This is a genomic window from SAR324 cluster bacterium (genome assembly GCA_015232315.1).
Classification (GTDB): domain Bacteria; phylum SAR324; class SAR324; order SAR324; family NAC60-12; genus JADFZZ01.
The window spans coordinates 1-49882 of sequence record JADFZZ010000036.1; the positions used below are offsets into that span (position 1 = coordinate 1).

Annotated in this window: 38 protein-coding genes and 1 tRNA gene; 12 read left to right on the plus strand and 27 right to left on the minus strand. The window is 46.0% G+C overall.

All coding sequences use genetic code 11. The annotated features are described in order from the left end of the window. Positions 1–847: IS4 family transposase (locus tag HQM11_17870; protein MBF0352906.1), on the minus strand; the 847-nt coding region annotated here is incomplete at its 3' end. Positions 848–1120: 273 nt separating this feature from the next. Between HQM11_17870 and HQM11_17875 the strand changes: the two genes are divergently transcribed. The 3 genes from HQM11_17875 to HQM11_17885 all read left to right on the plus strand — a co-directional run bounded on the left by HQM11_17875 (position 1121) and on the right by HQM11_17885 (position 4977). Next, complete coding sequence (locus HQM11_17875) at positions 1121–2089, plus strand: hypothetical protein (protein MBF0352907.1); 969 nt, start codon at positions 1121–1123, stop codon at positions 2087–2089. 201 nt (positions 2090–2290) lie between these two features. Further along, entirely contained in the window at positions 2291–2782 is a 492-nt protein-coding gene (locus HQM11_17880) for a hypothetical protein (GenBank protein MBF0352908.1), read from the plus strand. A 20-nt stretch (positions 2783–2802) separates the two neighbouring features. Further along, a complete protein-coding gene (locus HQM11_17885; protein MBF0352909.1) occupies positions 2803–4977 on the plus strand; it encodes an ATP-dependent RecD-like DNA helicase in 2175 nt (724 codons plus the stop codon). Between the two features lie 151 nt (positions 4978–5128). On the opposite strand, the gene scpB is transcribed toward HQM11_17885, so the two are convergent. Together scpB and HQM11_17895 are read right to left on the minus strand one after the other, a co-directional pair. Continuing rightward, positions 5129–5722: an SMC-Scp complex subunit ScpB gene (gene scpB, locus HQM11_17890; protein MBF0352910.1), complete on the minus strand. Its 594-nt coding sequence runs from the start codon at positions 5720–5722 to the stop codon at positions 5129–5131. Between the two features lie 140 nt (positions 5723–5862). Beyond that, the gene (locus HQM11_17895; GenBank protein ID MBF0352911.1) at positions 5863–6534 is read right to left on the minus strand and encodes an HAD-IA family hydrolase; all 672 of its coding nucleotides are present in this window, start codon (positions 6532–6534) and stop codon (positions 5863–5865) included. 461 nt (positions 6535–6995) lie between these two features. Between HQM11_17895 and HQM11_17900 the strand changes: the two genes are divergently transcribed. The 4 genes from HQM11_17900 to HQM11_17915 all read left to right on the plus strand — a co-directional run bounded on the left by HQM11_17900 (position 6996) and on the right by HQM11_17915 (position 11614). Then, the gene (locus HQM11_17900) at positions 6996–8156 is read left to right on the plus strand and encodes a hypothetical protein (GenBank protein ID MBF0352912.1); all 1161 of its coding nucleotides are present in this window, start codon (positions 6996–6998) and stop codon (positions 8154–8156) included. Between the two features lie 241 nt (positions 8157–8397). Then, positions 8398–10125: a hypothetical protein gene (locus tag HQM11_17905; protein MBF0352913.1), complete on the plus strand. Its 1728-nt coding sequence runs from the start codon at positions 8398–8400 to the stop codon at positions 10123–10125. Between the two features lie 205 nt (positions 10126–10330). After that, a complete protein-coding gene (locus HQM11_17910) occupies positions 10331–10891 on the plus strand; it encodes a cytochrome c (GenBank protein ID MBF0352914.1) in 561 nt (186 codons plus the stop codon). Between the two features lie 300 nt (positions 10892–11191). Then, positions 11192–11614, plus strand: coding sequence for a hypothetical protein (locus HQM11_17915; GenBank protein ID MBF0352915.1), 423 nt, complete (start codon positions 11192–11194; stop codon positions 11612–11614). A 26-nt stretch (positions 11615–11640) separates the two neighbouring features. On the opposite strand, the gene HQM11_17920 is transcribed toward HQM11_17915, so the two are convergent. The 4 genes from HQM11_17920 to HQM11_17935 form a co-directional block, all read right to left on the minus strand. Next, the gene (locus HQM11_17920; protein MBF0352916.1) at positions 11641–12735 is read right to left on the minus strand and encodes a hypothetical protein; all 1095 of its coding nucleotides are present in this window, start codon (positions 12733–12735) and stop codon (positions 11641–11643) included. Positions 12736–12811: 76 nt separating this feature from the next. Further along, complete coding sequence (locus HQM11_17925; GenBank protein ID MBF0352917.1) at positions 12812–13960, minus strand: acyl-CoA dehydrogenase family protein; 1149 nt, start codon at positions 13958–13960, stop codon at positions 12812–12814. A gap of 74 nt (positions 13961–14034) precedes the next feature. Continuing rightward, positions 14035–16173, minus strand: coding sequence for an anthranilate synthase component I (locus tag HQM11_17930; protein ID MBF0352918.1), 2139 nt, complete (start codon positions 16171–16173; stop codon positions 14035–14037). A 12-nt stretch (positions 16174–16185) separates the two neighbouring features. Then, entirely contained in the window at positions 16186–16833 is a 648-nt protein-coding gene (locus tag HQM11_17935; GenBank protein MBF0352919.1) for a phosphoribosylanthranilate isomerase, read from the minus strand. Positions 16834–16907: 74 nt separating this feature from the next. Between HQM11_17935 and HQM11_17940 the strand changes: the two genes are divergently transcribed. The 3 genes from HQM11_17940 to HQM11_17950 are packed head-to-tail and all read left to right on the plus strand — an operon-like array spanning position 16908 to position 21885. Then, entirely contained in the window at positions 16908–18638 is a 1731-nt protein-coding gene (locus tag HQM11_17940; protein MBF0352920.1) for a hypothetical protein, read from the plus strand. Next, entirely contained in the window at positions 18635–18940 is a 306-nt protein-coding gene (locus HQM11_17945; protein ID MBF0352921.1) for a YggU family protein, read from the plus strand. Before HQM11_17940 ends, HQM11_17945 begins: the two co-directional genes overlap by 4 nt. After that, the gene (locus HQM11_17950) at positions 18904–21885 is read left to right on the plus strand and encodes a tetratricopeptide repeat protein (GenBank protein ID MBF0352922.1); all 2982 of its coding nucleotides are present in this window, start codon (positions 18904–18906) and stop codon (positions 21883–21885) included. The genes HQM11_17945 and HQM11_17950 overlap by 37 nt, the downstream gene beginning before the upstream one ends. A gap of 89 nt (positions 21886–21974) precedes the next feature. Here HQM11_17950 and HQM11_17955 read toward each other — a convergent pair whose 3' ends face one another. The 13 genes from HQM11_17955 to HQM11_18015 form a co-directional block, all read right to left on the minus strand. Further along, the gene (locus HQM11_17955) at positions 21975–25373 is read right to left on the minus strand and encodes a methylmalonyl-CoA mutase family protein (GenBank protein ID MBF0352923.1); all 3399 of its coding nucleotides are present in this window, start codon (positions 25371–25373) and stop codon (positions 21975–21977) included. Positions 25374–25424: 51 nt separating this feature from the next. Next, the gene (locus HQM11_17960) at positions 25425–25724 is read right to left on the minus strand and encodes a DUF2442 domain-containing protein (protein MBF0352924.1); all 300 of its coding nucleotides are present in this window, start codon (positions 25722–25724) and stop codon (positions 25425–25427) included. Position 25725: 1 nt separating this feature from the next. After that, complete coding sequence (locus tag HQM11_17965) at positions 25726–26013, minus strand: DUF2442 domain-containing protein (protein ID MBF0352925.1); 288 nt, start codon at positions 26011–26013, stop codon at positions 25726–25728. Continuing rightward, positions 26010–26282, minus strand: coding sequence for a DUF4160 domain-containing protein (locus tag HQM11_17970; protein ID MBF0352926.1), 273 nt, complete (start codon positions 26280–26282; stop codon positions 26010–26012). The genes HQM11_17965 and HQM11_17970 overlap by 4 nt, the downstream gene beginning before the upstream one ends. A 277-nt stretch (positions 26283–26559) precedes the next feature. After that, on the minus strand, positions 26560–28512 hold the full coding sequence (locus HQM11_17975) for an acetoacetate--CoA ligase (GenBank protein ID MBF0352927.1): 1953 nt from the start codon (positions 28510–28512) through the stop codon (positions 26560–26562). A gap of 160 nt (positions 28513–28672) precedes the next feature. Continuing rightward, on the minus strand, positions 28673–28999 hold the full coding sequence (locus HQM11_17980) for a nucleotidyltransferase domain-containing protein (GenBank protein ID MBF0352928.1): 327 nt from the start codon (positions 28997–28999) through the stop codon (positions 28673–28675). A gap of 17 nt (positions 29000–29016) precedes the next feature. Continuing rightward, positions 29017–29424: a PaaI family thioesterase gene (locus HQM11_17985; GenBank protein MBF0352929.1), complete on the minus strand. Its 408-nt coding sequence runs from the start codon at positions 29422–29424 to the stop codon at positions 29017–29019. 35 nt (positions 29425–29459) lie between these two features. Further along, complete coding sequence (locus tag HQM11_17990) at positions 29460–30374, minus strand: hydroxymethylglutaryl-CoA lyase (protein ID MBF0352930.1); 915 nt, start codon at positions 30372–30374, stop codon at positions 29460–29462. Beyond that, positions 30371–32377, minus strand: a complete 2007-nt coding sequence (gene accC / locus HQM11_17995; protein ID MBF0352931.1) for an acetyl-CoA carboxylase biotin carboxylase subunit — start codon at positions 32375–32377, stop codon at positions 30371–30373. Before accC ends, HQM11_17990 begins: the two co-directional genes overlap by 4 nt. Before the next feature lie 107 nt (positions 32378–32484). Continuing rightward, on the minus strand, positions 32485–33285 hold the full coding sequence (locus HQM11_18000) for an enoyl-CoA hydratase/isomerase family protein (GenBank protein MBF0352932.1): 801 nt from the start codon (positions 33283–33285) through the stop codon (positions 32485–32487). Between the two features lie 95 nt (positions 33286–33380). Beyond that, the gene (locus HQM11_18005; protein MBF0352933.1) at positions 33381–34988 is read right to left on the minus strand and encodes a methylcrotonoyl-CoA carboxylase; all 1608 of its coding nucleotides are present in this window, start codon (positions 34986–34988) and stop codon (positions 33381–33383) included. A gap of 34 nt (positions 34989–35022) precedes the next feature. Further along, positions 35023–36189 (minus strand): isovaleryl-CoA dehydrogenase, encoded by a 1167-nt coding sequence (locus HQM11_18010; protein ID MBF0352934.1) that lies wholly within the window; start codon positions 36187–36189, stop codon positions 35023–35025. Then, on the minus strand, positions 36186–36626 hold the full coding sequence (locus HQM11_18015) for a MerR family DNA-binding transcriptional regulator (protein ID MBF0352935.1): 441 nt from the start codon (positions 36624–36626) through the stop codon (positions 36186–36188). Before HQM11_18015 ends, HQM11_18010 begins: the two co-directional genes overlap by 4 nt. 178 nt (positions 36627–36804) lie before the next feature. On the opposite strand from HQM11_18015, the gene HQM11_18020 reads away from it, so the two are divergent. After that, positions 36805–36877 (plus strand) — tRNA-Phe (locus HQM11_18020). Between the two features lie 168 nt (positions 36878–37045). Here HQM11_18020 and HQM11_18025 read toward each other — a convergent pair. The 6 genes from HQM11_18025 to HQM11_18050 form a co-directional block, all read right to left on the minus strand. After that, positions 37046–39790, minus strand: coding sequence for a SpoIIE family protein phosphatase (locus tag HQM11_18025; protein ID MBF0352936.1), 2745 nt, complete (start codon positions 39788–39790; stop codon positions 37046–37048). A 91-nt stretch (positions 39791–39881) separates the two neighbouring features. Next, on the minus strand, positions 39882–40991 hold the full coding sequence (locus HQM11_18030; GenBank protein MBF0352937.1) for an ABC transporter substrate-binding protein: 1110 nt from the start codon (positions 40989–40991) through the stop codon (positions 39882–39884). Between the two features lie 231 nt (positions 40992–41222). Beyond that, entirely contained in the window at positions 41223–42713 is a 1491-nt protein-coding gene (locus tag HQM11_18035; protein MBF0352938.1) for a HAMP domain-containing protein, read from the minus strand. Positions 42714–42716: 3 nt separating this feature from the next. Next, positions 42717–44306: a Ni/Fe-hydrogenase cytochrome b subunit gene (gene hybB, locus HQM11_18040; protein MBF0352939.1), complete on the minus strand. Its 1590-nt coding sequence runs from the start codon at positions 44304–44306 to the stop codon at positions 42717–42719. A gap of 52 nt (positions 44307–44358) precedes the next feature. After that, positions 44359–45135, minus strand: a complete 777-nt coding sequence (locus tag HQM11_18045; protein ID MBF0352940.1) for a 4Fe-4S dicluster domain-containing protein — start codon at positions 45133–45135, stop codon at positions 44359–44361. Positions 45136–45145: 10 nt separating this feature from the next. After that, positions 45146–46282, minus strand: a complete 1137-nt coding sequence (locus tag HQM11_18050; protein MBF0352941.1) for a response regulator — start codon at positions 46280–46282, stop codon at positions 45146–45148. 768 nt (positions 46283–47050) lie between these two features. On the opposite strand from HQM11_18050, the gene HQM11_18055 reads away from it, so the two are divergent. Next, on the plus strand, positions 47051–48865 hold the full coding sequence (locus HQM11_18055; protein ID MBF0352942.1) for a DUF1016 family protein: 1815 nt from the start codon (positions 47051–47053) through the stop codon (positions 48863–48865). Positions 48866–49168: 303 nt separating this feature from the next. On the opposite strand, the gene HQM11_18060 is transcribed toward HQM11_18055, so the two are convergent. Beyond that, positions 49169–49777, minus strand: a complete 609-nt coding sequence (locus tag HQM11_18060; GenBank protein MBF0352943.1) for a PD-(D/E)XK nuclease domain-containing protein — start codon at positions 49775–49777, stop codon at positions 49169–49171. Positions 49778–49882: the final 105 nt, after the last annotated feature.

Sequence of the window (49882 nt, forward strand, 5' to 3'; positions counted from 1 at the left end):
AGAGTTTTACGGGTACCCCGGTTTTATTAGCGGGTTTGGGCAGGGTGATCTGCGCGTAACTCACTTGAGCTTGAGCGTATCGGCCTGGATGATGGTCTTTACGGGGAATCTCCAACTCGATTTCAAATCCCGGGGCGGTTTGTTCCATATAAGGCCAAAGTTTTTGAACTTCCTGATCTAATTTCCGGTTATGCGCCGCCCGGACTAAGACGGTCGGTCCTTGAGCGGTCGTTTGAGCTTCCAAAAAAAGTTCATAAATATCGGATTCGGCGTCCGAAACAGAAACTAACTCCGTGTGGGGAAGTTCTTTCTGGAGGGTCGCCAGTTGTTGAACAGACTCAATCCAACGATAACTTTCTTTTTCTTCAATGGGACGTTGGGCACGTTGTTTACTTTTACCAAAGGTTTCATCATCACGGGACAAGAGTTTGACAAAGACCGTACCCAGAGGAATTTTTTCCGGAGTAAACAACACCACAGGGTGTAACAGGAATCCACGCTGTTTTAGTGTCTGAAGAGGACCCGTACCATGTTTTTGGGATTGTGTACTAAAATCCAGTTGGGTCGTGTCGTGGACTCCTAATACAACCGAATAGGCGCCGGCCCGTTTCACACTGGCCTCACGATGGCTTTTGAGAAGTTCATCTTCAGATACTTTCGGATTGCTTTGAAAACGGTACACGCCTTTGGCATTTGCTTCATCGGCACTGCTTCCATACAGCGTGGCCTGAGGACTCGAATATTGATCAGATAATATCGTCATTGCTCGTATGTTCAGTCGTTCATCATTAAATTTTAATGTTGCAAATTCCTGCTCAATCCAGGGAGCTACCGTAGTTATCAACATGAGAACCTCCACTGATTCATGGTTTGTTTTTGTCACTGGATGTTCAGCTTAGCATAAAAATTTCAATTGTGGAAATGTGTCCAAAGTTAAGCTTAAACCAAGGGGGAATTGCTGCAAGTGCCTTCACAGGGCTTAACAGCCTTGCACCAGAGGCAGGGAAGCAGAAAACCCTGAATGACACGCTGTTTCAACTCCTGATTCGCCTTACAAACTGTGATTCATCAACCATTTGATCCAATGCTTCATCGCCCACGTTCCAAAGCTGGAATGATCATGATTCCCCTGATGATTTTTCTGTTCATGCTGACAACACTGGGGGTTTACGCATACCAGCAGTCGATACAGCACAGGCTACAGACTGACGCCCTGCTGGATATGAACCGTGTCTATCAGTCCCTGAACAATATCCTGACGTCCGCACTCTCAGAAATTCAGAGAATGACCGTTGCGCAACTCCGTGAAAAACCACTCAACCTGACTGCGGAAGCACTGCATGTGGAACCTGGATGGGAAGTCCGGTTGCCTGTCCCCGACGCCTCAAACCGGATCGTCCTGCAGACAAGCTATACCCGCCCGCATTCGAGGCTGGAATTTGAATCACTGTTTCTTCTCACTCCCTGTGATCTGACCCGTGTTTCTTTTCTGGTGATGAACCGGCGCAAGTCTGGCACAACAACGACAGGTGACTGTCAACCGCATACTGTTTTTTTAAGAACGGAGGATCAAGACAACGCACAACCAGTCATGGGTGATGCTGAAATTCTGTGGGCAGGAACAGAGTTGACTGTGACCGTGCATGGCCAAAAACAGGGGATTACGCTCAACCGCAGTGTTTCACTCCTGATTTCAGGAAACACCCGCTTGTTCCTCAAGGCACCACTTTCACCACATCCACTTCAGATCACCACAACCGGCAACCTGGAATGGATTCCTCAAACCCAACTTTCAGCCGGACAAAAACTTTTGTTTTTTGGAATCGTTGAACAGAATCTGCTGATTTATCAAACGGGCACGCCCCGGGATGTTTTGCAGGGATATTTTCTGGTAAAAGGTGAAGACTGTGTAAAACTGGACGGAAATATCCGGAGCCTCCAATGGCATGGGAGCCTTGCCTGTTATCATGAGCCTGATTTTGGATCCGTAACGCCGGAATGGCTCAACGTGTCGCCTTCAGCCTCTGTTCCTGATGCGTTTATCCGATATTTTCTGCAATACCGGGGAACCAGGATAATCATGTTGTAAAACCGGTTTTCAGGAATTCAATCAATGATCGTGCTCTTGAGCAAATCCCGCTTTACTCTCAGTGCTGTGTGATATAGAACTCCCTTAAACGGCCTCAGCCATCTCCACAACTCGTTGGCACGCCACCGGAGGTGGGTAAGGAGGGTTCCCCACCAGAGGTAGGGAACCAGAAAAAATGGTTAAAGATTTAAGGAATCTCGAATGATGAAGTTGTCAAATTTCCTGCTCGTTATCATGCTGTGGACGATGTCTGCGCCCTGTGCCTTGTCCGCGCCAACGCCTCTGGAAATGGAAAACATCCAGGGTCAGGTACGACAGGCCTTCAAGGAATTTATTCAGTTATGGCGGACAGAACGTTATTTTGAGTTGTATGATTATGGAACCGAACAATCCCGCAAGAAACTGACGCTTGAGGAATACGCGACACGCATGGTGGAACTGAACTGGGTTCCTGTTGGAGACCTGAAAGATGAAGAGATGGAACTCTCGTTTGTTTTCAGAACCATGCTGTATGTCAATGTTCCGCTGGAGTTCAAACACAAAAGCAACCAAAGCCTGCAATTCAAAAAAAAACAGGCCTTTCTGCTGATGCTGGAAAACAATAAATGGCGTTTCGATCTGCTTCAGATGATCCGTTCCCCGTTTTATACACCGGAGAAACCTTTACGGGAAGATCCCTCCAAACCGCAATAATCTTACTGTTTCTCGCCACTATGAGTCAGGAAGAACAAACACTGATAGGTGTTCTGGAAAAAATCATCCGCTCCTTTCCCGAAACCGGGTTCATGATCGGTGGCTTCCGCGAAGAAAAAACCGGGCAATATCTCATCATCAAGGGTTCCGTTTTCAATGTGAATGAAAATGATATCCTGCAAATCAAGGGACACTGGGAACAACACCGCATTTATGGAAAACAGTTTTCGGTGTCAGAATTCATGCCAACCCTTCCCCAATCGGTTGAAGGCATTGAACGCTATTTGTCATCCGATATGTTTCATGGCATAGGAAAAGCGACAGCAAAACGCATTGTGGAAAAATTCGGAGAAGATACCTTCAGGATCATTGATGAATCGCCGCAAGAGTTACTCAAGGTGGAACGCTTCACCAAAAAACACCTTCAGGCTGTGCTGGATGTTCATGAAGAACAGAAGGAACTACGTGAACTGTTGAGCTTTCTTTACAGTTTGGGAATCTCGCAGACTTATGCCCGTAAAATTTACAATTTTTATGGAATAAGCTGTGTGCCTGTCATCCAGAGCAACCCCTACACCCTCACAGAAATTCAGGGCATTGGCTTCCTCACCGCGGATCAGGTGGCCTCCAGACTGGGCTTTGGCAACAATTCGCCGGAACGCGCAGTCGCGGGGTTATTGTATATGCTGGAGCAACTGGCTCAGAGCGGACACACCTGTTATCCCCGAGAATTGCTCCTCGAAAAAACCTCGCAGGACCTTCACATTGAACAACCCGTTCTTCAAACCGCCATCACCCAACTGCTGGCAGACCATTCCCTGAAAGAGCGGCTTATTATCCGTAATGAGCAAACCCTGTCGTTCATTGCGAGACCACGGTATTATTATGCGGAAAAACGAACGGCTGAAGCCCTGATGCGGATTTTCCAGAGCAGTTCCTACACCCGGTTTGAGCAGAAGGAAACACTCATCAGCCGTCAGGAAGCCCGTTGGGGCATGTCGCTGGACGCCATTCAGCGTGAGGCCATTCAAGCCGCTCTGGAACACAAGGTACTGATCATCACCGGCGGTCCGGGCACAGGAAAAACGACCATCATCCGCTTCATTCTGGAACTGATAAAACCGCATATTCCATCCATCGCACTGGCGGCACCCACTGGCCGGGCGGCTAAACGTCTTACGGAAACAACCGGAATGCCTGCCGTGACCATTCACCGGATGCTGGAATATGGCCGGCAGGGATTTGTACGAAATCGGGACAATCCCCTGGAGACTGAACTGCTGATTGTGGATGAAACCTCCATGATCGACTGCCTGCTCATGGATGCCCTGATGGATGCCCTTCCGGTGGAATCAAGACTGATTCTGGTTGGCGATATTGACCAACTGCCGTCTGTCGGACCGGGAACCGTTCTGCAGGATCTGATTCATTCCGGAGAAATTCCGGTCATTCGTCTGCAAACCATTTTCCGCCAGTCCAACAACAGTCTGATCACCCTCAATGCCCACAAGGTACGCAAGGGAGAATACCCTGAAATCCATGAAGCACAGGGAGATCTCGCCGATTTTTATTTCATCCGCGAATCAGATCAGGACGCGATTGTAGCCAAAATTCTGACAATGGTGACTGAGCGGATTCCCCAACGTTTTGGTTTTGACGCAAAACTGGACATCCAGGTGCTGTCGCCCATGCACCGTGGTCTGACAGGAACCATTGCCCTCAACGCGAGATTACAGGCCGCGCTCAATCCATCGGATACATTTCTGGAACATCGGGATTACCGTTACAGCAAAGGCGACAAGGTCATGCAACAACAGAACAGTTATGACAAGGAAGTGTTCAACGGGGATGTGGGAATTGTCATGGATTGCAATCCGAAAACCAAAGAATTATGGGTGCAGTATGATGTGGGCATTGTGCACTACGACGAACAGGAACTGGACCAGATTCTGCTGGCCTATGCCATTTCAGTGCATAAATCCCAGGGAAGTGAATATCCGGCAGTGATTGTACCAGTGACAGCCCAGCATTATGTCATGCTTCAGCGCAATCTGTTATACACGGCCATCACTCGTGGAAAAAAACTGGTCATTCTCATTGGAACCCCCAAAGCCTTGAAACTGGCCGTGGATAATGCCAGCCCCATGACCCGATACACCGCCTTGCTGGATGAGTTAAACGCCCGGCATCGTTGACCGGGAATCCTCTTACGCATCTGTTTCCGGATAAGCGTTCAGCTATCAGTATTCAGCCGTCAGTGTTTATGCGCTTTGGGAGCATTATGACTCAATAGCAGAATGATCGTTTGGCTTCCAGAGCTTGAGAATGCTTGAAAACTGAGAACGCTTACGTTTCTGGAGTCGTTTCCGGTTCAGGCTCAACATTGAGCGGTAATTCCATTTGAGTGGATTCATTGTCTGCCATGCCCAGTTCATTCAGGGAGGGGAGACTTTTCATGTCCTTGAGTCCGAATACTTCCAGAAACAGTTTGGATGTTCCATAAAGGCTGGGGCGTCCGGGAACCTGTTCTCTTCCAACAATTTTGATCAGCTTTTTCTGTAGCAGGGTCCGCAGGGAATAGGAACAGTCCACCCCTCGGATCTGCTCTATCTGTGCCCGGGTGCTGGGTTGTTTGTAAGCCACGATGGACAGGGTTTCCATCATGGCAGGTGACAACTTAATGGTTTTTGATTCATCAGATTTCACAACCCATTCCCGATATTGCACCAGTGTTCGCATCTGGTATCCGTCCCCAATGGTTTCAATCCGGAACACTCTGCCTGTTTTCTCATAATCACGGTTCAATTTCTTGACACATTCCCGCACCATCACAGTAGAAAGCCCTTCCACCGCCTCCGTGATCTGCTTCACTGAGACAGGTCGGGAGGAAACAAATAAAATGGCTTCAACGATTTCAGTAAAATTGGAGGAAGGTTTCATGTTTTTTTAAATTCGATGTTGTTCGGAATTTTTGGCAAATGTTGGGCGACCAGCGGGTCGCCCCTACACATTGGTTTCTACAACAGATGTCCGCGCCTATTTGTCCCAATTACGATGTAGGGCGACAGGTCGCCCCTGTATTAAAACACAGGAAGCCCCCACAATTTCGGATTGAATTCTTCCAGACTGTTGAGAATCTGATGTGCCTCTCTGTAAACGTCATGCGCCATGTTGGGATCAGGTACCACAACGACCGACATACCGGCTTTCAAAGCAGCTTCCATTCCTGAGGGGGCATCTTCAAAAACCAGACAATCCTCAGGCCTGCCACCCAGTTCATCAGCCACAGCCAGAAAAATATCCGGTGCGGGTTTCCCCTGTTTCACCCTTGGATCATCGCCCGTAATCACGGTCTGAAATACATCGAACCAGCTTTTGTGACGGGATGTTTTGAGAGCAAACATTTCACGGGTGGTGCTGGTTGCCACACCTTGTGGAATACCCTGACGGGCCAGATGCTGTGTCAACCGCATTGCGCCCGGAAGAGGTTCCGCAGAAGGAAAGAGTTCCCGCAAACGCTCATTTCGTTGTTCCAGATATTGCTCTGGCTTGATAGGCAGATTCAAGGCGTTGACCAGAATGTTTGCCGCATCAATCGCTTTTTTACCAATCATCCTTGATTTGACAGACCAATCGAACGTCTTGCCGAATTTTCCGACAATCTCCTGAGTGACAATGGTGTAAAACTGTTCGGTGTCGAGCAGCAATCCATCCATATCATACAGCACATGGGTGATTTTTTTAGAGTTCATGTCATTCCTATTCGAGTTACACACATTTTCAAAAAATTGATTTTGCCAGTTACAGAAGCAAGGATCAAGCACTCGAAAAATGATTTGTAAAAACGCTTCAATAAATTAGAAAAATCTGAGCGCTGAAAGCTGAAAAATTACAACCTTTTAAATTGCTATTGACCAACCTGAATTAGACTTGTTATGAACCACTAGAATCACTTTGGTTTTAATAAAAATTTTAGCAAGGAGACTATGCAATGAAACAAGTTATTAAACTTATTAGAAAATCACTACTGGTAACAGCATGTCTGTGGAGATGAGCAATTTGAACAAAAACAGGAAGAACAGACTGTCTATAGAATAAACAGAGACGATTTAATCAAATCAGATTTCAGACAGAAATTTCTCTTTGGTACATCAAGACCCATACAGGTTGCTGGTGCAACCCATTATCACCATCATTTCATAAGGAGAACTCTATGGATAAACAGAAACTCGGCATTGGTGCTGCAATCATACTGATCCTGTTCATAGGATTTTATTTTTTTTTAGGCGAAGAACCTCCTCCTGAAGAAGTTGCGTCCGTAGTTCAAACACCACAATCGCCACCAATGCCTCCTGACGATGTAATTGTAAATGAAACAGAAGTGCCCAAATTGAAATTGGTGGACGATCCGACGCAGGCAGATACAGAATTGACTACTCCACCCAAGGACCATATGGCAGGAAAACCTGAAATAAAACAAAGGCTGGAAGAAATTGCTGCAGAATATGCTGAAAATCTGAAGATACCGGCATATTCACAAGTGATCGATGAAACAGCTCCTACCTTGAAACCTTATCAATTCAGACCCTACCAACGTCATTTTGGAAATTTCCAGTATGATGTTGTATTGCCTAAAGCCAATTACTTTTATCCTGAAATAATCCCTTACAAATTCAGGATCTTCGCCAGCCAATCAGAACCTATTCCAGAAATTTTCAATATAATTGCCGAAATATCTAATGAAACTGGTCTTGTTTTAGCTTCATTTGAGATTCCACAAACGACTAATGATGAGATGGAAAAAACGTATACTTTAGACATTGCTCCACCTGCGGATGATAGCACTGCCTGGAGTGGTGAGCTTAAAATATTAACAAAATTTTTGGTAATGGGATATGGAGATAAAGCCTTGGTCACACAAATTCAATATCAGGTTTCTGTAGGAGAAATTGTATCCATTGATGACACAACTGTTGAGGGACCTCATTTAATCATTCCTGTACACGTAAATGTTCCGAAACAGGCCCAATATAAATTAAGAGGGCATCTGTTCTCTCAGCAATCTGGTTTGCCGTTATTGCTGTTAGATGAAACACAATTATTGAATCAGGGCATGAATACAGTGATGTTAAAAGCCCATATTTCTGGAATCAAATGGGTTAATGATGAAGGGCCATATCAATTGAAGTCGTTTATTCTCGAGCGCATGCCAGATGCAATAAACAAAATCAGTTATGGTATGGGGAATACGGACAATGTCACATTTAATATTCCAGCTCATAGCTTCGATCAGTATAAAGATGAACCTTACAGTGATTCCGCAGAGCAACAAAAACTCCAAAGATTCCAGCAAATCATTCACAATATTAAATAACAAAAATCTCAGACCATTTAATTTTTCACAGTTAAATTTTTTAACTTTTTTTAGGATAAAAACAAAAAAATGTTATCACACCTAACAATTTGTTTTGAAATACATTATTTACAATTCACAACGAAAATCAGCTCAATCAGGAAAAAACCATTCACGACAAAAGACTGTAATAAATATAATATTTTAATTACGATCAACCCGTGTTCAACTGCAATTTATTAATTAACATTCAGGAGGCATTATGAAAACTATAATTCGCTATCTAACAATTGGTGTTCTGGGATTTTCTGTAGCCCTGTCCGGTTGCCAACCACCACAGGAGGAGGATAATCATATCAATAATGACGTGTCATCTGTTCAGATGGAATCAAAAAATTTAGATTTTGATTCCACGATGGAAACTCAACGTAACACGGTAGCACCTGACGTGATCTATATTGAGGGCTTCGGAAATTTTATGCATACCTCCAATGATAATAGTGGGAGTTCAATCATTCAAACCGTATTGAACTTTTTTATTAATACAGTGACTTCAATCACAGGTTCAACGTCAAGTGATTCTCAATTAGAAATGGCCAAACTATATTGGGGCGTATATAAATTAAATTTTAATCCAAGCATTTCTAAAGAGGCCCATCTGCATTGGGACTCCGGATATCGTTTTGACGCTATCGGCAGGGAGTTTACCTCCATAGCAGGTAATAAGTTCAATGCTACGCAATTATATGATAATTATGATTGTGTTGAAAGTTATATGGGGGCAACCAACAGTTCTCAAGATTCAGCGATCGATGTTTGTTCATCTGGAACCTATAATTCTGGTACAAAAGGGTTAATTACCAGGTTGAAAAATCTAATGGAAAACCAAGACACACGAGTAGGACAAAGTGGCACTTTTTGTGGCGACACCAATGGTTGTATTTTCATCACGCATTCAACTGGAGGTGGGGTCGCTGATGTGTTGCTGGCAGAGTTATATAAACATCGAACTGAAGCAGCTTATATGGTTAATGGCAAATCAATGTGGGAACGCATCAATTTTTCTCTTGAAATAGCGTCTGCATCCGGTGGAACTGGCTTGGCTTCATGGATTATTGATACGATTGCCAACCACGGTACCATTGATTTGATTGTGACCCAAGTGACTTGTTCAGATACAGAACCCCTCATCCGCTTACTTTTCTCTCAATTCCGCTGTGGTCAACCAGGAAGTGAAGGTGCAGGATATAATCTTATTCCCGATAATGCACGTAGAGCTACACTTTCAGGAAATCAACAAAATGATGGAAGAACCCCTGTACTCCATGTTGCCGGAAATGGTCACATTCTCTGGTTGGATTTATCTCTGCTTGGCTTTTCAATTTACGAAGGGGATCCTGTGATTGTAGATCATTTGAATTCGTATGAAAAATCCGCTAACCGTAATGATGGACTGGTCGGTCTTCATTCAGCCTGTGGATATAACAATACCTATGAGGTCACTAATTGTGTTGCAGGCTATGGTCTTTATACCAATCATCATCCGTTTATCTTAACTGAAGAAGGTCATCTCAGTCAGGTGATTCCAGGTGCCACCATGAAATCAATTGGAGGAAATGAGTATCTTTCAACTGTGGGATGGGTTCCTACTTCATCAAACTATACAAAAGCTGTTACTACGGATGATGATAGTTCAACTGACGCAAAAAACTCTGCCAATAATAGTGCATTAACATCAACGCCAACATCTGCAGGAACATATAATTTGCAAGTAAGAAATACGGTATCTGCTTCATTAGCAACCAAAACTGGGTCTAAATGTATTAATAAATTCATTGTATGTTTGGATTATGAATATTATTGGAACGTTAATGGCACTCTGTCTGGTACAAATAGAATTTCTAATGATGATCAAAATCTTCCAAAAGTATTGCAAAGCATGGATTTATTAATGGAACGTGGTGATGCGGGGGAAATGACTGTCCAGTAAAAGAACAGTCATTCATTGATCATCGCAATCATAAGATCATCCTGAAGAAGCGGTTTCTGGTCATTGACTGGAAACCGCTTTATTTTTGAGCCCCCCTCCTTTTGATGATCCTGAATAAATTATTATTGACCTATCGGATCTCTACTTGTTATGAACCACTAGAACCACTTTGGCTTTGATAATCATTTTGCAGGGAGACCATGCCATGAAAAATGTTAAGAACCTCATCAAAAAATCACTGTTGGTAACAGGATGTCTGTGGATGAGTGTGATCTATCCGGTATATGCACAGGAAAAACCTGAACAAAAACAGGAAGAACAGACCGTGAATAAAATCAACAGAGATGATTTAATCAAATATCGTAATTATGTCATGACGATCAAAGGAAATCACACACAGGCACTCCGTCTGCTAGTCGCTAAAAAAATCAACCTCAGAAATCAATTCATCACCCATGCAGAAGCATTGCGAGCATTGTCCTTTGAAATGCTTCGATTGTTTTTACCTGGAAGTCTGGGGCCAAAATCCAGAGCAAAGGCTGAGATATGGGATCAGAATGGCCATTTAGCCAAAAAGTTTGTGGAACAAACCCAGATCATGGAAAAAGAAGCATCGCAACTGGTTGAAGTGGCTCGATATGGAAGTCTGGACAGCATCAAAAAACAACTCCGATCCTTTGAAAAAAATGGATGCAAAGGATGCCATTCAGAATTTCGTGGTGAAGGTCAACCAGATCCGATTGATGAATACAAGGAAGATGAATAACAAATAGTTCATCTTCATCAGTGACTTATGCTTTATCGGACGGGGTTGATCATATTTTGGGCCACAAATTGTAGGGGCGAACCTGTGTGTTCGCCCTACTCTTGGGCAGACACACAGGTCTGCCCCTACGGTACAAAACCCAAACTAGGTGGAAAATCAAAAACCGATTTTTTGACACATGACCGAAAATATGACCAACCCCTTTTTTCCCCACTTCCACGCTGGATTTTTTCTGGTCTATTTCTCTCAGGTTCGATAGTTTTATAGAAAAGCATCCACAATTACCTGAATGGAGTCCATATGGGGTTGAGTGTAGAAGATAAAAAAGAAGTGGAAGAAATTGTGAAAAGTGTCATGCAGTTGCATCAACTGGATGTGCAAGTCCTGCAACAACAATGGAGAAAGTTCAAGGAAGCGCCTGAAGCCAGACTTGCGGCATTGGAAGTTCAGACCTCTGAACTTGGCCGGGAAATTCGGGAATTCAAGCAGGATGTATCAAAACGTTTTGAACAGGTGGATAAACGTTTTGAACAGGTGGATAAACGTTTTGAACAGGTGGATAAACGTTTTGAACAGATGCGTCAACAGATGGATGATCTCAACAAAACCATGATGCGGCTCCATGAAAGCATGAATGCCCAGGTCTGGAAATTTCTTGGGGGATTAGGCGTTATTCTCATTTTATTACGTCTGTCTGGTTCGATTTTTCCTAATCTCCCATGATCATGAAATAACGCTTACCACAATGATTATTCAGGACATTCCATAAGGTTGGAATATTCGTTCATCGCAAGTAGCGCAAAATAGGTAGGGCTGGCATCAATGTTATGCTTTTTATTAGGATGAGTTGGTCCAAAGTCAAATGGTGAAGGAAAACTACCGTTTTGTTTCTGGACAGATAAAAGTTTTTTAAGCATCTGACTTGACGGAATGTCAACTTTTCGGTTAGCCCGTAAATACGCATACAGGAGAATATCCATATTCAGTCCAGTTTTTATCACTCTGGTAACATTCAATTTGTTCACAGCCTGCACCACTCTTTTGCGGGCAATCTCATATCGTTCCTGTTTGATCACACCATTCTTCTGTTCCTGCCAACCTCGAATCACATACATTTCCGGCAGAATATCGGCCCAACCAATCATCGCTCCTGAGGGTTCCAGTTCAAGTGACGGACTCTGAATATTCATCAATGGATTATGACGACTGAAGCGCGTGATGGATTTAAAATAGGCGAGCTTCGCATCCAGTTCATTCGTCACAGGAGAGCATTCAGGAACCAGATTCAAGGGGCCATAACTGCGCCGGATATTTCCTGAAAAACATTCGCCAACACCATCGTTCTTCCAGTGGGAATGAATAAATTTGGCATAATAATCCATCATCGGTTTCATCTGACGAAATGGCGCATAACTTTTTTCCATTCCGGTCAGCAACTTAACCAGGACACATCCTTCCCGTTCCCAAATATCCTGACCAAACGTACTTGAAAAGTAATCCATGATTTTTTTTCTGAGAAACAATTCTTCTCCGGAGTCCCCTGTGAATTTTATCACATCTTGATACATGAGAAAATGTACTAGAATATAAAGATCAACCTGAATAGGTGGAGTGGTGTTGTTTACATCCAGGTAACTTTGTTTGACAGAATATAAAAAATATTTTCTGGCTCGATTCATACTGGAATGGAGCACACTGCATAACAATCGCTGTTGGGGGGATAATCGCTGAATGGCAATGGTGCGTTGAATGGATGAGGGGAGTGTATGATTTTTCCAGGACCACCAGGTGAAATTGGCCAGCAACGCAACAATCAGCACACACAGGATTACTTTGGACAACATAAATTTCATGGGAAGCCTGAATTGCAGACCTCCCCATCAACAAAACAGGGAGGTGTTTGAAAAACCACAACGGATCTCAACGAAACCCTTCCATTTTGGCAATGATTTCTTTCATGACTTCATTCGATCCACCGCCTATCTCTGAAAGTTTGGAGTCTCTGTAATAGCGGGCTACCGCATATTCTGCCATCAAGCCATAACCGCCATGAAGCTGACAGCATTCGTTCGTAACCCGCATCTGGGTTTGGGCGGCGATCAGTTTCAGAATGGACGTATCTCTGGTGAAATCGCCACCAGCCTGAACTCTGGAAACACAATACTGAGCCAATGCTTCAACGGACATAATTTCCGCCAGCATCTGCGCCATTTTATGTTTGGTCACCTGGTAGGATGCCAATGCCTGACCAAACGTTTCCCGTTGCTGAATATAGGTTTTAGTCAACTCATAACACCGCTTCATGGCACCCAGCATTTGAAACGCTCCCGCAAGACGTTCGAACTGAAACTGTTTCATCTGATACACAAACCCTTTGCCTTCATCACCAATCCGATGCTCTTCCGAAACACGAACGTCTTCCAGAACAATCTCGGCAGTGTCTGATGAAAGATGGCTGATTTTTTTAAGCGACCGGCCCACGGAAAACCCCGGTGTGTTGGTTGGGACAACAAACAGCGAAAACCCGCCATGTCCCTGTGCGTCACTGGTCCGTGCGAGCAGTGTCAGAAAATCGGCCTGAGTTCCATTGGTAATGAACATTTTGGTGCCATTGATAAGGTAAGAATCACCATGCTTGACCGCTTTGGTTCGAATTCCTGCCACATCCGAACCGCATCCAGGCTCTGTAACCGCAATGGAACAGATCATTTTTCCACGGATTGCGGGTTCAAGATAATTGCGTTTCAGAAATTCATTGCCAAAATGAGCAATTGCCGGAGTCGCCATATCTGTTTGCACAGCCAGTCCAAGGGATACCCCTGGAGAATCGCAACGAGCTAATTCTTCTGATAAGATCAGTGTGTAAAGATAATCCGCATTCATTCCGCCATATTCCTCAGGATAGGTGAGTCCGAGAAAACCCAATTCTCCGGCACGTTCCCATACATGGCGTGGTGTTTTGCCCGCCAGCTCCCATTGTTCCACATTCGGTCGAATTTCTTTTTCAACAAATTGTTTCACAGTTTTTCGGAAAAGGTCATGTTCTTCAGTAAAATTCAACAAACTCATGGGGCTCCTTCACAAAAGAATTGATTCAATCTAAATGCTGTCAATGCACGCTGAGCATTATTTTTTAAAATCCCTCATTGTTGTCCGGGAAGCAGTTCCAGAACACGATGGATCAGGCTGATTCCAGCTTCATCCTTGAGACTCAGGATGGATTCAGGATGGAATTGCACAGTGACCACAGGTTTTGATTTGTGGCGCAAGGCCATGATCACCCCGTCGTCTGTTTCCGCAAGAATTTCCAGGCATTCCGGCAGGGTTTCACGTTCCACATAGAGACTATGATAGCGTCCCGCAATGAAGGGATTGGGCAATCCCTCAAAAATGGACTGGTTGTTATGGAAGATTTTTGAAGGTTTTCCGTGGATTGGTGTTTCAAATGTTTTCAGGGTTCCTCCGAAAAATTCTGCCATGCCCTGATGTCCCAGGCATACGCCAAATACAGGAATATTTCGTTTAACAGCTTCGCCGACAAGTTCAGGAACCCCTAATTCACGAGGCGTTTTGGGACCGGGAGAAATGAAAATCAGATCCGGTTTGATGTCATCAATCATGGACGGTGGAAATCCGGAACGCAGGGTAATGACCCTGGCGTCAGTCTGTCGGACGTAGTTCGCCAGCGTGTGAACAAAACTGTCCTGATTGTCTACAAACAGCACTGTTTTATTTTTTCCTGAGGGAATCCGGGGCACCTTGACAGATTTGATCAGTTTTTTCCCGAGCACCGCTTCCAGAAACGCTGATGATTTGATGCGGGTTTCCCGTTCTTCAAGTGCCGGATCAGAATCAAACAGCAGGGTAGCTCCTGCGCGCACCGTCGCTTTACCCTGTTTGAGCTGAATGGTTCTGATGGTCATTCCGGTGCTGACGTTTCCATTGAATTTCAGCACGCCAATACATCCGCTGTACCATTCTCTTGGTGAGTTTTCCAGATCCTCAATGGTCTGCATGGCAATGGGCTTGGGAGACCCCGTCACGGTACAAGCCCACATGTGGCACAAGACAGCATCCAGCGCGTCATATTCCGCAGACAGTTGTCCTTCCACATGATCGACAGTATGGATCAGTCGCGAATACATTTCTATCAGACGGCGTCCACGGAGTTTGACACTTCCCGGAATACAGATGCGGGACATGTCATTACGATCGACATCGGTGCACATGGTCAGTTCTGATTCTTCCTTTTCCGAGGAGATGAGCTGTTTGATGTGTTCCGCGGTCTCCATGGGGCTGTTTCCAACTGGAACCGTGCCTGAAATGGGACAGGTTTCAAAACGGCCATTTTCGACACGCACATACATTTCCGGGGATGCGCCAATGAGATGTTCATGCCCAAGGTTGATCAAAAACGTATAGGGACTCGGATTGCTTTGACAAATTCGCTGGAACAGTGTCAGCGGTGGTTCGTCAAAACCGGTGGAGAAGGATTGTGACAGCACCACTTCAAAAAAGTCACCACGGCGGCATCCTTCACGGATTGCTGAAACTTTCCTTTCAAATTCACCGGGTTGATGATCGCAGGCAATCACACCATCCGCATTTCCCTGCACAACCGGATAACGCAGGCCACTGTGATCACTGGTAGTATGTCCCTCCGGGGTGTGAATGGTGTATTCCAGCTTGTAAGCCACTTCTTTCTGGCGGTCAACCACATACAGTTCCAGCGGAAAAAACAGATGGCAATCATGAATTTCATGATTTCGTGAATGTCTGGGCGTAATATTTTCAAATTGAAAAACCAGATCATAGCCCATCGAGCCATAGAGTCCCAGATAGTCATCAGCCCCCTGAAACAAGGCATAGAAACAGCGGATCACTGAAAATATACTGGGTTGTTTGCTACGTTCTTCTTCAGGGAAAAAAGCTGGCATGGGAAGAACTTCACCAGACAGCGAGTCCTCAGAACTGTGCAATGATTCAAGGTGTGGGTGTTTTTTCAAGGCAACAGCAAGCAGTGGCAACAGCAGTTTTCCATTTTTATTCAGGGCGTTGATCGTGAATTTTCTGGATGTGGAATAAAGTTCCAGAGCCGGGCCGACAAAACCGATATCCCAGCGTGAATAGCGGTCAGGATATTCATAGTTGCTTACCAGTAGCACCCCCTGGTGATCATTGATGCGCTGGTAGACCGGATCAAGAGCGTTGGCAAGGTGCAGGTTTGTGATTTGTTTTTCAATGACGATACCGCCAGAAGTAGTGTATTGGCTATGATTCATAAAGGCCCTGATTTATTGTTCGTTTGCTGAGAGTTGTAACTGTGTTTGATGAACCGTGTTGAGAAGTTCTTTTAATTTATTAATATCTTTGACGCCGGGCGAAGATTCAATGCCGCTACAAACATCTACGCCAAAAGGTTTGACCTGTTGAATGGCTTCAGCGATATTTGCGTTCCGGAGTCCACCCGCAAGAAACATAGTGCCTTGTCTGGCGGCCTGTGCCGCAAGAGACCAGTCATCAATGGTTTTTCCAGAGCCACCATACAAGTTGGGGTGCCAGGCATCCAGCAGAAATTTTTGCTGACCATATTGTTTAATTTGAGAAATTTCAAATTCAGGTGACGCCCTGAAGGCTTTCATCCACGAAATTTTAAGAGCTGAAGTATATTCCGGTGTTTCATCACCATGCAACTGTGCCAGAACCAGGCCGGTTTCATTCATGATTTGTTCGAGTTGATGGAGAGGTTCATTGACAAACACGCCAACAGTGTTCACCTCTTCAGGCAATTGCGCACAAATCTCCCTGATTTTTTCAGGTGAAATATATCGTGGTGACGGAGGATAGCAGTTAAAACCCAGCCAGGACACGCCTGAATCCACGCAGGCAAACGCCTGATCTCTGGAAGTCAGGCCACAAATTTTTACACATACTTGATACATATCTGTTTTTTATATATATGATAAAACATCAGTGAAACAACAGATTATTAACTAGGAACACCGATTCAGGAATTATGTCAGCTTCGGAAACTCAATCAAAACATCATCGTTCTGTCGCACAGTTGATTCGTACTACCAGTGTCAGCAATATGGATCAATACCTGAACAGACTACAGGCGGAAATCAACAAATGGAAAGAATATTTCCGACAACAGCAGGAAAAATATTTTGCTGAAACCAATGATAGCAATACTGTACAAGTTCAGGAACTGAGTGCTGTCAGGCGGTTTCTGACCCAATTCATGGAACGTAAACTGGAAGAAGTGCGCTTGCTGGATGTTCCTCAGCAAGAGGAAGCCGTCCGCTTCATTCTCCCCTTCAATTCAGAAGGCGGGATTCGTGATTTTCTTCTGCATTTTTTTCAATTGGGAATTCACGACGGAAAAATGGATTATGTGGAGCGGGATCCGTATGACAAGGAAGCTCACATTCTGTATGACATCTACAAAATCAAAAAAACAATGGAATGTATTGATGTGATGTTCCGAACACTTCGTGATCCGCAAAAACAATTTCCGTCAAGATTTTCTGAAGACGAAAAAGAAAAAATCCTGCTTGAATTGAGGGAGGTATTAAAAGTCCTTTACCGATATACAGTCAAATCAGAATATCAAAAATTTTTATATCCCAAACTGACCGTTGATTTCGTCAGTCCGGAAAAAATTCTGGAGCGCCGTGAACAGCAGTTGTTTTACTGTTTCCCGCATGTGATTGAAAAATATGATTACCGGAACCTGTTTTTTCTGATTTATTTCCGCAACGGGCTTTCCTCCAAAGTGCATGATGCCGCCAAAGTTTTTCACTACAATTATTATAATTTTGAAATTCTCAAACAGGAATACCTCATGAACTGGCTGGAAAGCCAGTTGAAGAATAATCCCGCCAAAGAAAAAATCTATAACACCTACGAAGTGGATGGCAAAACCATCAACGCCTGGATTGCTGAAGACCCCAGCAAGGAAATTGAATTATTGCAGAAATTGCCTATCAATAAATTCAATAATCTGATTGAGGAAGTCAATCATGATGTCGATGACAAACTCAAAGTCAACATGCCGTCCATGAGTGAGAAATCAGGTGAACTTGCTCATTTCAAGCAAGAATCCAAAAAGGCGGTGAAATACACCAAGTCCCCACTGGCGATGTTGAAAAATCTGTTTGCAAAAAAAGAAACTCCGCCACCCAAGCCCGTCGTGGCCGCACCTGAACCAGAACCCGAACCTGATCCGGAACCTGAACTGCATATTACGTTCATGAACGCCAAACAGGTCCCGTTTTTTTATCTTTGCCAGTCAGCGTCAGGATACACGGGTCGATTGCGATTGATTCAGCTTAAAATGGGTAATGATTTTAAACGGCTCGACAGCATTGTCACACGAGCCATGAAAATGTTTGGAGAAAACAGTGTGGTTCGGCGCCGTACCCCGAAACATGACTGGACCCTGCCCTATCTCATTCGGTATGTTCTGCCCGCGTATTCCAAGGACTACCTGTTTATTGTCGGTGGTGAAGCCAAAGTAAAATCAAAGGGAATGGGCTACAGCAGTGGCGATGAATATGTTTTTTCTCCGTATTGTGTGTTTGCGACGGCAGAACAGGATGAACGCTATGGTACCGTGATTGAACAACGGAGCGTGATGGGAAGAACTTTTTATGAATATGATATCAAAAACAGTGAAGTCCTCAAAAAAATTTCCGAATTTCTGATACTGGTCGAGAACAAGGAGTTTTCTAAAAAATCATGACACAAACCCCATTTCATTGGAACGAGAAAACCCTCACACTTCATCTGCACATTCAACCTGGAGCTTCCAGAAACCGCTGGCAGGGATTTTATCAGGACCAGATCAAATTGAGCATTGCCGCGCCTCCGGTTGAAGGACAGGCCAATAAAAAATGCATCGAATTTCTCGCAAAATCATTCCATGTCGCCAAATCGGATGTAACCATTCTCCGTGGAGAGAATAACCGGTCCAAGCTCATTCAAATCCACAATGCTGACCCTGAAATATGGAAATCAATTCTAAATACCTTCAAGCCATCCTGATGAACAACAACAGAAGAACTTCCCAACGTTTTTCACCCACCCGACCTTCCTGTGGCAAGAAGAGGTGGATTTCTAAAAGGTCCGCCTTTTCAGGGATAGGGGCGGTTCTGCCAAGAGTGTTGAGCATTGCGTTTCACATGTTCCTGAGCATGCTTTTGCTGGCTGTTATCTGTTTCCATCCCCAGGCAACAGCCAAAACTCTCTGGAGTCAGGGACTGACTGAAGAAGAACACATATCGCTGCTGGAACAGGTGACAGAAGATCGCCTCTACACTATTGCCTATCAGGTTGCGGAAAGCTATATGCAGGATTACCCGGAAGGACCGTTTCTGGAAAAAGCGCATTATTACAAAGCCCGGATTCTGGATGACTCCGAGGCGCCTCCCGATAAAACACTGGCTGAATACCAAGCCTTTCTGACAAAGTATCCAGAATCCTCCTATACGGCTGAAATCCATGGTCGAATCGGTTCCATTCATATTAAAACAGGACACTATGATGAAGCCATTTCCATTCTGGAATCCACACTTTCTCAACATGAAACAGGTGCTTTTCGTCCTGTCTGGTATTACAGACTGGGGCAGGCATGGTTCAATAAAGCTGAAAAAAATCGACAGGAACAGACAGAAAATATTGAGGAAATGTATCACAAGGCCTCAGAGAATTTTATTAAAGTGGATCCCCTGTTGCTCCCGCTGGAAGACCAACCGGATTACCATTATCTCAAAGGCTGGAGTTATCAGTATCAAAAGAACATACCCGCGGCGGAAATCAGTTTTCAGGCATATTTGAAAGTGCCGCAATCACATGAGCGTGCCAGTCTTGTGTATTATCAGATGGGAATCAACGCCCAGGTTCAGGCACAAATGGCCAATGCCCAATTATTTTTTGACACCATCGTGTCGCATTATCAGGATGTGAAAGTGTACCCTGCGGCCGTGTTCCGTGCGGCGGAAACACGTTATATCCAGCATGAAACGTTGTTTTCATCACAACCGGGATCCAGTGTGCATCAGGAAACGCTGGAGCTGTTTCAAAAATATCTGGAAACAGGAGATCTCACCTATCAAGCGGTCACCTATTGCCGTCTGGGACAGCTTTATCAAGCCGCCGGTGATCCGGCGCAGGCCACAGCATCGTATCTGAAATATCTGGAAACAGGACAGGGGGATTACCTTGGCGAAGCATACTTTGGTCTGGCCCGGATTGAAGTTCAGACCAACCATCCTTCTGAGGCCATCCACTGGCTTGTAAAGGCGAAGAAACTCAATGATGCCAGATTTCATGCGGGTTCCGCAACGTTGTTATCACAACTCTATCAACAAACCCGGCAAGTCAAAAAGAAAATTGAGTATCTGTCTGAGGCAGTCAATTATTCATGGTGGCCTCCGGATCAACGCAATTATTTTTATCTGGAACTGGCACAAACTTATTTTGGGCAAAACCAGTGTTCTGACACCTTACGGGTCCTGTCTCAAAGTCCTCCGTTTGAAAATGTGATCCGAAAAGCCTATTCCGGTTATATGCAGGGCAAATGCTTGCTGGAAGCTGGAAAAACAGAAGAGGGTGTCGCCAGACTGGAATCGGTTTTTTCCCTCTTGGAGACACCGGAACCAGAACTCCGCAAGTCAGTGTTTGCCTTGTTGTCAACGGTTTACCTGAAACGTAAGGATTATCCACTACTGGTCAGTACCTGTGAAAAACAGCTTCTCCCCTTTCTGCCGGATGAAACCGAACGAAGCAGTTATTATCTCTATCTGGGGAAAGTGTTTATCCAGGCAGAAAAGATGGCTATGGCGCACGAATGGCTGACCAAAACAGATCAAGGTGGAATTTCCGATCAGGAACTGGAAGCCGTTTATCTGAAAAGTCAGTTATATCTGAAAAACAAGGAAGATACCGCCGCTGAAAATCTGCTGTTGGCGGCAGTCAAACGACAGATCAGTGAAAGCGCCTGGAGCATTCCCATCCTTTTTGAACTGGGACAATTCTATGAACAACGACAGCAGTGGCCCAAAGCACTGAGCTGGTTTGAAGCAACCACACGCATGCAGGCCAAACCACCCTTTGAAGAATTGCACAAACAAGCATCTGAACGATTCAATGGCGTTCGCAATCTGCTGGTCAGCAAAGAAATCAATGAACTGATCGCACAAAAACAGTGGGCACCGCTAAGCCGTTTTATTCAGACGGAACTGGATGCTGCCCGAATGGAGCCAACTCCAACGATTATAGACATTCTGGCCAGCGCAGAACGGGAACAAAAAAACTGGGAGGGAATTCTCAACGCCTATGCCCGTCTCTCCGGAAAAACATCGTCTTCCTTTACCGCATTGCTCAATCAGGGCACTGCCGCGATGGAGTTGAAACAGTATAAAAAAGCAGAAACATTTTATTTACAGGCACTCTCACAGATTGAAACACAAGATCCGGCAACACAGATTTATATGATCAAACAATTAGGCCTGCTGTATCAAAATCAAAAGCGGCATGAAGATCTGGTCAAGGTTTATGAAAAATTATTTCCCTCGGTTCAGTCCTCGGCTGTTCAAATCCAGGTAGCCTATCTGCTGGGCGTTACCTGGTTAAATTCCTTGAAAGATGAGAAAAAAGGCCTGGAGTGGCTTGAAAAAACGGATCAGGGAGGAACTTCTGATGAAGAAATGAATGCCCTCCTGCTTCGAGTTTCGCATTTTACGGATAGCAATAAATCCATTGCCTTGCTGGAAAAGGCGCTTCCACGGAAGATTCCTGAAAAATCACAATGGTTCCAGATGCTTCATTACCAACTGGGAGCCTTGTATTATGCACAGGAAAAATGGGAAAAATCCCTGGAATATTTCCAGAAGGTAGTGAAACTAAAACCAGTTCCGGGATATGAGCAGTATCATAAATCAGCAGTTGAATTGACGACAGAACTGAAGTCCAGGCTGAAAAAGAAATAAGGACCCTAATGGCACTACATTCTCTCAATGAGTTGTTTTTAAATTCAGCAGCACCATTGGTTATTGGAGTTGATCTGAAGGACTGACAATTACATATTGCGACGGTATTGTCCGCCATGACGATAAAGTTTCTGTGAAATCTGCCCCAGGGAACACACCTGTGAGACATCCATCAGAACTTCAAACAAATTCTGGTTTTTCTCACAGGCATCCCCCAGACGTTGGAGTTCACGTTCAGCTTCAGGCTGATGAAATTTGTGGAACTGTTCCAGCGACACAAGTTGTGACTCTTTTTCCTCAGCAGTGGAACGTGCCAGTTCCAAATCATTGCCATAGTCCTGTGGATTCGGATTGAGGAACGTATTGACCCCGATAATTGGAAACTCGCCTGAATGTTTGAGGTGTTCATAATACATGGACTCTTCCTGGATTTTGTTGCGCTGATACATGGTTTCCATCGCGCCCAGAACTCCGCCCCGATCAGACAACCGTACAAATTCAGAAAGGATCGCTTCTTCCACCAGTTGCGTCAATTCTTCAATGATGAAACTGCCTTGAAGTGGATTTTCATTTTTGGCCAGTCCGGATTCCCGGTTGATGATCAATTGAATCGCCAAAGCTCGCCGTACTGACTCCGCGGTAGGCGTGGTGATGGCTTCATCATACGCGTTGGTGTGCAGGGAGTTGCAATTGTCATAGATCGCGTACAACGCCTGAATGGTGGTGCGTATGTCATTGAAATCAATCTCCTGGGCATGCAGGGACCGTCCGGAAGTCTGGATGTGATATTTCAGTTTTTGCGATCGTTCGTTGGCGTGATATAGATTTTTAAGCGCCAACGCGAAGATGCGCCGTGCCACCCGGCCAATCACGTTGTATTCGGGATCCATGCCGTTGCTGAAGAAGAAACTCAAATTGTGTGCGAACTGATCAATGCTCATGCCCCGTGACAGATAATATTCAATGAACGTAAAACCATTCGCCAGGGTGAACGCCGCCTGCGAAATCGGATTGGCGCCGGCTTCCGCAATGTGGTATCCGGAAATGCTGACCGAATAAAAATTGTTCACCTTGTTTTTGATAAAATATTCCTGAATGTCGCCCATCATTTTCAGGGCGAATGTTGTGGAAAAAATGCAGGTATTCTGTGCCTGATCTTCCTTGAGAATATCAGCCTGCACGGTTCCCCGAATGTTTTGCAGCACAGAGGCCCGGATGTTGTGATAGATGTCTTTTGAAACAAGCTGGTGTCCTGAAACCCCAAGCGTTCCAATGCCCGTTCCATTGTGTCCATCAGGAAGATCTCCACGATACATGGGCGGTTTGAATCCCCGTTGATGATAAAGTTCCTCAATCTTGTGCCGTGCCTGTTCGAACTGTCCTTCCTGATGCAGATGCTGTTCAACCTGCTGATCAATCGCTGCATTCATAAAAAACGCCAGCACCATGGGCGCCGGACCATTGATGGTCATGGAAACAGACGTGGACGCGTCACACAGGTCAAAGCCCGAATAAAGTCGTTTGGCATCATCCACGGTTGGAATGGAAACTCCGGAATTGCCGACTTTTCCTAAAATATCCGGACGATTTTCCGGGTTCGATCCATACAAAGTCACAGAATCGAACGCTGTACTCAGACGAACCCCCTTCTGGCCTTTGGAAAGAAAGTGAAACCGGCGGTTGGTGCGTTCTGCCAGGCCTTCACCGGCAAACATCCGTGTCGGATCTTCCCCTTCACGTTTGAACGGAAACACTCCGGCTGTGTAAGGAAATTCTCCGGGAAAATTTTCCAGATTGATCCATTGATAAATATCTCCCCAATCCTTGACGGAGGGAACCGCCACTTTGGGAATGTGAGTCCCGGCAAGACTGGTTCTGAAATTATCCACCTGAAATACTTTATCCCTGACCTGATAACTGGTTTTATCCATTTGCAGAGTCTGGCGCTGAAGCAGGTATTTACTGAATCGGGAGGGCAAATCCGCAGGAAGGTGTTTCAGCAAATCATTGTATCTTTTGACAATGCTTTTTAATTCTGAGGGCACGCCATCGACTGAAATAGTCTGGAAGGGTTCCGGAAGTTCTGCGCCAAACTGAGACAGCGTGCCGTATAATTGATAACATTCCCGGGCGGTTTGAGCGTCTTTTCCGGTTTGTTCCTTATAATCCCTCACCGTCAACGCAATATTTCGCAGATAATCCCGTCGGGATGCTGGAATCATTTCATTGCCGGACGAAATGGCATAGGATGCGGCATAGTTTCGTTTCCAGGACAATTGCTGTTTTTCAATCAAACGATGGATCAGGCTGTGATAAAACCAGTTGGTGCCAACGTCATTGAAGCGGCTGGCAATGGTGCCGAAGACCGGCAATTGTTCTTTGGGTGTTTCAAACAGATGCCGGTTGCGTTGATATTGTTTCTGCACCGCCTTGAGAGCGTCATCCGCACCGGGTTTGTCAAATTTATTGAGTACAATCAGGTCGGCATAATCCAGCATGTCGATCTTTTCAAGCTGAGTGGCGGCACCGAATTCAGGCGTCATGACATACACACTCAAATCCACCAGATCTATGATGTCGGTGTCGCTCTGCCCAATTCCGGCAGTTTCGACAAGGATCAGGTCAAAACCGGCTTTTCGGGTCAGATGGATGGTGCCTTCCAGGGCGGCAGAGGTTGCATAATGCGCACGGCGTGTTGCCATGGAACGCATGAACACCCGGTTTGATTCAATGGCATTCATCCGCAATCTGTCGCCCAACAAAGCGCCATGAGTCCTGCGTCGGGTGGGGTCCACCGAAATGACAGCCATGCGATATTCAGGAAATTCCATGAGGAATCTGCGGACTATTTCATCGGTCAGACATGATTTTCCGGCGCCGCCGGTTCCAGTGATGCCGATGACAGGAACTTTGCGGGACAAGGGCAGGGAACTCAGCAAGGATTTAACGGCTTCCTGTTGATCCACATGATTTTCGAGCCAGGTGATGCTTTGGGCCAAGCTGGAAAAATCACTGGCATTCAATTGAGACGCATCCGGCATGGTTTCCTGTAAAATTCTGGCTTGACTGGTTTGATACAGCATGTCCGCGATCATGCCTTCCAGTCCAAGTTGTCGGCCATCTTCCGGCGAATAGATCCGGGCCACGCCATACTCCATCAATTCCTTGATTTCACGGGGAATGATCACACCGCCACCGCCGCCGAACACCTTGATGTGCGATGCCCCCTGATCTTTGAGCAAATCCACCATGTATTTGAAAAACTCCATGTGTCCGCCCTGATAGGAACTGATCGCGATTCCCTGTGCGTCTTCCTGAATGGCGGTATTGACAATATCCTGCACGCCCCGATTGTGTCCGAGATGAATCACCTCAGCGCCTTGATCCTGAAGAATACGGCGGATGATGTTGATGGATGCGTCATGTCCGTCAAACAGACTGGTGGCAGTGACAAACCGAAGGGATGGTGTTGGGCTGGAATCTGTCATAGGTTTCTCTCTTTGGGATATGTTTGCAAAAAAGCATGATTCATAATTTGTTTAACTGGCTTTTCTCTCCAGTTCCTCAGAAAAAATTGAGCCGATTTTTTTCACAATCAGGTCATCTCTGTTAGCGCTTCTCAATAATCCGGAAATCGATAAGTCTTCATCAATCAAAGGCCAGTAAATTCCAATTCCATCGACATCAATCTCAAAAATTTGTAATTGATTTTCCTGTGCAGACATCATTAACTTTGATCCGGTTTTTTCTAATGGAATCGAAATCCGTTCATTTTTAATTTTAAATGAAATGCTTTGAGAGGAGATTGTAAAATCCTGAATATCATATATTTTTTCCATATTACTCCAGTGGTTCTATATCCCGGTATTCAGGTGCAACGTCTTGTTGAGCATTTCGGGTTATAGGCTTCCATCGAGTTTGGACCGTATCTGCGGAAAGATCCGCTCCACAATCCCATTCGATAAAGTATTTACCATTGTGAATTCGCTTGAATTCGCTTCTGTCTTTTAGTGGGGCAAACGCTTCAGAATCCAGATAAGGACTGACGTCAAACAAACCCGTGGTTCCATCTTCGGTTTTGATGTAGAGCAGGTAATTTTCCTTTGGAATAATTTCTATAATATTCATTGGTCTAGTCCTCTAATGGGAAAAGGTTTTTTTCCATTAACGGCCAATTGCCAATCAGCCATTAAATCCTCTTGGTGTATTTCAATCCATGCCACAACCAGTTTATGCTTCTTGGATGGAAGCGTGCCAGCCAGTACCGTTCCGTCCAGAATAGAATAGACTGCAACTTGCCCCTGATATTCCGCATGAATATGGGGTACATTATGCTTATCCATATCGTAAAAGAACATCCTGATCAGAATGCCATAGAACATTGAAATGGTTGGCATCGTTAATTCCCTTTTTAAATTGGTCTCGGTTACTAAACCAATCCCAGACAGAACACGTTAGTTTTGGCTCCCATGGATGCCGGATCAAGTCCGGCATGACAATCACTCCACAGTGTCATTCCGGGCGAAGCCCCGGAATCCAGAAAATTCCACAAAACTATATTTCTGCTTAGGTTTGGTTTATTGTGTTCTGTTTCCAACATAGTCAGACGTAATATGAAACATGCCTCTCAGGGATAAAACCCGATCACTGCTGTAAAAATTGAGTTATTAATCATCAATCTTCCTGCAACGACGGAATATTCCGAAAATATTCCAGTGCTTCGGGATTGGCCAGTGCGTCCTTGTTCTTGACGGGCAGATTGTGAACAACATTCCGCACCGCCAGTTCCACGATTTTGCCGCTGATGGTGCGGGGAATGTCAGCAACCTGCACAATTTTGGCCGGCACGTGCCGGGGCGTGGTGTTGGCCCGGATGGTTTGCCGGATCGTTTTTTCCAGGGCGTCATTCATCTGGAATCCGGGTTTGAGTTTCACAAACAGCACGACCCGCACATCGCCTTTCCAGTCTTGCCCGATGGCCAGACTTTCCAGCACCTGTTCCACTTTTTCGACCTGGCGGTAGATTTCGGCGGTACCGATCCGCACGCCCCCCGGATTCAGCACAGCGTCGGATCTGCCATAAATGATCATGCCGTTTCCCTGTGTGATTTCCGCATAATCACCATGCGCCCAGATGTTGTCGAATTTTTCAAAATAGGCCGCTCTGTATTTTTGCTGGTCCGGATCATTCCAGAATCCGGTCGGCATTGAGGGAAACGGTTTCACACAGACCAGTTCGCCTTTTTGTTCACGAATCGAATTTCCTGCTTCATCAAACACCCGCACATCCATTCCGAGTCCGAGACACTGCAATTCGCCGGCATAGACGGGCAAGGCAGGATTTCCCAGCGCAAAACAGGAAATAATATCGGTACCCCCGGAAATCGAGGACAGGCACAAATCGGCTTTGACGTCTCGATACACATAAACCGAGCTTTCCGGAGCAAGGGGTGAGCCTGTGGAAAGAATGGCTTTGAGATGCGTCAGATCATGGGTTTTTCTTGGTATGACAGCGGCCTTTTCAGCGGCCGCGATGAACTTGGCGCTGGTGCCGAACACCGTCACTTTTTCCTGTTCGACAATGTCAAACAGACTGTGCGGTTGCGGATGAAACGGTGATCCGTCAAACAGCACCACGGTGGCTCCCACTGCCAGACTGCTCACCAGCCAGTTCCACATCATCCAGCCGCAGGTGGTGTAATAAAAAATGGTGTCTTGCGGAGTGAGATTGGTGTGTAGCATCAGTTCTTTCAAATGCTGAATCAAGGTTCCGCCAGCGCTATGCACAATACATTTGGGCACACCGGTGGTCCCGGAGGAATACATGATATACAGCGGATGATCAAACGGCAGTTGTTCAAACGGGATTTCAACTGTCGATTGATCCAGAAAATCTTCAAACAGCACAGCTCTGGGAAAGCGGGAAATATCCGGTGCTTCCTTCACATACGGCACAACCACCAGTTTTTCAACTCCCGGAAGTTGTTCCAGAATGCCGGAAATTCTTTCCAGTGAGTCCTGTGGTTTGCCGGCATAAATGTAACCATCGGCAGTGAACAAAACTTTGGGCGTGATTTGTCCGAAACGGTCGAGCACCCCGTTGATGCCAAAATCCGGGGAGCAGGAGGACCAGATGGCACCAAGGCTGGTTGTTGCCAACATGGCAATGACTGTTTCAAGCATATTGGGCATGAACCCGGCAACACGGTCGCCCTTGACCACGCCGGATTTTTTCAGTGCGGCACTCAAGCCCGCGACTTTCCGGTTTAATTCAGCAAAGGTAATGGTTTTACGGAGTCCGCTCTCGCCCCGAAAAATCAGGGCCGGGTGTTCATCCTTGCGGCGGAGCAGATTTTCAGCAAAATTGAGAGAAGCCTCTGGAAACCAGCGAGCACCGGGCATGAGATGATCATTTTCTACAACCTGATCCCCTTTGGCCGATGAAATGATTCCACCGAAATCCCACAGGGCCGACCAGAAAGTTTCACGGTTTGACACACTCCAGTCATGCAGTTGGCTGTAGCCTGACAGATTTGTGTGGAACTGTTCATTCACCCAGGAGGTGAACCGGGTCACAGTGGTATTCTTTATCTGTTCCTCTGTTGGTTTCCATAAGGGTTCAACCATTTGCGCCTCTCTCATCATATTTTATATCAAATCATGTTATGTTTTGCTTCACTTCAATTATTCTTTTAACCCAATCCAATACTTTTTGAGCTAATTCGATAGCTTTATTGTAATCTTCTTCAGTCACCTCTTCCATATCACCTCTTCAGGGCTTCCCGGCTTATATTCCTGATTGAACATAGACCTCTTCTCCTTCTTCAAGGATCGTTTTATACATTAATCCGGGATTATTATGGTGTTTTTCCAAGTCTGATGGAGTGGCCACAATCAGGTCAAAAGGTATTTCCAGTCCCTTAATCTGGCGATATAAAAATTGGGCGGTATGCCTTCGATGTGTGCCTTCAGGCATCACCACCAACATATCAATATCACTTGTGGCTGTGGCTGTTCCACGTACCACTGAACCAAAAAGGATCAAACGAAGTGGTTGTACTAACTGGATAATATTTTCGGTAAGTTGTTTGACGACTGAAATGTTTATATCCATGATTTCATCTCCTGTGATCACATTCTGGCAACAACAGCCATGGTGGCTGTCATTTTGGAAACAAGTTTTTCCTGTCCGTTGTGGATCGAATAAACCCAGGCTTCGGTGACAATCACTGTTTTTCCTGGTTTGATGACTTCCCCACGGCAGCGTACCGATTCGCCAATGCCGGGACGGAGCAGGTTGAGTTTGAATTCAATGCTGAGAATGGCTTCATCCGAGCCAATCAGGGAGCATGCCGCGGCTCCGGCGGTGTGATCCGCGATGGTGGCTTGCAAACCCGCGTGTAAAAATCCATTCTGCTGTAAATGATGGGACTTGACGGTTAACCGGCTTTCGCACCAGCCGGGGCCGCAATCCACCAGTTCAATTCCATTCTCATGCACAAAGGCCGCTGACTCAAACATGCGTCGGGCATTTTTCATAAAATCAGGGTCTTTGTAATTCAGGCGTTCATCGCTCATGGTGAATCTCCGTTATAAAGAGCCTTCCCGGCTCGTGATCGTATGCCGCATCCCAGAAAACTGGTGATTTCATGTCCAATCGCTACAATTTTTTCCAGATCAATTCCGGTATGAATTCCCATACCCCGGAGCATGTAAAGCACATCTTCGGTGGCAACATTGCCTGAAGCGCCTTGGGCATAGGGACATCCGCCCAGACCGGCAACCGAAGAATCAATCACAGAAATCCCCATTTGCAAAGCCGCAAAAATATTGGCCAGGGCCTGACCGTAAGTATCATGGAAATGAACTGCCAGTGCCGAAACCGGAATCTGCTGTATCAGATGTTCCAGCATGTGTTGGGTTTTGAGAGGCGTTCCGGTGCCGATGGTGTCGCCCAGTGAAATTTCATAACAGCCCATGTTAAACAGCGTTTTGGCAACATGCGTTACGGTTTCCACCTGAGTTTCTCCCTGATAGGGGCATCCCGAAACACACGAAACATAACCCCGGACTTTAATGCCCTGAACCAGGGCCTGTTCCATCACGGGTTCAAACCGTTTCAGTGATTCCGCAATGGAACAGTTGATATTTTTTTGGGAAAAAGCTTCTGAGGCCGCACCAAAAACAGCGATTTCTGTGGTTCCCGACTCAATGGCCGATTCCAGTCCTTTCAGGTTGGGAACCAATGCGGAATAGGTCACGCCCGGTTTCCGGAATATACGTTTCATCACCTCAGCCGAATCCGCCATTTGGGGAACCCATTTGGGCGAAACAAAACTGGCTGATTCAATATGCGTAATTCCCGCGTCAGCCAGGGATTCGATCAGTTTCAGTTTGATCGGGATCGGCACAGGCATGGATTCATTCTGCAATCCGTCTCGCGGGCCGACATCCACAATTTTTACTGTTGAGGGATAGGGATGGGTCATGCGGTTTCTCCTCTGGAAATTTCCAGCAATGCCACGCCTTCCTGAACCAGTTCTCCGGGAGAAAAGAATATTTCCTGAACCACGCCGTCAACTACCGCACGAATGGTGTGTTCCATTTTCATGGCTTCCATGATGACCAGCGGTTGATCTTTCTCCACCTTGTCTCCCTTGGTCACCATGACCTTGATAACAGTTCCGTTCATCGGTGCGTTCAGATTGCCTTCATGACCATGATCCTTGCCTTCACCCAGATCAGGCATGACCTGTTCCAGAACAATGCGCTGATGTTCCATGAAAATGGTCAGGGTCTGTTGATACGCGACCACAGACACATCAAATTTGTGTTTATTCAGGGTGACAGAAAGTATTCCATTTTCCAGTTTTCCAAAAATTTCATGCCAGTGACTGCCGATTTCTGCCAGAAAATGTCCGGCTCCATGTTCGTGCAAACAGATGAGTAATTCCTTGCCTTTTGAATCTCTGAACCGGATTTCATGAACAGAGGGTTCATTCAAACGCCACCCATCCATATTCAACCAGGGGGACCATTGGTCCTGGGGATTGATCAGGTGTTCATTGCGCCGTTGTCGGTTGAATACTTCGAACAAGGCACCCAGCACAGCGGCGCGTTCGGTTTGTTCAGGCAATTCCGTAAACAGGAATTCCCGGTTGTTTTCGATGAAATGAGTGTCTACTCCGCCTTTGCGGAAGGACTCATTTTCCGTGATCCGATGTAAAAACTCAATGTTGGTTTTGACTCCTGCCACATGATAATCCGCCAGTGCCTGACTCATGCGGGACAGGGCCTGTTTTCGATTTTGATCCCAGACAATGAGTTTGGCGATCATCGGGTCGTAATACACCGTCACCGCATCCCCTTCTGTCACCCCGGTATCAATCCGTACATTGGGTGAAGTTTCCGGTGGTCGCAGATAATGCAGGGTTCCCGTGGAAGGCAAAAACTGATTTTCAGGATCTTCCGCATAAATTCTGGTTTCAAAGGCATGACCTTTGATCTGGAGTTGTTCCTGCTTCAACGGCAGAAGTTCGCCTGAAGCAACCCGTAATTGCCATTCAACCAGATCTTGTCCAGTGATCATTTCAGTCACAGGATGTTCCACCTGCAACCGTGTGTTCATTTCCATGAAATAGAATGCGCCATTGGCATCCAGCAGAAATTCTACGGTGCCAGCCCCGACATAACCAATCACTTTAGCGGCTTCCACAGCGGTTTCACCCATTTTTTTGCGTGTTTCCGATGCAAGTCCCGGTGCTGGTGCTTCTTCAATGATTTTTTGATGACGACGTTGCACCGAGCAATCCCGTTCAAACAGATAAACTCCATTGCCATGGGTGTCGGTGAATACCTGGATTTCCACATGACGGGGCTGTTGTACATATCGTTCAAGGAGCATGACACTGTTGCCAAAACTGGATTTGGCTTCACGTTGAGCCGCTTCGAGTGAGGATACAAAGTCTGAGGGATTTTTCACCACGCGCATTCCTTTTCCGCCACCACCGGCAACGGCTTTCAGCAATACGGGATAGCCGGTTTTTTCGGCTTCACGGGCCAGATGTTCGGGGTCCTGGTTGTCACCGTGATAGCCGGGTACCAACGGAACACCTGCTTTTTCCATGATGGCTTTGGCCATACTTTTAGAACCCATCGCGACAATCGCTTCTGAGGGAGGACCAATGAACACCACCCCCTGAGCTTCGCATTGCCGGGCAAAATCAGCGTTTTCCGATAAAAATCCATAGCCGGGATGAATTGCTTCGGCACCAGTGTTTTTGGCAATTTCCAGAATTTTTTCTCCACGCAGATAGCTTTCTCCGGCAGGCGAACCCCCAAGATACAAGGCTTCATCGGCCATTTTGACATGAGTCGCATTGGCATCCGCTTCAGAATAAACCGCGACACAATGGATTCCCATTCGTTTCGCTGTCCGGATAACTCTACAGGCAATTTCACCACGATTCGCGATCAATATTTTTCTGAACATGTTTCCTACTCAGACGAGAGATGTGAGAAATGAGATGTGAGTTTCTCAATATTTGAAAGATTCACTGATTTCATTGATGTTCGATAGGCAACGATAGTCCTCACCCCTCATTTTTCCCCACTATTCAAGTGAACCCAGTTTGGCGACCGTTTTTCCAGAAACGCTGACAGGCCTTCCTGTCCTTCTTCTGAAATCCGGATTTGGGCAATGAGTTGGGTGGTGTAGGCGATCAATTCATCATTGATTGGTTGGTTTGCTACCTGAAAAATCATGTTTTTGGCTGTTTTTAACGCTTCCGGGCCATTGTTGAGCAGTGTCTGGATCAACGCTTCTTGTTGAGTTCCAAGCTGATCAGGTTCCACCACTTCATGCACTAGTCCCAATTTAAGAGCCTCCTGCGCGGAAAATCGCTCACCCGTCAAAAACAGCCGTCGTGCGGCCCTTGAACCGATGGCTTGAATCACATAGGGGCTGATGGTTGCCGGAACAAGTCCCACCTTGACTTCACTCAGGGAGAAAGAAGCCTTTGAGGATGCGAGCGCAATGTCACAGCAGGCAACCAGTCCCACCGCGCCGCCAAAGGCCGCGCCCTGAACCACGGCAATCGTTGGTAACGGAAATCCATTGAGCAGTGACATCAAGCGGGCTAGTGCGGAGGCATCCCGGGCGTTTTCTTCCAGAGACAGGTCTTTCATGCGCCGCATCCAATTCAGATCAGCCCCTGCGGAAAAACTTTTGCCTTCTGAGGCCAGAACCAATAACCGGAGTTCCTTGCGGATTGCCAAAGATTCCAGATGCTGAATCAACTGATGGATCACCAGATCATCAAACGCATTGTGAATTTCCGGACGATTGAGGGTTAGGGTGGCAACACCCTGTGAGATATTTAACAAAACAGTTTCAGACATAGTCGCATTTTTTATGAAGATTTATGTTGCAATCCCTTGCCACAGAGACTCTGCGGCAAGCCCTCAATACCTGAAGACAATCTCTTTGAGTTGATTTACATCCTGAATAATCCGAATCGAGTGGGTTCAATCGGTGCGTTCAACGATGCAGAAATAGACAAGGCCAGCACTTTCCGCGTTTCCGCAGGATCAATGATTCCATCATCCCAAAGTCTGGCGCTGGCATAATACGGATGCCCCTGCTGGTCATATTCCGCAATGATCTGCTGTTTGTAGGTGTTTTGTGTTTCTGTGTCCCAGGGTTTGCCGCTTTTTTCTACGGAGGCACGTTTTACTTCGGCCAGCACTCCGGCGGCCTGTTCACCGCCCATGACCGAGATTCGGCTGTTGGGCCACATGAACAATAATCGCGGATCATAAGCTCGTCCGCACATTCCATAATTTCCAGCACCGAAACTTCCGCCGACAATGAGGGTGAATTTGGGAACTTTGGTGGTGGCAACCGCGGTGACCATTTTGGCTCCATGCTTGGCGATGCCGCCGGCTTCATATTTTTGTCCGACCATGAATCCGGAAATATTCTGTAAAAACACCAGCGGGATGTTTCGCTGACTGCATAATTCGATGAAATGAGCGCCCTTGACCGCTGATTCGGAAAACAGAATGCCATTATTGGCAATGATGCCCACCGGATAACCCCAGATTCTTGCGAATCCGCAGACCAGGGTTGGACCATAATATTGTTTGAATTCATCAAATTCAGAACCATCCACTACTCGTGCGATCACTTCCCTGATGTCGTAAGGTTTTCGCAAATCCGTGGGAACAATCCCGTGAATTTCAGCAGGATCATAGAGCGGTGCAACGGGTCGGGTGATATCCAGAGAAACAGGTTTTTTATGATTCAGGCGAGACACGCATTGCCGCGCAAGCTGGAGTGCATGATGATCATTGTTGGCATAATAATCGGTCACTCCGGAAATTTTGGAATGCACATCCGCACCACCGAGTTCTTCAGCCGTGACGATTTCTCCGGTTGCCGCCTTGACCAGCGGAGGTCCTGCCAGAAAAATGGTTCCCTGATTTCTGACGATAATGCTCTGATCCGCCATTGCTGGAACATAAGCACCACCGGCAGTGCAGGATCCCATCACGACAGCGATCTGGGCAATTCCCTTGGCAGACATGTTGGCCTGGTTGAAAAAAATGTGTCCGAAATGGTCACGATCAGGAAATACTTCTGCTTGCTGAGGTAGATTGGCACCACCGGAATCCACCAGATAAACGCATGGGAGATGGTTTTCTTCAGCGATCTTCTGCGCACGTAAATGTTTTTTAACGGTCAGGGGATAGTACGTGCCGCCTTTGACTGTTGCGTCGTTGGCGACAATCATACACTCTTGCCCGCAAACGGTGCCGATTCCGGCAATCACTCCGGCGGCGGGAATCGCTTCATCATAAACCTGATAGGCCGCAAGCTGGGAGATTTCCAGAAAAGGCGCCCCGGGGTCCAGCAAGGTTTTGATCCGGTCACGAGGCAACAGTTTTCCACGTTCAACATGTCGCTTCCGGGAACCGGCCCCCCCGCCGAGTTTGATGGTTTCCACCAGTTGTTTCATCTCAGAAACCAGTTGATTCATGGTTCTGGCATTTTCTTGAAAGTCGTGGCTTCTCGTATTGATTTTACTGTGGATGACAGGCATGGATTTTCCTGAAAATAATGATCTGTTGGTAGAGTTAAACCGATTCCTTGAACAATTCACGGCCGATCAGCATGCGGCGGATTTCAGAAGTTCCGGCTCCGATTTCATACAATTTCGCGTCTCTGAGAAGTCTGCCCGTTGGAAATTCATTGATATAGCCGTTTCCACCGAGACACTGGATTGCGTTCAAAGCCATTTGTGTCGCGTTTTCAGCGGTGTAAAGAATAACGCCGGCCGCATCCTTACGAGTGGTTTCACCACGGTCACAGGATTTGGCGACAGCATAGAGATAGCTTCGGCTGGCGTTGAGTGTCACATACATATCGGCCAGTTTTCCCTGAATGAGCTGGAATTCGCCAATGGACTGGCCAAACTGTTTGCGTTCATGGACATACGGAACAACCACATCCAGGCAGGCCTGCATGATGCCAACCGGTCCGCCGGAAAGAATGACCCGTTCATAATCCAATCCGCTCATCAAAACTTTAACTCCCTCATTTTCACGTCCGAGAATATTTTCTGCGGGCACTTCGCAATCTTCAAAAATCAGTTCACAGGTATTGGAACCGCGCATCCCCAGTTTATCCAGTTTAACACCACGGGAAAATCCCTTGAAATTCCGTTCCACAATGAAGGCTGTGATGCCTTTGGGGCCTGCACCCGGTTGGGTTTTTGCGTAAATCACATACACACTGGATTCAGGTCCATTGGTGATCCACATTTTTGATCCGTTGAGGATATAACGATCGCCCTGCCTGTCAGCCCGGAGTGTCATGCTCACCACATCTGAGCCGGCATTGGGTTCGCTCATGGCCAACGCCCCCACATGTTCGCCACTCACCAGTTTGGGCAGGTATTTCAATTTTTGTTCGTGGGTTCCATTCCGGTTAATCTGATTCACACACAGGTTGGAATGTGCTCCATAGCTCAACCCGATACTGGCAGACGCTCGACTGATACATTCCATAGCAATGGCATGGGCCAGATAGCCCATTTGCGTACCGCCATATTCTTCTTTGACGGTCAAACCAAGGACACCCAGATTGCCCAGTTTTTTCCACAAATCCTGAGGGAATTCATTTTTCTGGTCGATTTCTGCCGCACGGGGCGCGATTTCCCGGTTTGCGAAATCGGTGACAGTATCACGCAGCATGTCGATTTCTTGGCCAAGATCAAAGTTCAGGCTTGGGTAGGCTTTCATGAGACTCCTTCAGTTAAGGTTTCAATTTTTTGCTGTTGAGATAAAGTTGCGGCCAAGGCATTCTGACAACGGATTTTGGCACCATCCAGTTCTTCCATGATGATTTCAATATCCCGCATTTGTTCCCGTAGCATGTTCTGGCGTTCATCAATTTTGGTCAGAAATGAACGCAACTGGACCACATTGCCATGTTCCGGATCATACATGTTGATCAGTTCTTGACTTTCTTTCAGGGACAATCCCAGTCGTTTTCCTCTTAAAATCAACTTGATGCAGGTCCGGTCTTTGGCGGAATAAATCCGGGTTTGTCCGTTGCGTTCAGGATTGATCAGTCCCTGTTCTTCATAAAACCGGATCGTTCGTGTCGTGATGTCAAATTCCTGGGATAATTGTGTGATCGTATAGGTTCTTTCCGCGGATGTGCCTGAGTTCCCCATGTGTTCTCCTTGATGTGTTCAAAATTAATGAATAGTTCAATAAACAATGTTTACGTAAACGTCAACTCTTTTTTACGTAAACGTCAACATTGTTTTTTTATTAAGTATTTGAAAAAAGTACTTGCACCTTATCCGAGGTTCAAATATGGTTCCGCTTCTCAGATCATCCCCAATGAATGGCCAGATAGCTCAGTCGGTAGAGCAGAGGACTGAAAATCCTCGTGTCGGAGGTTCGATTCCCTCTCTGGCCACCTCTCAAAATCAAGCCCAGCGGGTTTTCAACTTAAAAAAACAAAACACTTCCCAGTCATACAGAATTGTACACAGGTCACCGTTGAATCGTACATGAATCGTACACGGTTTTGGGGACCCTGAATACGAAGGGCAGTGGTTCCGTTTAAAGAATTAAAAAAAGCAGCTTAAGGAAGTGCCATTAGGGGAAAGCCTGTTTTAATTTTGCAGGCGATCATGGTGATATCATCATTAAACTGATCCTTGGAGCAAATCGACAGGATTTTCTGAAAAATTGTGTCAATGAGGACTTTTGGTGGCATCTGTTGATGGGCAAGCAAACAATCCCGTAATTCAGTTTCACCAAATAAAATATGGCCGTTCTGGTGAATTTCAATGAGACCATCCGTAAAAAAGAACAGCAGGTCATCTTCCTGAAGTTGTAGCGTTTCATCGCAATATTCCATATGGGGATTTATTCCAAGGAAAGGACCCGGCATGTTACGTGGCAGTGGCATGAGTTTCTGCTGGCGAACCAGTTGAGGATATGGGTGTCCCGCATGAGAGTAAGTCATGAGGCCTGTCTCCAGATCGATTCGGGCAATGAAAAAAGTCATGAAATAATCATCAGGAAGCGTTTTGTGCATGATACTGTTGAGTTGACAATTGAGTTCTGACGGCTTGTACAGGGAATTGGTTTGTCGAGCTGTTGCTTCGAATTGGCGGATGGCACCATAGGCCATCGCTGTGATCAGTGCAGACGGAGAGCCATGTCCAGAGACATCTCCAATCAGAATGTAAAGGTGATTCTGAAGTGTCATGAAGCCATACCAGTCACCCCCGGTTTCAGTGGCTGGATGGATGAGTCCATCAATATCCATAGTGGGAATGACTGGAAATTTTTGAGGATAGAGTAGTTTTTGCATGGTTGAAGCCATTTTCAATTCAGTTTCCATTCGGCCTTTTTCAACCATTGCAATACTCATTTCCGCAAGGCGTATGTGCATTTGGACACGAGCGAACAGTTCATTTTTGACAAAGGGCTTGGAAATATAGTCGTTGGCTCCCGCGTTGAATCCTTCTATCAGATCATGAACCTGATTTTTTGCTGTCAGGAAAATGACGGGTAATTCATTGGGTGAATAGAGGGAACGAATGCGACGGCAAACTTCAAAGCCACTCATGTGAGGCATCATCACATCAAGCAGAATCAGATCCAGTTGCGTGTTCTTAATAAGATCCAAGGCTTCCATACCACTGGTTGCAGTGTAAACCAGATAGTTTTGCATTGTCAGTTGGTTGACAATTACCTGAAGATTGACAGGTTCATCATCGACCACCAGGATGCTGGACAAGGGTTTCTGCTGTTCCAAAGGATTCAATGTTGCCGGGAGTGCCTCCAGAGAACCTTCCTGTAGAGTTATTTCAGCCAGATAGTTGTGTTTCTCATCAATCAGAACAGAGGGCTCCGCGAGTTCCTGTCGGGATGTGATCGGCAGCGAGAAGGAAAAGGTGGAGCCTTCGCCTTCTCGACTTTCTACCTTGATTTGACCACCATGGAGTTCCACCAGTTGACGACTGATTGTCAACCCCAGTCCACTTCCGCCAAAAATTCGGGCAATGGAACCATCGGCCTGCTCAAATGATTTAAAAATACTTTCCAGTTTGGACTTGGGGATCCCTATTCCCGTATCGGTGACAAAGATCCATAGGTGTGACGCGTCCACTCTTGAGTGGATTGTGATCGTACCAGTGGTGGTGAATTTGATAGCATTGCCGAGCAGATTCATCAGGATCTGTTCCAAACGATTTTCATCGGCTAAAACCCGTGGGAGATTGTGCGGCAATTGGTCCACGAGTTCCAGCGATTTGTTTAAGGTCATCGGTTGACAGAGGGTAAGTGCTACATCCAGTACACTTTTGATATCCAGTGTCTTGAGTTGCAATTGCAGATCATTCTGCTTCATCCTGGAAAAATCAAGGATGTCATTGACCAGATGGGAAAGGCGTTTGCCACTCTGCATGATCATGGAAAGATTGTGATACTGAATCGGGGTGACGGCTCCGCCAATGCCATCCAGCAGGGATTCACTCAGTCCAATGATTCCGTTCAGTGGCGTGCGTAGTTCGTGGGAAGTATTGGCCAGAAACTCGTCTTTGAGCTGATCCAGTCGTTTGAGTTCTTTATTCTGCTGTTCAATCTGAAAGTACGAACTGGCCAACTCAGCAGACATCTGATTGAAATGTCTGCTGAGTTCCCCTATTTCATCATCACTGCGAACCATTACTTTGACGCCCAGTTCTCCCGGAGTCATTGATTTCATGGTTTTATCAAGATAGGAAATGGGATGGATAATGGTACGAAGCAGTATCATGTTCAGCAGGAACAGCATCAGGAGGAGAATTGAACAGAGCAATGCGCCAAACAGGATGAACGATAATTGCTGTTCCCAGGACACATCCCCCAGGGCATAGGTGATCTGGATAAAACCGATGCGCTCTCCAATGGCACGGATGTCCTGCAGATAATGCAGGTGAGGTTCAGCACCTGATTTATCAATTTCCAGATAATGTCCTGTGGTGAATTTCTGAATGTCTGCGGGTTTCAGATTTTCGTAAAGTGCATTGAGTCCTTCGTAAACCAGCAATTTCCCCTGGGCATCATAAACATAGATGGTCTTGATTCCGGGAACCTTGAGGAGCGCCTGAACCCTCAACTTGACGGCTTTGAGGCGTCCTTCAAAAATTTCATTGGCAAAACGATCCTGATCCCGTTCAACCACAGTCTGCAACAGCACTTCGATTTTATTCAACACAGTCTGGAAACGCCGTTGCTGGAAGGGAAGCTGAATGATGCTGAAAATGACAGCGATAGACAGAAATGTAACAAGAATCGCCCCATTCACTTTGTGTCGGAGTTTGAGGGGGCTCATGAATTACTCTCTGATAGTGATGGCAGAATGCAAGGGGGCACCTTTTGAGGAGGTTCCAGATAGTCATGTTACGAATAATTTATTAATGATTTCATGGTGAAACAGTTTTTATATAGACAGCATCTCCCTTTTCAAGTTTCAGAATGACTGCGGGTTTCACAGGATTACGGTTTTCATCAAAGGTGATTAATCCGGTAATTCCCCGGTATTGAGTGATCGCCAGGGCATCACGGATTTTTTTTCGATCAAGGGACTTAGCCTCACGAATGGCCTGAGCCAGAATCATGACAGAATCATAGGTCAACGGAACAGTGGTTTGTTTGACAAGTCCATTCTTCGTTTCATATTTACCCACAAAAGTTCGGGATGCTGTATCAGGGGCATCCCTGTGCCAATGTGTGGTGTAATAGGTCCCGTCAATCAGATTTCCAATATAGTCATACATCCGGACTCCATAAGCGTCACCCCCCAGAAAGATGGCGGTAATGCCCATTTTACGGGCTTGTCCGATCACCTGGGAGGAGTCGCGATAGTCTCCTGGCAGATAAATAATGTCAGGATTCATGGGTTTGGTTTTCTGGAGCAACTCTTCATAATTGGACACATCAATCAGAAATTCTCCCTTCCATAGAATTTTGCCGCCTTGTTGTTCAAAACTCTGTATAAAAAATTCGGCGAGTCCGGTACTGTAGGTTCGATCTGTGTTCACCAGAACCACCGCTGTTTTAGCTTTGAGATCCTGAGTGGCAAAACGGGCCATGACTTTGCCCTGGAAAGGATCGGTATAGCAAACCCGGAAAATATAATCCCCCTCCAGCGTGACCTGAGGACTGGTGGAAATCGGGCTGATCAGTGGAATGCCTGCTGGTTGCAGAACGGATGCGGCACCGATAGAGTGTGAACTCCAGGAAGCTCCGATCATGGCGATAATCCCGTCATCGACAGCTTTTTTAGCCGCCATGCGAGAGCCAAGCGCTGTACTGTTGTTGTCATATTCAATCAGTTCCACGGGATGTCCCAACAAACCGCCTTGTTGATTGAGTGTTTCAGCCGCGTATTGAGCGGCTTCGAATAAAACAAGGTTGGTTGCCGCGGCATCCCCTGTCTTGGCCGCGATGACACCGATTTTCACAGGATCCGCCGCAATACCGGGAGTTGTAAGCATGAGCTGAAGCAAGAGCAGGAATGACAGAAATTTCATAAAGGCCTCCGGGAAAAATGTCACTTTGAAAACAAAGATAAAATACTCAATACCATCGCCAGTTAAAAGGTTTTTAGTAGAGGGCATCCAATCTTCTAAGGAACTTTCAAAAAATAACGAAGAGAGAACTCTTTAAGATCTTCAGTTTTAAAGATCCCTCACATTCGTTCTGAATGAGTGCGTTTTTCTGTGTTTTTACCAAAATCACAGAAAAAAACAAAGAGCCGGTTTTTATGAGGAGCCTGATGGTATTCGAATTGTGAAGGTGGTGCCCTTGCCGACATCGCTTTTGACTGTAATGGTGCCTTTGAGTTCTTCCACAATTCCCCAGACAATGGGTAAGCCCAGGCCTGTGCCTTTGGTTCCTTTGGAGGTGTAAAACGGTTCAAATATTTTATGGATGCTTTCATGGGGGATGCCGCATCCGCTATCGCTCACCTGGACCACAATATAGTTTTCTGTCGTGCTGGCTTCAGTAAACGACGTTAAGATGATTTCTCCCTGTGTGTCTTCAATCGCATCCATGGCATTTAAAATCAGGTTGATAAACAATTGCTGCAAATGATTGATATCAGCCATGATCAACGGCAAATTTTCTTCAAAATTTCTGGTGATCACAATGTGCTTTTTTTCCAGTTGGCTGGTAAGAATCACCAGTGAATGCTCCATGGCGTCATGAAGAGAACTCATTCCCTGTTTGGATGGAACAGGGCGCGCAAAATCCAGCAGATTTTTGACAATCTCCCGACACCTTTTGGTTTCACGGACAATGACCTCCAGATCGTCCCGACTTTCCTTGTCTTCAATACGCTTGAGCAAATAACTGCTATAGCTCAACACCCCGGTGAGCGGGTTGTTGATTTCATGAGCCACACCAGCGGCCAGACGTCCAATCGACGCCAGTTTATCCGATTGATACAATTGTCGGTGAGCCTCAGACAATTTCTGGGTCATTTGATTGAACGATTGGGCCAGATTTCCCAATTCATCATTGGTGGTTGTCACTATTTGATAATTCAAATCGCCACCTGCGACGCGATGAGTGGCCTGAACAATCTGATTCACAGGTTTTCCGACCAGATGCTGCACCAGAAAAAACAGCACGCCACTTACGATGAGGATGGTCCCTACAGCAAAAATCATCATCCGGACCTGATTGTCCTCGATTTGCGCATCGACCTCAGCGAGTGACAAGGTGATATCCAGGATTCCCAACACTTTCTGACTTTCTTCATGAGCATGACAATCTGATTGCCAACAACTGGGTTCATTGTAAATTGGATTGATCATTCCCAAATTGCGAAGGTTGGCGGAAGTATTGAAAATGCGGGTTCTTTCTGGAACTGACAATCGAACCAAGGGCTGATCCGCGGCGTGACAGGCATCACACGCTTCTGCATCCATATCCACTTCAGTATCCAGTTCCGATCTATCCGAAGAAAAAATAATTTCGCCGCTTTTATTGATAATGCGAACTTTCTCGATGCCTTTTTGTTTACCAATCGCCTCAAAGGTCTGATGCAACCGTTTGCGGTTTTTCACCAGCATGTCGTTCTGTGTGATATTTTTTACTGTTTCGCTGAGATGATGAGTGCTCAACTCCATTTGGGCCAGTAATTGTTCCCGTTGAGCATTGATCACCATGAAGGAAAAAATGGTGATACTTGCCATGATGGCACTTCCAACAGCCAGAATGAGTTTGACTCCGATTTTACTGGTCATTTGTTATTCTCCATTTTCTTCCTCGTGACAACTGTCACAATTGTCCGCTTCTTTGGTCACACCAAAGGACTCATTTTCATTCCCACTTCCGGTATGACATTTTCCGCACAGTTCACCCTTGTCCAGCATCTCATGGGTGATTGCGGGAACGTTAGTGATGATCACCAGACCGAACATGTCCACATGGCAGGGCTTGCAATCCGGTCGTTCCTGGTATTCATTGTGTTTCTCATGATCAAAGATGACCAGACCGGGACTGTCTTTGCCCGGAGGAAACTCAAACGGTGGGGGATATTCCAGTTTTTGTTCCAGGGGATTCACGGTACGGTTCAACAGGGCGGCTTGAGGAACCTGATGATTCAGCTCATTTTTTTTGGCCAGAGCCAGGGCAATCATAGCGATCAGCAACAGGCCCCACATGCCCAGCACCAGCCTGACAGAAAAGACGGGGTTTTTCTCATGAGCACTCAATGGCATTGTCTCCAGGTCTTCCAGGGGAAACACCGGAAAATTTTTGACCACAATGCTGAAAATTGTAAAACCCAACGTCACAATGGCGGTGGTGATGGCAATTTCTGTCCATTTGGGGAAGTAGGTTTCGGTATTCAACATGCCGGTAATGCTGACATTCAAACGTCCGAGAATAAATCCCAACAGCACCAGCAGGGCACAAAAAAACAATCCCCGTTCATTTTCCCGGATTTTAGGGATCAGCAACAATCCGACGGGTAGCATTGTGCCGAGTCCCAGTTCTCCCCAGAACAGCACACTTTCCTGGGTGAACTCAAACATCAGCGGTAAATTGCCACGGTGGGACAGGTCTTGTAATTTCAGCACCAGAAAGACACTCAGTACCACGACAATGACCCGGGAAATCCCGACCAAAATGTCGAGTTCGATACGTTTGCCAAACGCCCGGTAACTCAGAAACGATTCAAAAATGGTCATGGCCAGTCCGGCGGCGATGGCCGTGATAAAGAAAAAAACAGGCAAAAAGGGAGAGTACCAGAGGCCATGGAGTTTATCCGGAACAATGACATATAACGTTCCGAGCGAGGATTGATGCAGGGTGGAGAGAATGACACCCAGGATTACCACAGGCAGGTAAATTGCCCGAACCCATTTCAGAGGGACCTTCAGATTGAAACGTTCAAAGAATATCGGACTGAACTCCAGTGCCAGCACCATGGTGTATAACGTGACACACCAGGCCACCTCGAACATCACCGAATGTGGATTCCACATGATGAGGGGATGCCAGATGCGATACGGGCGACCCAAATCAAACAACAGCGCCACAATGACCAGGCTGTAGCCTAAAAAGGCGGTCAGGATGGTTGGACGGGCAATGGCTTTGTATTGTTCCAGATTAAAAATGTGAACAGTGGCCGCAATGATAAAGCCACCGGCGGCCAGACCGACGCCCACCATCACATCAAAGCCAATCCAGATTCCCCAGGGGAATTCATCGGACAAATTGGTGGAAGCCCCGAGCCCTTTTCCAAAGCGGAGAAAGGTCGCGTAAAGCCCGATGACATAAATGATTCCTGCTACCACGCGCCAGAAGGTTAATTGAGGCAGTTTCAGTTTCATGGATTCTCCATCATCCAAAAAAGGTTGAAAGGAAACCTTGGGGGTCTGTTGTTTAAGGTGTTTTTTTCTGGTTTGAATCAGGAGACTTCGAATTATTTTTTTTCTGTTCCTGTTCCAGTGTGATCCTGCGGTTGATAATCCACCAGAGGCCAAACATCATGACACCACCCACACCCGCCACACTGGGAATCTGGGAGAGAATATTCCAGGTGAGTTTGGGATAGGCTTCGTCACTTCGGGCATGTTTGAAGCCGAGTTGATCAAAGGGAATATCTGAAAGGTACAAGACCGAAGTCCCTCCGGCTTCATGAACTCCATAGATATGATTCACATATCGGTTCGGATGATTCTGGAGGCGCTGTTGAGCCTGGGCAATCAGTTGGTCGCGCTGACCAAAGACAGTGGCTCCGGTGGGACATACAGAAGTACAGGCTGGTTGTTCTCCGAGTGAAACGCGTTTTTGATAGCACATGATGCATTTTTGCACCCGTGGCAAAACACTGTCCCATTCATATTTTGGAATTTCAAAGGGACAGGCCATGATGCAGTAACGGCAGCCAATACAACGATCCTCATGATAAATGACCGGACCTTCCTGCGTTTTTTCCAGAGCTGTCACAGGACACACCGAAACACATGTGGGTTCCAGACAATGAAAACATTGATGGCGAATGAACACATCATGCCGTTTTTCTACCATCGTCCAGGTGGTGGCCGACAACTTGAGGGCGCCATCTTCTTTGGGTAACTCGTTTATTTCCTTGCATGCCAGCGCACAGGCCTGACAACCGATACATCGGGTTAAGTCGGTGAGGATCGCGTAACTCATAGAGTATCTCCTACCTTAAAAATAAATTGCAAAACGCTTCCCATGTTTTTTCATTCATAGGGACATTGGTTGTGGCTTCCTTGTTTTGAGTAGCGGGATCATTGACAAGCAACTTTTGAAAACGGTCAATTTCCTCCTGATACCAGGAGGTGGCGGCCCCGCCAATTTTTAATGTTTGCAGTTCTTCTGGCAAATTTTGTGGTTCGATTCGACAAATCCAGCCCAATTCATAGGGATTCATGTTGAGGTACTCCAGGTGTTCCGTCAATTCACTGTTGACCAGGGCGACCTGACCACTGATAGGTGCTGTGATTTGGGCGGTTTTGTTACCTTGACGGATAGTAAAGAGCAGATCTCCTTTCTTGAAAAAAGTACCTTCTACAGGTAATTCAAGGCCATCCACTTCCCCAATGATTTTTTGAACAAAATCATCAATTCCCATGCGCACCATCCCATTGAGTTCAATCTGCATCCAGGTATGTTTGGGAGTGATAAACAAGCCTGTAGGAATATTGATTTCATATTTTTGGGAGGAAGCTCCCTGAGATGGCGTTACCAGATGGACTGTCGGTCTTCGTTCGCGCTCAATACGATCCTGTCGCCGAATCAGTGTCTTGTTCACAAAAGCCACCAACTCATCTTCCGTGAATGGTTTTTGTACATAATCCATCGCGCCATGTTTCATGGTTTCCACTGCGGATTCAATGGTGGCGTAACCCGTAATCATAATGACATCCACATCTGGACGGAAGTGCTTGACGGCCTTGGTAACGTCCAAACCGTTCATATCCGGCATTTTGAAGTCAGTGAATACAAAGTCATAATTGTTTTTCTGAACCAGCCCCAGGGCTTCCTGGCCGGTTTCTACCGTATCGATGGAGTAGCCGGCCATGACCAGTATTTTGCGGAAACTATCCAATACAATCTGTTCATCATCGACAGCCAGAATCCAGGCTTTGGGGTTGCTGACCTCAACACGTTTCAGACTTTTAGCCTCATCGGTGAATTCAAGGCGTAGTCCAACATACAGTGCGTTTTCCCGTTCACTTTTCAATTTTGCATTCTGTCTTTTCTGAATCAAAAGTCGCACCAGAACATCAGCGGTGATAAACAGCACACACATGAGAATGACTACGAGGACAGCCATAAGGAACTCCTAAAGAGATTGATTAATAAATGATGATAAGGGTGTTTTTTGTCACATAGTTGCTGTTTATCAGAATAAAACAGAGAACTCAAACCGTTATTCCACTGGTAAAACTACGTGTTTTTTTGTGATAAATTAATTTCTACCTGAGGCGTGGTTCAATAAACACGTAGTAATACGAGGAATGGCAAAAGAATAACATGGATAACGTGCCCCACGGGACGTAGGGCACGAGCATACTTTTTCTGGTTCCCTACCTCTGGTGGGGAACCCTCCTTAGCCCACTCCGGTGGCTTGCCAATGCGCAGTGGAAGGGAACCGGAGGTGCGTTATGGATTGGTTCCTGACGAGACGTCAGGAACCAGATTAATGTTAAAAAACTTTTGATCGGGTGCTTAATACGAGTGCCTTGTAGAAGTAGTTTTTGCCTGATCATGGCTAAGCCCAGTCTTTTTCACAGACAATGTGCCGGGTTCTGGTCTTTACACGAAACTAAAGAACGCGGCGATAAGCCTCAAAAGCTAGACCTTAGCCGAAAAGTAAAAAGTCTTTCAATTTAGTATGAAAGAGGAGAAAAGAAGAGTGTAAATCAACAAATCAATCAACCCCGAACCGACGAGGTCGTTATTATAATGCGAATTAGGGGTTGCAAATATTTGCTAACAATGCGGATGTGTGATTCAATCTGAAGTGGTCGTCATTAATTGGAATCAGACGGTTACAGGACAGGTGCCTGGGAATCATAACCAGACACACAATAGGTGAAGTATGGACAAAATAGTTTTATATGGAAATCTTCTGAGTGATATCAAACGTCGGATACGTCAGGCTCAGGCAAAAGCTGTATTATCGGTCAATTCAGAGATGATATGGATGTATTGGGATATCGGACGAATCATTTTGGAACGCCAACAAGAAGAAGGCTGGGGAGCCGGAGTGATTCCCCGATTATCCAGAGATATCCGCAATGAATTGCCTGAACAAAAGGGATTTTCAGAACGAAATATTGGTAGAATGATCGCATTTTTTCGAGAATACCCCGATCCGCAATCAATTTTGCCACAGCCTGTGGCAAAATTAACGGAGCATTCCATTTTAAGTAATATTCCGTGGGGACATCATGTGCTTCTGATGGAAAAAATCAAAGATAGAACGATCCGTTTCTGGTATATGGAACAAATCATCACAAACGGCTGGAGCCGTGAGACCCTTTCCTCCATGATAAAAAATGATCGGCATCACCGACAGGGGCAGTTGGTTCATAACTTTGATAAAACTTTACCACAGCCTCAATCGGAGATGGTACGACAATCCTTAAAAGATCCCTATATTTTTGACTTTCTGACCATATCGGAACCGTTTGTGGAACGGGAACTGGAAACAGAACTCATCAGGCATCTTGAAAAATTTCTGATAGAGTTGGGAGCTGGATTTGCTTTTGTCGGCAGACAATACAAATTGACGGTGACCGACCAGGATTTTTTTATTGATCTGTTGTTTTATCATTTGAAGCTGCGGTGTTTCGTAGTGATTGATCTTAAAAAAGGTGCCTTCAAACCCGAAGGGGATTCAAGAGACTGCCGATTTGAGTCTTCCCCCCCACACAACGGAGTGACAATGTACCCTCATACCGACCCTATTATCATTGCCCTGGATATTGATGATTTCCTAACCCATCATGAATCAAAATCTTTACGGGAAAGAGATTGGCGGGATCCTGTACATCACCATGAAGACCATTTCATCAGGGTGGAATTCCCTTATCGTGATCATCTGGTTCAGGTTGAACATGTGCTCACCCCTGCGTGTCTCGAATTTTTCAGGTTCCTGTTTGAACATGAAACAATCCGCGTGGCTTTTTTCAGTTCCGGTATTCGCGAAAGAAATCTTGATCTGGCCCAAAAGATTGTGCGGAAAGTCATGGAAAAAGACGGTGATTCCACCTGGATACAACGCTATGATGTGTATTCTCGTGAAGACTGTTTTGATACAGAAAGGCTCCGATTTCGTGTGGAAGAAAAAATCATGAACCAATTTCAGCCCAAACATTTTATGGGGAACCTTAAAAAGGATCTGCGCATGATATCCTGGGGCCGAGAAAAATATCAGGAATTGTATCAACAAACGTTTCAGGACCCTTGGGTGCTTCTGCCTGATCCGGAAAAAGATAAAAATCTGCTAACCAATCTGATTCTGATCGAGGAGGATCCTTCCTATTTGTTCCCTGGTCAGGAAAAACATTTGTTGTTGAGCCCCACTTATAATCTTCCTTATCCGTATTTGATCAATTACCAGAAAGAGGACATGCCTTATGTCCCGGACGACTGGCGGAACCAGTTCAAATCCTTCAACACCATTTTTTATGCTGCGGGCCTGTTAAACCACATTCTGGAACGACATGTTTCAGAAGGCATTTCCTTACCTGAAATCCTGTGGCAGGCACAAAGAGACTTCTGGTTGGATCCTACAAATTACAAGGGACGTTATCCTCTCCATTTTTTCACCCAGGGCCGGGAGATTCTGCGAAAATATAATCCCTCATTAAACTTCGCCGTTGCTTCCTCAAAACCTGGTTCTCAATAATCCCTGCTCCCGTCAATGATCTTGAAAGCGCTGGAGGATGAGCAGAGTCATCGGCTATTTCTTTGATATTGCATCCGGGGAATCCTTAAATTCCGGAAACTGCCACCACGACACACATTGTCAATCAGCAAAACGCAGTTTAAAGCTGGCAGCATCGGGGAAAACATGATTTGGTCGCAAGGTAGTCACATCCTGTAGAGACTTTGCATGAAACGTCTCTCATAATTTTTTCTGGTTGCGAGACTACAGCATCGTAACCGTCTATTTGTGGTTCCTGCCACTGAGAAGTTGCCTGCAACGTCCCTACAAATCCAGTGACTCCACCCACACCTTTTTGCCTTCCACCACCACGCCAATGCCAATGATGTTCTGAATCCCCGCAACCCGGAGTTCAGTGGCGTAGTGTTTGTCCTGAATCTGCTTCAGGGCGCTGGCCATGGCCGATTCCCCGGTTTCTTCCCGGTGGCGGTTGATTTTTTTGAATTCCAGCACAAAGCCGGTTTTGTGAGGGTCTTTGGGCAGGAGCATGACGTCATAGCGTCCATAGCCTGATTCCCGGTTGGAGCGCACCCGGTGTGTTTCGGACAGGTTCACCAGCATTCCCAGCACAAAGGCGTGATATACCTTTTCAGGTTCCTGTCCGGCGGTGTCATGAAAACTCAGGGTTTCCAGCACCATTTCCCGCAGCACATCCTCGAAGGTTTCCACATCGGCATTCAACAGGGCCTGCAGCAGGGGATGCAGCCGACGCTCACCGATTTGGCGACTGAGCCAGTGCTGGATGGAGGTGTGAAAAAAGTACTGGACTTCCCGGTTGGGAATGCCCAGTTCATACAACGGGGTCAATTCCTGTTCCAAACGGTTGACTGGTTTAAGATAACCGCTGAAGGTTAGTGCAACCTGAAAACCCATGTCCTCTGGACATGGTCATGGTTCCAAGGCTCTGCCCGGAACCGGATGAATTCAAGAAAATGGATTCTGGGCACGATCCCATCGAATTTAAAGAAGGGATGGTGT

What these genes read in the sequence shown, in the direction of transcription:
- HQM11_17875 (MBF0352907.1), top strand. Translation starts at nt 1,121, where the DNA reads ATGATTCCCCTGATGATTTTTCTGTTCATGCTGACAACACTGGGGGTT.
- HQM11_17880 (MBF0352908.1), top strand. Translation starts at nt 2,291, where the DNA reads ATGATGAAGTTGTCAAATTTCCTGCTCGTTATCATGCTGTGGACGATG.
- HQM11_17885 (MBF0352909.1), top strand. Translation starts at nt 2,803, where the DNA reads ATGAGTCAGGAAGAACAAACACTGATAGGTGTTCTGGAAAAAATCATC.
- scpB (MBF0352910.1), bottom strand. Translation starts at nt 5,722, where the DNA reads ATGAAACCTTCCTCCAATTTTACTGAAATCGTTGAAGCCATTTTATTT.
- HQM11_17895 (MBF0352911.1), bottom strand. Translation starts at nt 6,534, where the DNA reads ATGAACTCTAAAAAAATCACCCATGTGCTGTATGATATGGATGGATTG.
- HQM11_17900 (MBF0352912.1), top strand. Translation starts at nt 6,996, where the DNA reads ATGGATAAACAGAAACTCGGCATTGGTGCTGCAATCATACTGATCCTG.
- HQM11_17905 (MBF0352913.1), top strand. Translation starts at nt 8,398, where the DNA reads ATGAAAACTATAATTCGCTATCTAACAATTGGTGTTCTGGGATTTTCT.
- HQM11_17910 (MBF0352914.1), top strand. Translation starts at nt 10,331, where the DNA reads ATGAAAAATGTTAAGAACCTCATCAAAAAATCACTGTTGGTAACAGGA.
- HQM11_17915 (MBF0352915.1), top strand. Translation starts at nt 11,192, where the DNA reads ATGGGGTTGAGTGTAGAAGATAAAAAAGAAGTGGAAGAAATTGTGAAA.
- HQM11_17920 (MBF0352916.1), bottom strand. Translation starts at nt 12,735, where the DNA reads ATGTTGTCCAAAGTAATCCTGTGTGTGCTGATTGTTGCGTTGCTGGCC.
- HQM11_17925 (MBF0352917.1), bottom strand. Translation starts at nt 13,960, where the DNA reads ATGAGTTTGTTGAATTTTACTGAAGAACATGACCTTTTCCGAAAAACT.
- HQM11_17930 (MBF0352918.1), bottom strand. Translation starts at nt 16,173, where the DNA reads ATGAATCATAGCCAATACACTACTTCTGGCGGTATCGTCATTGAAAAA.
- HQM11_17935 (MBF0352919.1), bottom strand. Translation starts at nt 16,833, where the DNA reads ATGTATCAAGTATGTGTAAAAATTTGTGGCCTGACTTCCAGAGATCAG.
- HQM11_17940 (MBF0352920.1), top strand. Translation starts at nt 16,908, where the DNA reads ATGTCAGCTTCGGAAACTCAATCAAAACATCATCGTTCTGTCGCACAG.
- HQM11_17945 (MBF0352921.1), top strand. Translation starts at nt 18,635, where the DNA reads ATGACACAAACCCCATTTCATTGGAACGAGAAAACCCTCACACTTCAT.
- HQM11_17950 (MBF0352922.1), top strand. Translation starts at nt 18,904, where the DNA reads ATGGAAATCAATTCTAAATACCTTCAAGCCATCCTGATGAACAACAAC.
- HQM11_17955 (MBF0352923.1), bottom strand. Translation starts at nt 25,373, where the DNA reads ATGACAGATTCCAGCCCAACACCATCCCTTCGGTTTGTCACTGCCACC.
- HQM11_17960 (MBF0352924.1), bottom strand. Translation starts at nt 25,724, where the DNA reads ATGGAAAAAATATATGATATTCAGGATTTTACAATCTCCTCTCAAAGC.
- HQM11_17965 (MBF0352925.1), bottom strand. Translation starts at nt 26,013, where the DNA reads ATGAATATTATAGAAATTATTCCAAAGGAAAATTACCTGCTCTACATC.
- HQM11_17970 (MBF0352926.1), bottom strand. Translation starts at nt 26,282, where the DNA reads ATGCCAACCATTTCAATGTTCTATGGCATTCTGATCAGGATGTTCTTT.
- HQM11_17975 (MBF0352927.1), bottom strand. Translation starts at nt 28,512, where the DNA reads ATGGTTGAACCCTTATGGAAACCAACAGAGGAACAGATAAAGAATACC.
- HQM11_17980 (MBF0352928.1), bottom strand. Translation starts at nt 28,999, where the DNA reads ATGGATATAAACATTTCAGTCGTCAAACAACTTACCGAAAATATTATC.
- HQM11_17985 (MBF0352929.1), bottom strand. Translation starts at nt 29,424, where the DNA reads ATGAAAAATGCCCGACGCATGTTTGAGTCAGCGGCCTTTGTGCATGAG.
- HQM11_17990 (MBF0352930.1), bottom strand. Translation starts at nt 30,374, where the DNA reads ATGACCCATCCCTATCCCTCAACAGTAAAAATTGTGGATGTCGGCCCG.
- accC (MBF0352931.1), bottom strand. Translation starts at nt 32,377, where the DNA reads ATGTTCAGAAAAATATTGATCGCGAATCGTGGTGAAATTGCCTGTAGA.
- HQM11_18000 (MBF0352932.1), bottom strand. Translation starts at nt 33,285, where the DNA reads ATGTCTGAAACTGTTTTGTTAAATATCTCACAGGGTGTTGCCACCCTA.
- HQM11_18005 (MBF0352933.1), bottom strand. Translation starts at nt 34,988, where the DNA reads ATGCCTGTCATCCACAGTAAAATCAATACGAGAAGCCACGACTTTCAA.
- HQM11_18010 (MBF0352934.1), bottom strand. Translation starts at nt 36,189, where the DNA reads ATGAAAGCCTACCCAAGCCTGAACTTTGATCTTGGCCAAGAAATCGAC.
- HQM11_18015 (MBF0352935.1), bottom strand. Translation starts at nt 36,626, where the DNA reads ATGGGGAACTCAGGCACATCCGCGGAAAGAACCTATACGATCACACAA.
- HQM11_18025 (MBF0352936.1), bottom strand. Translation starts at nt 39,790, where the DNA reads ATGAGCCCCCTCAAACTCCGACACAAAGTGAATGGGGCGATTCTTGTT.
- HQM11_18030 (MBF0352937.1), bottom strand. Translation starts at nt 40,991, where the DNA reads ATGAAATTTCTGTCATTCCTGCTCTTGCTTCAGCTCATGCTTACAACT.
- HQM11_18035 (MBF0352938.1), bottom strand. Translation starts at nt 42,713, where the DNA reads ATGACCAGTAAAATCGGAGTCAAACTCATTCTGGCTGTTGGAAGTGCC.
- hybB (MBF0352939.1), bottom strand. Translation starts at nt 44,306, where the DNA reads ATGAAACTGAAACTGCCTCAATTAACCTTCTGGCGCGTGGTAGCAGGA.
- HQM11_18045 (MBF0352940.1), bottom strand. Translation starts at nt 45,135, where the DNA reads ATGAGTTACGCGATCCTCACCGACTTAACCCGATGTATCGGTTGTCAG.
- HQM11_18050 (MBF0352941.1), bottom strand. Translation starts at nt 46,282, where the DNA reads ATGGCTGTCCTCGTAGTCATTCTCATGTGTGTGCTGTTTATCACCGCT.
- HQM11_18055 (MBF0352942.1), top strand. Translation starts at nt 47,051, where the DNA reads ATGGACAAAATAGTTTTATATGGAAATCTTCTGAGTGATATCAAACGT.
- HQM11_18060 (MBF0352943.1), bottom strand. Translation starts at nt 49,777, where the DNA reads ATGGGTTTTCAGGTTGCACTAACCTTCAGCGGTTATCTTAAACCAGTC.